Source organism: Aliikangiella maris, assembly GCF_040719265.1.
GTDB lineage: Bacteria > Pseudomonadota > Gammaproteobacteria > Enterobacterales > Kangiellaceae > Aliikangiella > Aliikangiella maris.
Genome location: NZ_JBFDAH010000015.1, coordinates 57,672 through 111,283, shown reverse-complemented (window position 1 = coordinate 111,283; position 53,612 = coordinate 57,672). Strand labels below are relative to the sequence as shown.

40 protein-coding genes, 1 pseudogene, 1 CRISPR repeat array and 2 riboswitches (1 of these 44 only partly in view) are annotated in these 53,612 nt (G+C 39.0%); of the genes and pseudogenes, 28 read left to right on the top strand and 13 right to left on the bottom strand.

The features are described 5' to 3' along the window. Window positions 1–490 (top strand): hypothetical protein (locus ABVT42_RS14255; protein WP_367023976.1); only part of this gene is annotated, 490 nt, incomplete at its 5' end. A 173-nt stretch (window positions 491–663) separates the two neighbouring features. Here ABVT42_RS14255 and ABVT42_RS14250 read toward each other — a convergent pair. Then, window positions 664–960: pseudogene (locus tag ABVT42_RS14250) on the bottom strand (IS110 family transposase); the annotation flags it as partial. A 324-nt stretch (window positions 961–1,284) separates the two neighbouring features. On the opposite strand from ABVT42_RS14250, the gene ABVT42_RS14245 reads away from it, so the two are divergent. The 6 genes from ABVT42_RS14245 to ABVT42_RS14220 all read left to right on the top strand — a co-directional run bounded on the left by ABVT42_RS14245 (window position 1,285) and on the right by ABVT42_RS14220 (window position 14,280). Continuing rightward, on the top strand, window positions 1,285–1,698 hold the full coding sequence (locus ABVT42_RS14245; protein WP_353896828.1) for a helix-turn-helix domain-containing protein: 414 nt from the start codon (window positions 1,285–1,287) through the stop codon (window positions 1,696–1,698). Window positions 1,699–2,394: 696 nt separating this feature from the next. Next, window positions 2,395–3,609 (top strand): M24 family metallopeptidase, encoded by a 1,215-nt coding sequence (locus ABVT42_RS14240; RefSeq protein ID WP_353896827.1) that lies wholly within the window; start codon window positions 2,395–2,397, stop codon window positions 3,607–3,609. A gap of 346 nt (window positions 3,610–3,955) precedes the next feature. Continuing rightward, window positions 3,956–8,473: a hybrid sensor histidine kinase/response regulator transcription factor gene (locus tag ABVT42_RS14235; protein ID WP_353896826.1), complete on the top strand. Its 4,518-nt coding sequence runs from the start codon at window positions 3,956–3,958 to the stop codon at window positions 8,471–8,473. A 230-nt stretch (window positions 8,474–8,703) separates the two neighbouring features. After that, complete coding sequence (locus tag ABVT42_RS14230) at window positions 8,704–12,174, top strand: DUF5050 domain-containing protein (RefSeq protein ID WP_353896825.1); 3,471 nt, start codon at window positions 8,704–8,706, stop codon at window positions 12,172–12,174. A gap of 318 nt (window positions 12,175–12,492) precedes the next feature. Then, window positions 12,493–13,245, top strand: coding sequence for an RNA methyltransferase (locus tag ABVT42_RS14225; RefSeq protein WP_353896824.1), 753 nt, complete (start codon window positions 12,493–12,495; stop codon window positions 13,243–13,245). 21 nt (window positions 13,246–13,266) lie between these two features. Further along, window positions 13,267–14,280 carry an NAD(P)-dependent oxidoreductase gene (locus ABVT42_RS14220; protein ID WP_353896823.1) on the top strand — a complete coding sequence of 338 codons (1,014 nt, stop codon included), beginning with the start codon at window positions 13,267–13,269 and terminating at the stop codon, window positions 14,278–14,280. Between the two features lie 90 nt (window positions 14,281–14,370). On the opposite strand, the gene ABVT42_RS14215 is transcribed toward ABVT42_RS14220, so the two are convergent. Then, on the bottom strand, window positions 14,371–15,552 hold the full coding sequence (locus tag ABVT42_RS14215; RefSeq protein WP_353896822.1) for a DUF3667 domain-containing protein: 1,182 nt from the start codon (window positions 15,550–15,552) through the stop codon (window positions 14,371–14,373). A gap of 496 nt (window positions 15,553–16,048) precedes the next feature. Between ABVT42_RS14215 and ABVT42_RS14210 the strand changes: the two genes are divergently transcribed. Further along, the gene (locus ABVT42_RS14210) at window positions 16,049–16,828 is read left to right on the top strand and encodes a hypothetical protein (RefSeq protein WP_353896821.1); all 780 of its coding nucleotides are present in this window, start codon (window positions 16,049–16,051) and stop codon (window positions 16,826–16,828) included. 316 nt (window positions 16,829–17,144) lie between these two features. Here the strand turns inward: ABVT42_RS14210 and ABVT42_RS14205 are convergent, their stop codons facing one another. Then, window positions 17,145–17,951, bottom strand: a complete 807-nt coding sequence (locus ABVT42_RS14205; RefSeq protein WP_353896820.1) for a phytanoyl-CoA dioxygenase family protein — start codon at window positions 17,949–17,951, stop codon at window positions 17,145–17,147. A gap of 814 nt (window positions 17,952–18,765) precedes the next feature. Between ABVT42_RS14205 and ABVT42_RS14200 the strand changes: the two genes are divergently transcribed. Continuing rightward, window positions 18,766–19,536: a class I SAM-dependent methyltransferase gene (locus tag ABVT42_RS14200; RefSeq protein ID WP_353896819.1), complete on the top strand. Its 771-nt coding sequence runs from the start codon at window positions 18,766–18,768 to the stop codon at window positions 19,534–19,536. Beyond that, window positions 19,533–20,483, top strand: a complete 951-nt coding sequence (locus ABVT42_RS14195; RefSeq protein ID WP_353896818.1) for a TauD/TfdA family dioxygenase — start codon at window positions 19,533–19,535, stop codon at window positions 20,481–20,483. Before ABVT42_RS14200 ends, ABVT42_RS14195 begins: the two co-directional genes overlap by 4 nt. 121 nt (window positions 20,484–20,604) lie before the next feature. Here the strand turns inward: ABVT42_RS14195 and ABVT42_RS14190 are convergent, their stop codons facing one another. From ABVT42_RS14190 to ABVT42_RS14180, 3 genes are all read right to left on the bottom strand, one after another. Further along, window positions 20,605–21,486 (bottom strand): NAD-dependent protein deacetylase, encoded by an 882-nt coding sequence (locus ABVT42_RS14190; protein WP_353896817.1) that lies wholly within the window; start codon window positions 21,484–21,486, stop codon window positions 20,605–20,607. Window positions 21,487–21,864: 378 nt separating this feature from the next. Next, the gene (locus ABVT42_RS14185) at window positions 21,865–22,389 is read right to left on the bottom strand and encodes a MerR family transcriptional regulator (protein WP_353896816.1); all 525 of its coding nucleotides are present in this window, start codon (window positions 22,387–22,389) and stop codon (window positions 21,865–21,867) included. A 249-nt stretch (window positions 22,390–22,638) separates the two neighbouring features. Continuing rightward, complete coding sequence (locus ABVT42_RS14180) at window positions 22,639–23,109, bottom strand: response regulator (RefSeq protein ID WP_353896815.1); 471 nt, start codon at window positions 23,107–23,109, stop codon at window positions 22,639–22,641. A 194-nt stretch (window positions 23,110–23,303) separates the two neighbouring features. On the opposite strand from ABVT42_RS14180, the gene ABVT42_RS14175 reads away from it, so the two are divergent. The 3 genes from ABVT42_RS14175 to ABVT42_RS14165 are packed head-to-tail and all read left to right on the top strand — an operon-like array spanning window position 23,304 to window position 27,405. Further along, window positions 23,304–25,976 carry a PAS domain S-box protein gene (locus tag ABVT42_RS14175; protein WP_367023970.1) on the top strand — a complete coding sequence of 891 codons (2,673 nt, stop codon included), beginning with the start codon at window positions 23,304–23,306 and terminating at the stop codon, window positions 25,974–25,976. Window positions 25,977–25,985: 9 nt separating this feature from the next. Beyond that, the gene (locus ABVT42_RS14170) at window positions 25,986–26,441 is read left to right on the top strand and encodes a response regulator (RefSeq protein ID WP_353896813.1); all 456 of its coding nucleotides are present in this window, start codon (window positions 25,986–25,988) and stop codon (window positions 26,439–26,441) included. Window positions 26,442–26,496: 55 nt separating this feature from the next. Then, window positions 26,497–27,405 carry a diguanylate cyclase domain-containing protein gene (locus ABVT42_RS14165; protein ID WP_353896812.1) on the top strand — a complete coding sequence of 303 codons (909 nt, stop codon included), beginning with the start codon at window positions 26,497–26,499 and terminating at the stop codon, window positions 27,403–27,405. A gap of 30 nt (window positions 27,406–27,435) precedes the next feature. Here the strand turns inward: ABVT42_RS14165 and ABVT42_RS14160 are convergent, their stop codons facing one another. From ABVT42_RS14160 to ABVT42_RS14140, 5 genes are all read right to left on the bottom strand, one after another. Next, window positions 27,436–28,473 (bottom strand): succinylglutamate desuccinylase/aspartoacylase family protein, encoded by a 1,038-nt coding sequence (locus tag ABVT42_RS14160; protein ID WP_353896811.1) that lies wholly within the window; start codon window positions 28,471–28,473, stop codon window positions 27,436–27,438. A gap of 23 nt (window positions 28,474–28,496) precedes the next feature. Then, window positions 28,497–29,402, bottom strand: a complete 906-nt coding sequence (rimK, locus tag ABVT42_RS14155; RefSeq protein ID WP_353896810.1) for a 30S ribosomal protein S6--L-glutamate ligase — start codon at window positions 29,400–29,402, stop codon at window positions 28,497–28,499. 196 nt (window positions 29,403–29,598) lie between these two features. Beyond that, a complete protein-coding gene (gene nhaA / locus ABVT42_RS14150) occupies window positions 29,599–30,855 on the bottom strand; it encodes a Na+/H+ antiporter NhaA (RefSeq protein ID WP_353896809.1) in 1,257 nt (418 codons plus the stop codon). Then, window positions 30,855–31,832, bottom strand: coding sequence for a CorA family divalent cation transporter (locus tag ABVT42_RS14145; RefSeq protein WP_353896808.1), 978 nt, complete (start codon window positions 31,830–31,832; stop codon window positions 30,855–30,857). The genes nhaA and ABVT42_RS14145 overlap by 1 nt, the downstream gene beginning before the upstream one ends. Before the next feature lie 12 nt (window positions 31,833–31,844). Next, the gene (locus tag ABVT42_RS14140; RefSeq protein ID WP_353896807.1) at window positions 31,845–32,744 is read right to left on the bottom strand and encodes a mechanosensitive ion channel family protein; all 900 of its coding nucleotides are present in this window, start codon (window positions 32,742–32,744) and stop codon (window positions 31,845–31,847) included. 602 nt (window positions 32,745–33,346) lie between these two features. Beyond that, window positions 33,347–35,299: direct repeats of the CRISPR family, unit length 28 nt; unit sequence TTTCTAAGCTGCCTATTCGGCAGTGAAC. 349 nt (window positions 35,300–35,648) lie between these two features. On the opposite strand from ABVT42_RS14140, the gene ABVT42_RS14135 reads away from it, so the two are divergent. Beyond that, window positions 35,649–37,403 (top strand): hypothetical protein, encoded by a 1,755-nt coding sequence (locus tag ABVT42_RS14135; protein WP_353896806.1) that lies wholly within the window; start codon window positions 35,649–35,651, stop codon window positions 37,401–37,403. Between the two features lie 305 nt (window positions 37,404–37,708). Then, window positions 37,709–39,256 (top strand): alkaline phosphatase PhoX, encoded by a 1,548-nt coding sequence (locus ABVT42_RS14130; protein WP_353896805.1) that lies wholly within the window; start codon window positions 37,709–37,711, stop codon window positions 39,254–39,256. 449 nt (window positions 39,257–39,705) lie between these two features. Here ABVT42_RS14130 and ABVT42_RS14125 read toward each other — a convergent pair whose 3' ends face one another. Continuing rightward, complete coding sequence (locus tag ABVT42_RS14125) at window positions 39,706–39,870, bottom strand: hypothetical protein (protein WP_353896804.1); 165 nt, start codon at window positions 39,868–39,870, stop codon at window positions 39,706–39,708. 535 nt (window positions 39,871–40,405) lie between these two features. Further along, window positions 40,406–41,152 (bottom strand): helical backbone metal receptor, encoded by a 747-nt coding sequence (locus tag ABVT42_RS14120; protein WP_353896803.1) that lies wholly within the window; start codon window positions 41,150–41,152, stop codon window positions 40,406–40,408. A gap of 586 nt (window positions 41,153–41,738) precedes the next feature. Here ABVT42_RS14120 and ABVT42_RS14115 point away from each other — a divergent pair. The 13 genes from ABVT42_RS14115 to ABVT42_RS14055 form a co-directional block, all read left to right on the top strand. Next, the gene (locus ABVT42_RS14115) at window positions 41,739–42,308 is read left to right on the top strand and encodes a cob(I)yrinic acid a,c-diamide adenosyltransferase (RefSeq protein ID WP_353896802.1); all 570 of its coding nucleotides are present in this window, start codon (window positions 41,739–41,741) and stop codon (window positions 42,306–42,308) included. After that, window positions 42,301–42,834 carry a hypothetical protein gene (locus ABVT42_RS14110; protein WP_353896801.1) on the top strand — a complete coding sequence of 178 codons (534 nt, stop codon included), beginning with the start codon at window positions 42,301–42,303 and terminating at the stop codon, window positions 42,832–42,834. The genes ABVT42_RS14115 and ABVT42_RS14110 overlap by 8 nt, the downstream gene beginning before the upstream one ends. 163 nt (window positions 42,835–42,997) lie before the next feature. Continuing rightward, on the top strand, window positions 42,998–43,417 hold the full coding sequence (locus ABVT42_RS14105) for a hypothetical protein (protein WP_353896800.1): 420 nt from the start codon (window positions 42,998–43,000) through the stop codon (window positions 43,415–43,417). Between the two features lie 103 nt (window positions 43,418–43,520). After that, window positions 43,521–43,815, top strand: a riboswitch (cobalamin riboswitch). A gap of 126 nt (window positions 43,816–43,941) precedes the next feature. Then, a complete protein-coding gene (locus ABVT42_RS14100) occupies window positions 43,942–44,928 on the top strand; it encodes an ABC transporter ATP-binding protein (protein ID WP_353896799.1) in 987 nt (328 codons plus the stop codon). A 61-nt stretch (window positions 44,929–44,989) separates the two neighbouring features. Continuing rightward, window positions 44,990–46,081, top strand: a complete 1,092-nt coding sequence (locus tag ABVT42_RS14095; RefSeq protein WP_353896798.1) for a FecCD family ABC transporter permease — start codon at window positions 44,990–44,992, stop codon at window positions 46,079–46,081. A 138-nt stretch (window positions 46,082–46,219) separates the two neighbouring features. Next, a complete protein-coding gene (gene cobT, locus ABVT42_RS14090; protein WP_353896797.1) occupies window positions 46,220–47,248 on the top strand; it encodes a nicotinate-nucleotide--dimethylbenzimidazole phosphoribosyltransferase in 1,029 nt (342 codons plus the stop codon). Then, window positions 47,245–48,006: an adenosylcobinamide-GDP ribazoletransferase gene (locus ABVT42_RS14085; RefSeq protein ID WP_353896796.1), complete on the top strand. Its 762-nt coding sequence runs from the start codon at window positions 47,245–47,247 to the stop codon at window positions 48,004–48,006. The genes cobT and ABVT42_RS14085 overlap by 4 nt, the downstream gene beginning before the upstream one ends. Next, window positions 48,007–48,552, top strand: a complete 546-nt coding sequence (cobU, locus tag ABVT42_RS14080; RefSeq protein WP_353896795.1) for a bifunctional adenosylcobinamide kinase/adenosylcobinamide-phosphate guanylyltransferase — start codon at window positions 48,007–48,009, stop codon at window positions 48,550–48,552. Between the two features lie 3 nt (window positions 48,553–48,555). Next, window positions 48,556–49,221: a histidine phosphatase family protein gene (locus tag ABVT42_RS14075; protein ID WP_353896794.1), complete on the top strand. Its 666-nt coding sequence runs from the start codon at window positions 48,556–48,558 to the stop codon at window positions 49,219–49,221. 39 nt (window positions 49,222–49,260) lie between these two features. Then, window positions 49,261–50,751 carry a cobyric acid synthase gene (locus tag ABVT42_RS14070; RefSeq protein WP_353896793.1) on the top strand — a complete coding sequence of 497 codons (1,491 nt, stop codon included), beginning with the start codon at window positions 49,261–49,263 and terminating at the stop codon, window positions 50,749–50,751. Window positions 50,752–50,825: 74 nt separating this feature from the next. Further along, the gene (cobO, locus tag ABVT42_RS14065) at window positions 50,826–51,419 is read left to right on the top strand and encodes a cob(I)yrinic acid a,c-diamide adenosyltransferase (RefSeq protein ID WP_353896792.1); all 594 of its coding nucleotides are present in this window, start codon (window positions 50,826–50,828) and stop codon (window positions 51,417–51,419) included. After that, window positions 51,416–52,321 carry a cobalamin-binding protein gene (locus ABVT42_RS14060; RefSeq protein WP_353896791.1) on the top strand — a complete coding sequence of 302 codons (906 nt, stop codon included), beginning with the start codon at window positions 51,416–51,418 and terminating at the stop codon, window positions 52,319–52,321. The genes cobO and ABVT42_RS14060 overlap by 4 nt, the downstream gene beginning before the upstream one ends. A gap of 118 nt (window positions 52,322–52,439) precedes the next feature. Continuing rightward, a riboswitch (cobalamin riboswitch) is annotated at window positions 52,440–52,612 on the top strand. 65 nt (window positions 52,613–52,677) lie between these two features. Continuing rightward, window positions 52,678–53,612, top strand: the 5' portion of a protein-coding gene (locus tag ABVT42_RS14055; protein ID WP_353896790.1) for a TonB-dependent receptor domain-containing protein. 904 nt of this gene lie beyond the right edge of the window; only the first 935 of its 1,839 coding nucleotides appear in the window; its start codon is at window positions 52,678–52,680; its stop codon lies off the right edge, out of view.

Below are 53,612 nucleotides of genomic sequence, written 5' to 3'. Positions count from 1 at the left end.
AAAAGTGCGTACATTTTGGTGCATCGTCATATTCGGCTTCGTGATTTCCAGTTCAGCTTGTGCAACCGAAAAGTGTATTTTTAGTGAAGATACTGTTTCTGAAAAACAATACGCTAAGAGTAATGCCATAGGTGTTTATCAATGGTTTAAAAAAAGCAATGAAATAAAAGGAGTTCTTTCTAATGGTAATTTATTTTCTGTAAAGCACTGGTCATGTAACCATTATGGAAAGCAAGCGGTAATGGTGGTCGGGCCTCAAATGCAGTCAATCCCGAGCGAGCTTGATGATCAGGTATTGCACCTAGGGAAAATAGCGCTAAGTGAGACAGAGTTTAAATTACTATCTGACACTATAGGGAAAAAATCACTTAGTCTATCAGAATCGCCAATAAAACGGCGAGTTACAACTAACGAATTTGATGAATTTTATATTCAGGTAACAATTGTTGGTGAGGCTGTATTTATTGAAATTAAGTTATACAAAGCGTAGCGCTTAACAAAAAGCTCAAGCGGACGCTAAAAACGCTCCGCTTAGCTTGGCGTTGGTATGACTCCCTTTGTCAATTAAAACGTACAAATCCCCACCATATTTTTTCAAAGTGCCGCTATCTAAAAGTTGGATGAATTCAATCACAGATTAAAGCCAGTAACTTTCGACGGTTCTCATGCTGGTACACGAGAGAGCCTATCTTTGGGATTAACCGGAGAGATAACAACTTCTCGTGTAATGGCCCAGATGTACGCAATCATTTCTCGAGCAATGGCAGTAATGACTACGTTGTAGTGCTTGCCTCGTTTCATCAGTCGTTGATAACGTTTACACAATCGAAGCTGTGCTTTCCAGGCAATATCGATAATGGTTTTGCTCAAGCCTTCTTGTCGGATTTGTAGGTCATGAGAGATATTGGCTGGGTAGCGATAACAATGCGCCCCCTCGGTGAGTAATCGTCTTGCTCGACCGAAATGTTCGACAGATAACTTTCTTGAGTAACCTGAATACGCAATTTCAGTGAACTCTTTATGAGTATCTATGCCAATGAAAATTATGGTATCGTTGTTCATGCTAGCCTCCGTTTATATGGTGTTTAGCGACTCATATATTATGGAACTGGCTGAAAAGCTAACCCACGATAGGGGGCTCGCACTGTATTTAATTGAGACTCCCTGGGAGTCATTATGTCTATATTGCCTAAATCAGCACTGTCGGTATACTGTCAGGTTCATTTCGTAACCGCCAACCTAGTTTTTTGACATTATTATCATTCTGAGTAACGAGGATTAATTATGGTAGTTAAAAAATTAAGAGCTGAAAAAAAATGGTCACAAGAACAGCTGGCAATGTTGAGTGGACTTAGCATAAGAACCATCCAGCGTGTTGAAAGTGGTCAAAGTGTCAGTTTAGAAACCCTAAAATCTCTCGCCTCTGTATTTGAGATAGATATCAATAGACTTACGGAGGAAATAACAATGATTGATAAAAAATCGGAAAACTGGGCAATGCAACCTTTGTGGTTTAGGTTTTTGTTTTTCGGAATTACATCAAGACGAAACCAGTTGTTAGCTGAATTTTCCATACTTATCTTTGGGTTAATAGCTTTGTTTTATTTTGAAAATAAATTTGCGGTTGCTGGCTTATTTATAGCATCTTATATAACAGGTTGTGCTATCAGGTACGGAGATAGTCATAATCTTTGGTAAGTGCAATATAATAAACGCATTAAGACGGGACTACTAACAGTTGCTCAGTTCCACGTCGTTTCAGGTTTTGAGTATGGGGTGTCCTTTATCGTTCTTGCAATTGTTAAGTTGCTGATTTAATGAATAAACACAAATGACGCTTGTATTGATATTCAGTAAAGCGGAGTAATTGCATCTTGAAAATCACCTTCTTCGTTGTAAAATGCTCAAATTAAAATCATTTGAGAACAGTAAAAACTTGCTTGAAGATTTACGATGTTTACTGTGTCAATAAGCTGTTAGTAGCCCTAGTGAGAATTCATGAGATTTAAAGTTTTTTTGTATTTAGTTTTACTCGCCCCAATTTCAACTTTTGCTAGTGGAGAAATTTCCGCTTCGCATATTTGTGTTTGTTCCACCATTTTATACAAAAACAGGTTGCTGCAATTAACCGCTGTTGCAGGTATTAGTAGCCTAAGTGAATATCGACGTCTTGTTTTGCGACAGTCTCAAATGACTATTTTTAAAATTTTTTAGTAAAAATTATGAATCACAGATAAATTAGGGCGTCTTGATAAATTCTCCCCCAATATCAAATAATCATCTAAATTGTAATAAATATGAGCAAATATGAGTTTTCTTTTATTGTATACAATGTTATTAGATGTGTTAGAGTAGCTCATATCTGAAATCATTGATTTAATTTAGAGGCAAATTATGACAATCGGTATTGGGGGTTTTGAGACTCAGGGGGCGCTGGAACAGTTACACAATATGACTGCACAGGTTGTCCCGATACAAATTGCTGAATATCAGCAAAGAATTAGTAAAGCGCAAGCCATTATGCAAGATACTGGTGTTGAAGCGGTTTATTTGAATGCGGGGACCAATCTCTATTATTTTACCGGAACCCGCTGGTATCCTAGCGAACGCATGGTTGGTGCAATATTACCGGCTGAAGGTGACATTCACTATATTGCTCCTTACTTTGAAATCAATACCTTAAAAGGATTTATGCAGATTGAGGGCGAGGTGAGCGGTTGGCATGAAGATGAGTCTCCTTATGTCTTATTGCTCAAATTACTTAAGCAAATGGGAATTTCACAAGGTACCATCGGAATCGATGAGTCCACAGCTTATTTTCTCGTCGACGGACTAAATCAGCTCGATCATCAATATCAGTTTGTTAATGCTAAACCGGTTACCGCTGGCTGCCGTATGCAAAAGTCAGCAACTGAATTGGCATTAATGCAGACGGCAAAAAATATGACGCTTGAAGTTCATAAAGCGGTTGCAAAAATACTGCGCCCAGGTATTTCGACTCAGGCAGTTAAAGCCTTTATTCATCAAGCACATCAGCGCGTAGGCGCAGTTGGGTCTTCATTTTGTATTGTTCTGTTTGGTGAAGATACTTCGTTTCCTCATGGTGTAAAAAATCCTAAAGTACTCGCGGAAAATGATGTGGTTTTAATTGATACCGGATGTCTGGTAGAAAGTTATCAGTCGGATATTACGCGTACTTATGTGTTTGGAGAAGCCAGCTCGCGCCAGCGTGATATGTGGGCTATTGAAAAAGAAGCGCAAGCGGTTGCATTTGCCAAGGCGCAGTTGGGGGTTCCATGTGGTCAAGTCGATGTGGCTGCTCGTGACTATTTGGCATCTAAAGGGTTAGGTCCTGACTATCAGGTGCCTGGGTTACCCCATCGTACCGGACATGGTATCGGACTCGATATTCACGAATGGCCTTATTTGGTAAAAAATGATCAAACTCCGTTGGCACCTGGAATGTGTTTCAGTAATGAACCCATGTTGGTATTACCCGGTGAGTTTGGTATACGTCTTGAAGACCATTTTTATATGACAGAAACAGGTCCACAATGGTTTACTCAACCTTCCTTTTCGATAGATGATCCATTTGGTTACGGTGCCTGATTAGTGTTTGATTTTTTGAGTGAAGCTATCATATTTAATCTGGTAATCTGGTAATCTGAAATCTGAAATCTGAAATCTGAAATCTGATGTCATGTTGGGCGGTGATCAATTCACCGCATTTAACTTAGACGATACTTAGACGGTATTTCGGCGAAATATTAGTACTGTATAAGTAATCATTTAAAATTAGTAACGCGCTCATTCTTTTTTTTAATAACAATTAGCAACAAGTTCAAGCAAACTGATTAGATAATTGCAGTTTTGTCAGATATTCAACTGTAAAGTGTCACTGATTCCTTTAGAATTCATTCCTTTAGTTTGATTATTTGAATTTGGTTATTTTAGTTTGTTCACTTTAGCACAGTTATCTAGTAAGCCGTTTGTTGTTTGTCAATTGGCGGTGCTACCCAAAATTACATTTAATATTTTTAATATTATTCGTTTCTTTTTCTTTTCGCTTGCGCTTGCCTTTACTGCGTTAACCGTTAGAGCGGTAGAGCCTAATGCGTATAGTATTCCGGTGATTAAATCAATTTCGGCCCATCGAGAGTTCGCTCATGCTTTTGTTACTTCGATTATTGAAGACAGTAAGGGATTTATCTGGTTTGCTACCTATGGTGGCATCAGTCGCTTTGATGGCTACCAAATTAAAAGTTATAAAGCAGGCAATGATGAGCGCTCGTTAAGCCATGCCAATGTCAATGCCATGATACAAGATTTGGACGGAAATATATGGGTGGGCACTTATAAAGGGCTGAATCGATTTAATCCGCAGTCACAAACTTTCCAGCATTATTTTTCTGAAACCGATGATCTTAACAGTATCGATAATAATTTTATTCGCAGTTTCTGGCTGGACTCTCATGGTACGCTTTGGATAGGTAGCAGTCAGGGATTAAACTATTACGATGCTAAAGAAGACCGTTTCTATCGGGTTGATTTGCCTCAAATGCTCTATGGATCGAGTGCTGATGAACTGATCGGCGATGTTGCTAAAGCAAGTCGTTTTAGTATTAATGCGATTAAACAGGATAACAAAGGTCTTTTATGGATTGCCGCTGAAAAACAAGGACTCATCCAATATAATCCGCAAAAACAACAGGCCCGTTTTGTCAATACACCAATAAAGCAAGGTCAGCTTGGCGTGATTAATTTTAACTCGATAGATATTGATAAAAATAATCAGCTATGGGGGGCAACCATACACGGACTAGTTCGTTTTGATTTGGATTCTCAACGCAGTGAAATTTACCAATATAATCAGTCACCCACTAAAATTGCTCAGGTTAAAGTTGATGCTAAAGGCGATATTTGGATCAGCGCAGATGAAAAAGGATTATGCCAAATTAAACCGCTTTCAGAATCTTTATTGAATCGGTGGCGCTGTTTTAATCCGACAAATCAGCCAACATCAGCTAAATATGTTTCCGCTATATTTCAAGATTCGCAAATGCGTATTTGGCTGGCAACCCGAAACTCCGGCGTTTTATTCTTTGACCCGGCACATCCATTTGAACTGATTAATTTTGAAAAGCCACATCAGTTTATTCAAAATCTGACGCAAGATACACATAAGAATTTATGGGTTGGTACGGGGGCAGGGGTTGTTCGACTTGATGATGCAGGTAATAAAACAATATTTCGGCATGAACCTAAAAGTCAGTTAGGGATTGACTCTGATAATATATTTAGTGTTACGCTGGATAATCTGGTTCAAAAAGAGAAAACTCAAGATAGTTCGACACAAGCTGTTTTAAATCAAAGTCTGCCGCAGCAATTATGGATTGGTACCAATAAAGGTATTCATTATTATGATGAGGCTGCTAACAAAATTATCCCAGTTGTGTTGCAACCTGAAAAACCATTGGTTGAATACGGCATTATCGGTGCCTTTCGAAATGCTTGGCAATCTGATGACGGGGCGATTTATTTTCCTTCATCTAAGCAAAACTATTTAGTTAAATGGCAAAGTAAACAAAAAACATTTACCCCAATTCCTTTTGCTTCACAAGAATCGGCTTCGCAAGAATCGAAGCGGCATTATGGTCGTAAGCAATTTAGTTCGTTTGTCGACAGTCAGCAACGTTTATGGGTAAGTGGTCATGAATATATTGGTTATTTAAATACCGTAGAACAAAGTGTTGAAATAACTGAAGAGTCACTCAATACCGGACGTATTTATGTAGCGATAACGCAAGACAACCTGGGGCGATTATGGGCGATTGATTTTCATGGACTACACCAATTGAACAAACAAGGAAAAATCATTAAGTCTTATAGTAGTTCAATATTTAATAAAAGCATGTTGTTTACTATTGTTACTAATCGTTTAAGTCCTGAGCTTTGGATTGGTAGTAACCAGGGGCTGTGGCAATTTAATCCTCAAACAGAACAGGTCAAACAATATACCCGCGATGACGGATTACAGGATAATGATTTTAATAATGCACGATTAGTGGATGATAAGGGATATATCTATGTCGGTGGCGTCAATGGCATCAGCGTTTTTCATCCAACACAACTTGAAACGTTTTCATTAAGTAAGCCTGAAACACAGCTTACCCAGTTACGAATTAATAATATCCCGGTATCAATCGGTACTGCAACCGATAGTGTGTTAAAACAACCGATTCATTACCAAACAGAAATCGTTTTGAATGCCAAGCAAAGCCAGTTATTTTCATTAGAATTTAGTAGCCTCGACTATTTTTCTGCACCGACTAATCAGTATGCCTATCAATTGCTTGGCTATAACGATGACTGGATTTACACGGATGCTCAGAATCGTCAGGCATCTTATACTTCTCTTCCTGCTGGCAATTATGTTTTTCAGGTTAAGGCCGCTAATGCTAATGGTGAGTGGAGTGAAAAACCGACAACTTTGCAGATAAGAATTATTGCTCCCTGGTGGCAAACTTATTGGGCTTATGGTGTTTATTTATTAGGCTTTTTATTGTTAGTTGGCAGCTTTGTTCGCCATCGTGTCAACCTGGCGGAGCGTCGAGCCAATGAGCTTGAAGTGCAAGTTGAACTGCGCACCCGATTAATACAGCAACAACGAGATGAACTGGCGCAAAAAAATCAACAGCTAGAAGATATTGGTCAAGCAAAAAATCAATTTTTTACCAATATTTCTCATGAGTTTCGGACGCCGCTTACTTTAGCAATTGGGCCTCTACAAGCCGTCATTGCGAATAACAATATTCAAGATGAGAAAGATAAAAACTATATTGAGGTCGCCTTAAAAAATAATTTGCATATGCAGTCTTTGCTCGGACAAGTTTTAGATATCAACCGACTTGAAGCTGGCAAAATGCCATTGAACATCAGTCAAGTATCAGTACTTAATAATCTTCAATACTGTGTTGAGCGCTTTACACTTGAAGCAGAAAAACTGTCGCTCCAATTTAAATTGCAAGGCATGCAGCAAACCGAACACTTACAGCATTTTTATTTTGATAGTGAACATTTCGAAAAAATCATGCTTAACTTGTTATCTAACGCCGTAAAATTTAGTCCGGTAAATGGCATTATTGAAGTGGGATTAAAGGCAGGCGTTGATGAATTGATTATTTGGATAAAAGACGAAGGCCGAGGGATTGCCAAGCAAGATCAGCGTGCAGTATTTGAGCGTTACTATCAGGGGGCAGGTGCTTCAAATTCGCGTCAGCCCGGTACAGGGATTGGTTTAGCGCTGGTGAAAGAGTTATTGCAGTTGCATCAGGCAAGTATTCAATTGGACAGTGAGATCGGGCAAGGTTGCTGTTTTACCCTGACATTTAAGTTAGGCATTGAACATTATGCGACCGGTCAAAACGCAGTTGGTGAAATCATCAACTCCGAACAGTCCATTGGTACACCACACGATGATTTGTTGCGTAAATCCAAAACGGCTCAGGAGCCGAATGAAGAGATAAAAGATAAGCTAAAAGCTGAGGTAAAAACAGCTGCTGACTCAGCGACACCGTCGCCCAATTCGCCAATAAAACCAACCTCTGATCAGGATATTAAACCGACCACAAAACAAACTTTATTAGTTGTTGATGATAATGCTCAGTTACGTGCTTTTATACGTAGCGTACTCGAAAATAGTTATCAAATTATTGAGGCTGAAAATGGTCAAGTTGCCTGTGAATTGATTGCGACAGCTCATCCTGACATTATTGTTTCTGATGTCATGATGCCCGTAATGGATGGTTTAAAGCTGGCCCAAAAGCTTAAACAATCGACAGAAACGGCACATATTCCGTTAATTTTATTAACAGCGAAAACCGGGACTGATGATATTGTTCAGGGGTTGCAAAGTGGCGCTGATGATTATTTAAGTAAACCTTTCAGTGCCACTGAGTTGGTGGCGCGAATTGCTGCGCAGATTGCCCAAAAACGACGACAAGCAAGTGCGATGTTTGAGCAGTTTAGACAGCAGTACCCCGAAGTTTTTGAACTGCAAGTGACAAAGCCAATTCTTAAGGCATCCGATAGTAATGCGTCACCACAACCACTTCACCCGCCCGTAACTCAAGGAAAAGCTAGCGAAGACTTTGCTAGTGAGTTACTCAAGGTTATTCACCAGCATTTGCATCATTCTGATTTTGATGTAGGTAAACTGTGTGAATATTTGCACATTCATCAGGCGACTTTGAATCGAAAAGTGAAAAAGCAGTTCGATTGTACGCCTGTTCAATTATTACGCCATACCCGGTTAAAAGTTGGTTTGGCGATGCTGCAACGTGAACAGGGCACGATTAGTGAAATTGCTTATGCTTGTGGTTTTGAAAGCTTGGCCTATTTTAGTCGAAGTTTTCGCCAATACTTTAAAAAACCACCTTCCCAATACCAGGAAATAGACAGTAAACCATTGTAATCATAATGATTTATCTAATTTGTGCAAACATTTGTAAAATTTGTGCAAACATCAAAACTGACTCTTCTATATAGTCATTTTGACTATGCTATCTCATTTTGTAAGCCGGTAGCATGGTCGAAAATAACAAACTTAAACTGAAATTACGGTGCCAGCAATGTGGTATTTAAAGCCACTTTGAGAGGGCTTTAAGTCACTTGAACACTGTAGCTTTAACCTGGGTATATAGAATGAGTAACACATCTTTGAATTTAAAAGGCCTGTTATTAGCAAGTCCACTGTTGCTATTAATGGCATGTGGTGGTGGCGGCGGCGATGCGCCCACCGGGACGACTAAACCGATTATCAGTGACACAACGCCTGAAACATTTTCAATTGAAGCGCTAACAGGTGTGGCGCTAAATACACAGGTAGAATCAGTGCCAATCACTATCACTGGTATTGATGCGCAAACGCCTATCAGTATTGTTGGTGGTAGCTATCAGATTGATGGTGGCAGTTTTACGGAGCAAGCGGGTAACATTACGAATAATCAGCGTGTTGTGGTTCGGTTAATCAGTGCACAATATCCTCATGCCACTACATCGGCAGTACTCAATGTTGGCGGATTGAGCGCTGCTTTTAGTGTAACCACTAATGATCCGCAACCTGATAATTTTGTCATTGCTGAACAGCGAGGTGTTGAGCGTAACGCTTTAATTTCTTCGGCACCAGTGACGGTTACAGGGATCGATGTACCAACCGAAATTCAGATTCAAGGTGGTAGCTATCGAATTGACAATGGTGAATTTACAGATCAGCCAGGCATGGTGAGCAATAATCAGCAGGTTGTTGTCAGGTTGGCAGCATCAGACCTGCCACATATTCAAACAAGCGCGACATTGGATATTGGTGGGATAAGCGCTGATTTTAAAGTGACAACCAATGATCCTGTGCCTGAGACATTTGAATTTGTTGCACAATCAACAGTTGAGCTAAATAAGCCTGTCAAATCGGAGCCAGTGACCATTACTGGAATAGACATCCCAACCAGTATTCAAATCGTTGGTGGGCTATACAGTATTGATGGTGGCGAATTTACCGATGTTCAGGGAATGATTGAAAATAATCAGCAAGTAGTGGTGCGATTAATTTCTTCGACGCAATATGCGACTGAATCGTTAGCGACGCTCAGTGTTGGCGAAATTTCTGCCGATTTCAGTGTGACGACAACCGCACTGAATGCTTATTATTTTGTTGGCAATACCAAGGAAAGTGGCCAAGAATTATGGAAGTCAGATGGTACGCAAGCGGGTACCACGATCGTTAAGGAAATCAATACCATTGGCAACAGTTCTCCATCACAGTTTACCGAATTGGGCAATCAGGTTTTCTTTGTTGCGAATGATTCAACACATGGGGTTGAATTATGGAAGTCGGATGCATCCGGAACGGCTTTGGTTAAAGATATTCATCTTGAAGGTGATAGTAATCCACAAAACTTAACGGTAATTAACAATACGTTGTACTTTACCGCAAGCGATGTGGACAATAATCAAGCGTTATGGAAAACAGATGGTAGTGACGCCGGTACTGTGAAAGTTAATGCCAATAATGATGCAACTTTATTAACGGCGACGGCTGATAATATTTTATTTTATGTCGTTAATGGACAGCTAAACCGATACGATGGAAGCAGTAATACGGTGCTACAACCTGATACAGCTATTAGTAATGTTGAATTACTCACCGCGGTTGGTAATCAGGTATATTTCAGTGCTTACACCTCAGCATTTGGTCAAGAGCTATGGCATTCTGATGGCACTAATGCCGGGACTCAACTGGTTAAGGATATTCGAGCAGGTTCGGCGGGCTTTTTTAATCGTCGTAATAAATTATATAGTGTGAACGGTCGATTAATCATATCTACAGATGATGGCAGTAATCGAATTTATGTTTCTGATGGCACCGAAGCAGGTACCACTTACCTAGTATCGAATGATCCGACACCGATTCCGATACGCGCCTATATTCAGCGAAGCTATATGCATCAACATAAAAATAGCCCAGTATTTTTCTTGAATATGGACGCAAGCTATCAGTTATGGCAGACCGATGGCACGCCTGAAGGTACAAAAATAGTCAACTCGACACGCTCATTTAATTACATCTATGGCGTTCAACAAACGGCAGATAATAAAAATATTATGCATACTCAGGAAGGACTGATGGTTCAGTCTGGCGAGAGTTACTTTCAATTAAGTAATCAGCGACAGCTTTTTACGACACTTGGCAACAATATTGTCTATCTTGAAAATAATTCGCTTAAAATCAGTGATGGTGCTTCGGCTGGCGAGACCGTTTCGACACTGGAAATGCCAAATGGTCTTGCACTTTATGCGGGAGCTGAACAAATTTATTTTGCTTATGATGATAGCGTTATCGGTGTTGAGCCCTGGGTAAGTGATGGTACGCAAACCGGAACGGTGAACCTGGCTGATATCAATAAAAATCCTAATAGCAGTAGCTCGCCGAATTTATCAGTGGTTTATCAGGGACAAGTTTATTTTACGGCATCCGATGGCAAGTATCCGCAAAGTTTATGGCGCACTGATGGTACAGATAATGGCACCGTGCGTGTGACGCCCGATGGTGTAACCGATGTCCGTCTTCTTACGGTATCTAATGGACGACTGTTTTTTGTTGCTGAAAATGAAGAGTTTGGTCGAGAAATCTGGGTAAGTGATGGCACTCAGGAAAATACTCATCTGTTCTATGACTTTTCAAATGGCTCTGCTAACAGTTCAATTTCTATCATGCAAGATATTCAAGGTGAACTCTATTTCTCAAGAAATAAAAGCGGCGTCCTCATGAAAACTTGCGGTACTGTCGACAGTATTGAGGTAGTCTCGCCAGTTGTACCAACCGGTCCGCTTTATCCTGTTGGCGACTTGATTTATTTTTCTGCTTACAGTGGGAGTGACAGAAGAGTTGCCGCTATTCCAAGTAATGGCCATGAGTTGTGGGTAACAGACGGCACCTTAAAAGGCACGCGAGTGATTAAAGATATTAATCCTGATGGAGACAGCGTAAGTGCCAATTTGATTGCGGCAGCATTGGGTAATAATCTCTATTATGTGGCTAATGATGGTGTTAACGGTGATGAGCTATGGAAAACGGATGGAACTGAAGAAGGCACGCAAATGGTGATCGATTTAAATGCCACCGAAAATGGTTTAGATGACCGTGATTCAAAACTATTTACCTGGAACAATCAGCTATTTATGACGGCGTTTAATGAGTTTGGCGAGTTCGAACTATGGAAATCCGATGGCACCACGGAAGGTACACTCCAACTGACTAATTATGGTGAAAATGATGAATTGTTTCTGCAAGATTATGCCATTTATAACGATGAGTTGTATTTCAGCGCTTATACCGAAACGAGCGGAACCGCTGTCTGGAAGATGGATGCTATCAACAATGGACTGACGCTGTTAAAAGCATTCAATTTGAATGGCTATGTCGATATGCCTAGAGGATTTTATGTGTTCAATGATATTTTATTTTTCCAGGCTGATGATGGAGAGCATGGTATGGAGTTATGGAAAACAGATGGCAGTGAAGCCGGTACTCAATTAGTCAAGGATATTAATATTGGTGTTGAATATGGCGCAAACTGTTTAGCCGGTTTCGGCTGTGAAAATAGCTATTTAGACTAAGCTTTATAACTAACACGTTATCCCGTCAATAAATCCTCAATTTAATGACATTTTAAACCAGCGCAAGCGGAAGCTTCGCTGGTTTTTTTTATGGAAAATCGCCATTTTACTAAATCATGTTCTGCTGCTAACCTATAGCACCAATAGACACGATTTGTTTTGCTCGCTTAATTTGAATCTGTCTTTATTAGGATTTTAGCTGATTTTTAATGCATATTTTTTTCCAGGTTTTACTCAGGTTTGACCTGATTTTTTTGAAACCTATCTAATTGCAAAAAGAAACAACCATCTAAATAGGTTAAATATTGAAGTTTATCTATGATTAATCGACTTTCTCAAATTCGAATTATTTTATTGAATACTTTTCACCCAGGTAATATTGGCGCGGCAGCTCGAGCCATGAAAACTATGGGGTTAAGTGAATTGGTATTAGTAAACCCGTTGCAATTTCCTGATGAAACAGCTGAACGCCGAGCTGCTGGTGGAAGCGAGATTTTACAAAATGCACGTGTTGTTGAATCATTGGCAAGGGCAATTACTGATTGTACGCAAGTTTTTGCAACTAGCGCACGACAGACACACACTTTTAGCTTGCCGCAAAAATCAGTTGAGCAGTCGGTTGCTTGGATTCGACAGCACCCGGCGGAGCGAGTTGCCATTGTTTTTGGTGGTGAACGAGATGGAATGAGTTTGCAGGAATTAGCGCTTTGTCAGCAACTTTTATATATTCCCGGCAGTCAGCAGTATCAGGTTTTAAATGTGGCGGCAGCAGTGCAAATTGTTTGTTATGAATTATTTAAGGGGCTTGGAGAGTCTATGCAATTGTCTCACTCAGAAACAATGACTAACCAGACAGATAAAAAATCAAAATTAGCGACACAATTAGCCACGCAACAGGAAATGAGTGCATTTTATTCTCACCTAGAAATGTTGCTTATCGAAAAAAACTATATTCGGCAAGATATTCCAACCGATACGTTAAAAAAATTTAAAACTTTCGTTAATAAAGCACAACCAACAGCGAAAGAAATTGCCTTGTTAAGAGGTATGTTTAAAGCGCTGGCACGATAACTTAACCGTCGACAACAAAATATGAATATTACTTTTACTGAAATCAGTGAAGATTGGCAGGTCACATTAATTAAACATTCACTGGCCGATCATCAAGTTAAAATATTTGCGCAGACGGCGCAAGAGATTGACATTGAAGCGTTGGCAGAAACCGAAATATTATGTCCATTTATCTATTCCGCTTGTGATCAGACTTTATTGCAAAAACTCCCACGGCTAAAAGCCATCGCCACTAACAGTACCGGTTTTGATCATATCGATCTAGCTTATTGTAAAGCAAATCAGCTCTCGGTGTTTAATGTGCCTCATTATGGTGAACACACCGTTGCTGAGTTTACTTTTGCCTTGTTGTTGGCAATTTCTCGAAAAATAATTGATTCGGTTAATCGAGTCAAGTCGGGGTCATTTGATTTTACAGGATTACGTGGATTTGATTTAGCCAACAAAACTATGGGTATTATTGGTTTTGGGAATATTGGCCAGAAGTTTGCAAAAATGTGCAAAGGGTTTGATATGCAAGTCAATGTTTATGATATCGCTGCGCATCAATTGCACCAAGAGGCCGACTCAATGGGGGTGAACTGGGTTTCTCTGGAGCAAATTTTTACCGCTTCAGATATTATTTCTTTGCATTTACCTTTAACATCAGAAACCAAACATATTATTGATCATGCTGCGATACAAAAGATGCAAGCGGGCGTTATTTTACTCAACACATCGCGTGGCGACTTAATCGATTCAACTGCTTTGCTAGCTGGTTTACATAGCAAAAAAGTTGCTTTTGCTGGACTAGATGTCTTGGAGGGTGAAAGTCTGATAAAAGGTGAAATCGAACTGTTACATGAGCAAACCAAACGCGCAAGTGAGTTGCAAATATTACTTGAAGACCATGTGCTGATACAAGATAAGCGAGTATTTGTTACACCTCATAATGCGTTTAATACACAAGATGCGTTGGCGCGTATATTGACGACTACAGTAAGCAATATTGACAACTTCGTATCGCAAATAAAGTCCGATAATCAAATTATTTAGTTTGGTTTGATAAAAAATATTTGATGTTTGGTAATAAATGATAAGCAATAAGTAATAAACTATAAGTAATGTTTGGTAAAACATTTTGGTTTAAGCTTGCCAGGCGCCTACAATAGCGACAATAAGTACGCCAAAAAACACCATAAAAAAGTATACACCGCTTAATATAACCGATTTAAAAATGGTTAACCACCAGCCTTGTTGATAAAAACGTTTGATTGCTAACAAAATATAAACAATAATCCAAATCATCAATGCGGTTGACAGATAATTGAATACGGTAGCAAAAAATTGAGAGATTGAGTTGCTTTGAGTTAATAGAAAACTTTCAAGTTGACCAAACAAAATTTCTAGAATTAAAGCAAAGTAAATGAAGCAATGATTGTGAATACAAAAAATCAAATGCTCAATGTAAAATCGTCGCTTGAATAAATAAAATAATTTTAATGTCATGGCAAAAAGTGGCAGTATGACGAGCATCATAATTGGAAATAATTCAAAAACCTTATTTAGCCAAGGCGTTGGATCTTTTTTCCAACTTTCGCTTTTGTTTTTAATGTCAATAATAACTTTTTTCGCTTTGGGAAAATCGCTAAAAAATTGGCCATTAAAATCAAATGTTTCATCCTTATCATCATAGTCAAAATCAAAATACTCAGGCGACTTTAAAGTCGCTTGTTGTGTCTGTTGATTGGTGCTTATTAATTGCTCTGGTTGAGTTTGATTCTGTTTATTATCAGTATCGTCTAGTTCACTAACTGAAGTGTCGGCCGATTGTGGCACAAGAGAGTCAATGCGCTTATCTATTATGCCAGACGGTTCTTTATCTAGTGCAAGTTTCTCTGGTGCTTTGGCGGTATCATCATTGACAAAAAGTCCTTTTGTGTCTGTCGTTATTTGCATTAATAAAAAGCAAATGACGCTGAGTATTAAATACAAACGAATTGATAAGACATAATGGAATATTTTGCCATTAATATAATCTTGAGTGATTTTTCCTGGTTTAAACAATAATGGAAAAACCGTATGGCGCAATTTTGAATCATATCCAAATGCGTTGGCAATAAACTCCTGTGCAACTTCACCAAAAAATTTAATAATGCTGCGGCTAGGCTGTCCACATTGGTGACAATACTTACCTTTCAACTCCGTGGCACAATTTTGACAAGCATCGACTTTAAAAACTGGCTTTTGAGTTTGGCCAATTGGCGAGTGGTGAGTGCCTGCCACTGCTTTTGCTGGGCTTAATTCTTCGTTGTTGACTGTGTTCATTGGCTAATCATGGTTGCTATCAATATACTTGCTGTTTTATTGAGCAATGGGCTTTATAGGTCATAAGTTATAGGTCATAAGTTAAGTCACAGGCTTTAAATTTTATCGATGGCATGATTTTTGGCCAATGCATTTTCAAGTAAGCTAATATAAGCAAGAATATGAATAAATACCAGAAAGTTGTGAATTGTCTGTTTTTACCCGTTTTCTAACTTAAATCTCAATTTGATATTTTCAAATATTGATAGTTTATTCCCAAAACACTGTTCTTTTATTATACAGGGAGATAAATTTTATAGTAAAATCAAATAGATAGTTTTGACTGGCTATCACTTGTCATAAAAAAATACCTCTCATCCGTTTTAGCTGATTATTCATCTCTTGTTGAGAAATAAAATTTGGGATCTTTTTTAGAACCTGCTAAATTTACTAGTGGACCCCCCAATGGAAACAAAAAAAGTTTGTATTTTTAAACTCACTACAAGGAATTCTACTTATGTTAAAACAACAATTTTTCTTCTCGCTCATTTCTCTGTTTCTGCTTTTAACTTTTCCCGTAATGGCGAAAGATTATTCAGAATCGAAAAATCCAGTCATTGGATTAATTGGTGCCAGCTATATTGATCCAGAGGCCGCCTATGGCAATGGGGCAGGACTGACGGCATTGAATGGTAGTTCTTATCGAGGATTAGCGGATTATTTAAAAGCATTTTCTATTTTAAGTGTTGAAGGCCCGGTGTTTCGAGAAGCTGCGCAAGGTGGTGCCACGTCAAGTGGTGCGCTGGGATTCGACTCTGCTCAATTACAGGCAATTAAGCTATATGAGCATACAACTATGTGGGTAGATGGATCTCATCTGAAAGCTGTAATTATTGATCTGTTTAATGATTGTTTGCACACTGCCTATGGTCCGTTGTGTACCCGTGAAGATATTGACAATACGCTGGTAAAAAATGTGACGCAAGCGATTAATTATTTGCAACAAAGAGGCGTAAAAGTATTTGTCAATCGACTGGTTGATTATGACAAACTGGATTTGCCGCTGGCAGAAGAAATTTTTAAAGTCATCACACCGCATTTTAGAGTGGCATCGAGAGAACAATACAACTTGTTAAAACACACATATGAAGATTCAATCTCGCAAATTGATGGCGTTATTATGTTAGATACCTGGCGTTCCTTTGCCCATTTTGGTGACGGCTTACATCCCAATCATGCAACTAAATTAAAAGCGGCCCAATATGTGATGTATCAGGTTTATCGGCATCTTAATTAATCATTAGCATTTTCCTGATTTTTAACCCGTTATTTAACCCTGGGGGGATGTCAGGTTAAATAACGCAAATTAGCCTGAATAACCAATTGATTAAATTATAAGGTTACTTATTTATATTAGCCACAAACTTATTATGAATCACAGTCTGACTGATAAGTTAATGACTAATATTGGAATCGTTCTGAAGGTTATTTCACATTAAATAAGGAGCGCTTTCAAACAAAAGCTTTCCTTAAATCTAAATGAATTAAATAATTCTGAATTGAATTTTCATTTTAATTAGTTCTGTTTATTCAAAATAAATGTGCTGGTTGAATTATTCATTTTCTGCCGTTGAGTCAATCTTGGTTGGTAGTGCAATTTCTGTCAAACTCGCCGAACGGGTGTTAGGGCGTGGATGATTATTTTCTGCGTGATAAGTAAAGACTAAAGAAAACTTGGTTGTTTGCGTATGATTGCGGCTTGCACTGTGTAATAAACGACAATGAAAAAAGAGTAAATCACCTGCATTCAAGGGAACTTGTTGCGCTTTCCCAAGTAGCATTTTATTGCCTTCTGTGTCGGTTCGAAAAAATAATTGCTCATCAAATTGATCAGTAGAAAAACTCAGTCGATGACTGCCGGGGACTACCCACAAACCGCCATTTTCATTTTTCTCTGCTCCTAGCGCGAGCCAGGCGGTGATGAGTTCTGGTTGTTCAAAAGACCAATAACGAATATCTTGATGCCAGCCAGTATCACTGCTGTATTGAGGCGACTTAGTCATTAGACAGTTGTGATGTGTCTGACTTAAATAAACCATTGACTGTTGAAAAAGTTGTTGCAGGCTATTGATGATTAATGGACTGCTTGACCATTCCTGCCAAAGCGGGCTGCGCTGATACGCACCGAGCAATCGACGAACGGTTTTACCTCCTTGTTTTTGTTCATCAAGTGGCGCACCTGGATAGCCCGTTTCGCTTTCAAGTTCTTTCGGATCGGCTGCTTCAGCTAAAGCCTGCGTGGCAGACTGCTGAAACGTCAATAAATCGTCATTCTGGAGCACATTGGGCAAGACTAAAAAGCCATTTTCCCAAAATTCAGTTCTTTGTTTTGATGTCAGCTCAAGAGCCTGTAAGTGCACGTTAGGATACCACAGAGATTTAAAACGTGTATTCTATAAAAATTTTAGGTAAAAATCTTTATTACTTATAAAACTTGTGGATATAAAAAGTTGAATCAGACTAATACTATTGGCGTAATTGATGTGCTATATCACGCTACTTTTTATTTGTTGCCAGTATTTGATCGAGATCACTTTTCTGTTAAAAACTTTAAATTTTAATTTTTTTAAATTCTTATTTGTCATATCTTTGAAACCTCAACTGCATAGCATTTTGATGATTGATTTAACTTAAGCTGTTATATCGTTTTTAAAAAATAATTTTTACTTAAAGTCTATCAAAAATATAAAAAAACATTTTTGGCTTGAAGGAATCTGGTAAAAATATTTTAGTGTTGTTAATGTTAAATGGCTAAGTTGTTAAGATTGGTTGCAGTTGTTAAAAGTAAAATTATACACACAAAAAATATAGGTTTATTGTCGAGGTGTTTAGCAGCGTCTACTGTTGAACTGATGATAACTCCTTAGCTTGTCGAGGTTGATGTGTTGTGGCAAGTAAATAATAAATCAATGATAAGTTAACAATAAGTTGTAGTGAGCGGTATTTAAAATTAATTTGATAAAAAGTTAAATGTTCAGCCGTTAAGTAAGTGTTGCCGAGGTTAAATTTTGATTATCGCTATTATGAATACCACAATTAGAAAAGGAAGTTTTATCTTTTCTCAATATTAATCTTTATAGTCAGTTTTTTTAAATTTGCTTTTGTTTACCAACGATAAAATAACTGTTCTATAGAGGAGTAAAACACCAAACTTTAAATTAGGGAGCGTTCAAAGTGACTACCTCTGTTGAAAAAGATACACAAAAGCTTTATGACAATCAGGCACAGGACTGGAGTCGTAAAGAGCCAATTTTATTGTCTGATTATTCTGCTCGGCCTTATGTATTAAGCATGTGTGAACCAATTGATGGTCTTGATATTTTAGATTTGGGCTGTGGCGAAGGCTATGTCAGTCGCGAACTAAAAAAGCGAGGCGCAACAAATATTTTTGGTATTGATATTTCTGAAGAAATGATTAATCGCGCAATTGCTGAGCAAGTTCGTCAAAACCTTGATGGTATGACATTTAAAAATCTGGATGTTAGACAGTTTGATGAGTCAAATGCCAAACAATACGATTTAGTCTTGGCAATGTTTTTATTTAACTATCTGGATGTACCCGATACACAAGCGACCATGAAAAAAATATTCAACTGGTTAAAGCCAGGCGGATATTTTGTTTTTGCGGTTCCACATCCATTATTGGCTTACTTAAAATCTGAAGATTACCCTTTTTACTTTCGTTCCAGTGGTGGTTATTTTAGCGCCAGAAATGAACTATTTCCCGGAGAAATCTGGCGCAGAGATGGTGTTGCTGTTAATGTTCAATGTGTTCATAAAACAATTGAAGATTACTTTACTTGTTTGCGAGCGGCTGGTTTTGAACTCATCCCTGAAGTTAGAGAACTGCATATCACTGAAGAGCATATCAAAATGGATCCGGGATTCTTTGAACCCCTTCGTGAACTGCCACTACATGTTGCATTTAAGGTAAAAAAGCCATGAAAACTCAACAACAGTGGCTGGAGCAAACCGGTTGGCATGGGCAATTGCCAGATCTTGAACAAGTAACAGTGAAGGTTCCTCAAGCTATCTTAAGTACCTTTGAGGAACATTTTAATCAGCCTGGTCTGGAGCTTGATTTAGAAAAAATTCACCAGAAAGAACCCTTGGTCTTGCCGGTAGAGTGGGTCAATCAGGTCAGAGAAAAAATTCAACTCTCTCCGGGGTTTGTTTGTGTCAAAACCGATGAAGATCAATTCACAGATTTGCAGTTACGGTTCATTTATTTTTATATAGCTAGTGCATTAGGTAACTTAAATGATCGCTATGGTTATTTGTTTGATATTGCTGATCGTGGGCTTGACTATACCAAAGAAGCCATTCCTGTCTCAAAAACGAACGCTGATACCAGTTTTCATACTGACTGCACTGCGGTTGACTATAAACCGGATATTGTTGGTTTACTTTGTGTTCATCCCGCTAAAAAGGGGGGACGCTCGATGGTTGCAAATGCGGCAGACTTATTTGTTTATTTGCGAGAAAACCATCCGCAAGCATTAGATGCTTTGTCACAACCGCTAATGAGAGATGTGATTACACCTGGGAAAGAGCAAAGTGTTGAAGCCATTCGCAATAATCAGTTTCCTATATTTGCATTTGACGATTTTGGTTTGCGTTTTCGATATATGCGCTATTGGATTGAAACCGCTTATCAAAAAACACAAACGGAGCTTCCTCAGGCGGTGATTGATGCAATGAATATTGTCGACGATTATTTAGCGCAAGATGAAAATATTTTTTATTGTTCGTTAGAGCGTGGCGATATTATTTTTGTTAATAATGCTTTCCTGGCTCACAACAGAACGGCATTTGAAAATTATAGTGAACCTGATAAACAGCGTGTTTTAGTGCGTACCTGGATTAATTGGCGAGTTGCGCAATCAGGTTAATCAATCCGGTCATTTTTATTACAGTAACGATTCATTATCACATATGGGTTTGAAAAAATCCCATTACTCACGTTGCCTGACTCAATGATTGTTCGAGTCAGGCCTTTCTAATATAGCGTCTTTATAGCAAAGCTTCGATGATTTGACAGTCAACTTCAAACTTGTAATTAGCCAAGTCATCTGCGCGCGTGACTCCCTGATTAATAATCACAATCGGCTTATTATCTTGCTTTGCCTGTTTACAAAAACGAAAGCTTGAGTACACCATCAGCGATGACCCTAATACTAGTAATCCTTTGCTTTTTTGATAAAGTTGTTGAGTTGCTTCATTTGTTTCTCGAGGAACTGTACCGCCATAAAAAACCACATCGGGCATCAGTATACCTTGACATTGACTACAACCGACTGGCTCGATTTGCTCAGTTAATTGGTCTTCAACATGTGCATCACCATCTGGTGCTATTTCCGCGTTAACCTGATTTAGAAATGGATTTTTTTGCAGTAATCTGTTTTGTAATTGCTCGCGGCACTCATAGGTTTGGCAGCTTAAACATTGCACGCGATCAAGTCTGCCGTGTAAATCGATAACCTGTTGATGGCCTGCTTTTTGGTGCAAGCGATCAACATTTTGGGTAATGACGCCTGCCAGATAGCCTTTTTGTTCTAATTTGGCTAATGCATAATGTACTACATTGGGTTGGGCGCGGGCTACAGGCGGCCAGCCTACAGCACTACGTGCCCAGTAGCGTTTTCTTTTGTCTTCATACTGAACAAACTCTTGGTGCTGAATTGGGCGGCTACGCTGCCATTGACCTTTTTCATCTCGATAGGTTGGAATACCTGAATTCTGGCTGACTCCTGCACCGGTAATGACCAACCATTGTTGGTGTTTGTCTAAAATAGACTTTAATTGGGTGATGGTTTGCTGATTGTTATTTATCATTTCAAAATTTTTATGTTGTGTTGTCTTAAGCTGTTTTGTCTTTATGGCATCATTCAGCATGATGTCACTTCGGATTTTGTGCAATTAACACATACCTAGCTGGTGAATATTTTTTATTATACGGTTTATTCGATATTTAGATGCTTAAACAGCAAGATACTTATATTACCAGAGACCTATAATAACCAGAGACCTAAATAACCAGAGATCTAAATAACCAGAGACTTAACTATTTAGATCCTTAGCTATCACATCATTCTGACTTGGTTAATCAGGCTAATGAGATTTTGCTAGCACATTACAGTGCTGAACGTTTGTATAGCGATGAAGCGTCAAAACAATGGTTGCCGCCTGATCTATTGCCAATTTAAATCCAAGCAGGGTGCTAATTAAAGGGGGTCAATTAAAGGGTGTCAATTAAAAGTCAGGTTTAATTTTTTAACCGTCTTGAGCCCAACTTTTTATTTGCTCAATTTCTGCCGCATCGATCCCTGGCGATTGTAAAAAGTCGGTGTGGGCTTCGGGTTTGTCTTTTTCAAACTGGATATGCCAGCGACGCATGTCTGCTTTATCTAATCCGGTGGCTTTAAGAATATTGACCCATTGTTGTTTGGTCATAATGCGAGATTTTGCGTTGAAACAGTCATGTTGCATTAACCGCATTAATAAAGTTTGTTGCTCGCGTAGTTGGCTGATTTGTTGATTCAGCTGCACTAATTGATTGTCTAAAATTTGTGTTGCTTGCGTATTTTGAGATTTTAATAACTTGGCAATATTGCTTAGGGACAGGCCCGCACTGCGATAGCTCATGATTTTATCCATTTTCTTCAAGTCTTGTTGAGAATAAAGTTGGTAATTGGCTTGAAAACGCGCTGAAGGTTGCAGCAGGCCAATTTTATCGTAATAAATTAGTGCACTGCGTGAAAGCTGATATTTTTTGGCAACTTGATTAATGGTGAACATAAAAAAGCCTGGTTGTTAATATTCGATGTTTCAAAAAGATAAAAAAATACACTTTATGAAGGAGGCAAAAAAATAAAAATTAACTCATTTTGAAATTGTAATCACAAAAGTTACTGACGTCACTATCGAAATTATTTGGGCCAGATCAGTATTGCACTAAATCAATTTTAATTTGGCATCTAACATAATGCGCAACAAGAAAGTATTCAAGTTGTAGCTTATTGGCTGGTATCAAAGTGTTATTAATTATTAATTACTAATTAATGGCAGCTTGACGGTTGTAAACCAGTATTGATGAATGGTGTGAACAATTTCAATAAATGCCTTAAAATTGTTGGGTTTGGTAATATAAGAGTTTGCGCCCAGATCGTAAGCGCTCAATATATCGGCCTCATTGCTTGAAGTTGTGAGTACAATGATTGGAATATGGTTATATTGAACATTACCTTTTATCCATTCAAGGGATTCCCTACCATCAACATTAGGCATATTAAGATCTAAAAGAATTAAATCTGGAAATGGATAGAGCTGATTATCATTAAAAGGTGGTTGGCGTTGAATGTATTGAATTAATTCGCGTCCATCTTTAACAAAACGCAATTCACTCAAGCTGCCAGTCTCTTTAAATGCACGTTTTAACAAAAAAGTGTCGTCCAAGTCATCTTCTGCAATGGTGATGACAGGTGAGCGATTGAGTTCTGTGTTAATAGCTGCTTGCATCGTTTTTTCTCTTAACTTACCTTAAAAGTATATGTCAACTCATCTGTTAACCGCAAAAATAAATGTCTAAAATTTCGCTCTCGAGATTATCAGGTCTGTTTATAAACAAAATTGAATTATAAAGCAAAATATAAAGATGTTTATGTTCTATACTTGATTGTACCTTCCACGTTTCTTAATAAAAAATAATGCGAATGGAATTTTTGGAACCTTTTTTTAATGGTCAATATATGCCGCATGGACATTGCTATTTGTGGCATCCGGGAATACTTTGGACCAATGTTATTTCCGATTTGGTTATTGCGCTGACTTACTTTTCAATTCCCATTGCATTAATTTATATTGTTAATGCGCGTAAAGATATTCAGTTTCGAGGAATCTTTTTTTTATTCTCAGGGTTTATTCTATTTTGTGGTATTACTCATCTTTTTTCAATTTATACCATTTGGCACGGTGTATATGGTGTACATGGTGTGATAAAAGCGATGACCGCCGTTATTTCTTTGCTGACGGCGGTGGTTTTATTTAAAAGCATTGAAAGCGTTAAAAAGATTCCTTCTGTTGAAGATTTACAAAATGCGGTTTTTAAAGCTTCAAATGAGAAAATGAAACGCAATGAGTTAGAAATAAAACGAAAGGCCGATGCCTTATTCAAAATCACTACTGAGTTGCTACCAACTGGACTGTTGGTGGTTGACCAAAATAAAAAAATCATATTGGCAAATAAAGCGTTAGCTGACATGTTTGAATATTCGAGTGATGAGCTGAAAAATGAGTCGCTGAACAAGTTACTGATCGACTCTGTTTCGCCAATTCATGATAGCTTGGTTGATAGTTTTTTGGAAAGTGCGCAAAAAGATCATGCGAGGGCGTTTGGACGTTTTGTTAATGGAAAAACCAAAACAGGTAAAGTTATTTCAATTCAAATCAGCTTGTCCAATCATGACGTACAAGGTGAAAAATTAGCGTTTGCTTCCATTTATAATGAAAGTCAAATGATGGAAAACAAGTCACTGGAGAGTATGAGTTGTAACCGTATTAAGCGTGCAATTTCAGCTACTAAAATGGGCATATGGGAATGGGATTTGAAAACCAATGATGTCTGGTATAGTCCCAAGTTGTTAACTTTGATAGGGCAGGCGGAAGACTCTCCACCTCGTCTTGAGTTGTGGCGAAGTCATATTCATCCCGATGATATCGAGTTGATTGATAGTCGTTTGAAAGCTCACTTTGAGAAAAAACAAAAGTATGATGTGATTTATCGAGGTGTCACTGAGTCAGGTAAATTTGAATGGATGCGAGCTTGTGGTGATACGATTTTTGATAATGATGATAAGCCGATACTTATGTCTGGCACACTAACCAATATAAATGAAATTAAACTGTTAGAGAAAAAACTTGAAAATAAAACTCGATTTTTAAATGAAGTGCTGGAGCGTTCATTGACAGGTTTATATATCTTTAATTTAGACACAATGAACATCACTTTTGTTAATCATGAATATACTCGCTTAACCGGATACAGCAAAGCTGATTTGGTGAAAATTCAAGGAAGCGATGGATTGATGACTTTGTTTCATCCTGATGATCGCTTGTTGGTAGAGCTGCATATCAAAGAAGTATTTCACAATAAGATGGATACTGGCGTTACAACCGAGTATCGTTTTAAACACCAGCAAGGGCATTGGATTTGGTGCTATTCGCGAGATTCTATTTACTCCTTTGATGAAAATGGCAAGCCAAAAGAAATGCTTGGTGCTTTTTTTGATATTACGGCGCTCAAAGAGCGTGAGCAAGAAATTAAAACACTGGCCGTTAATTTTTTAACAACTTTTGAGCAGGCTGCTGTTGGCATTGCTCACGCCACATTAGAAGGTAAGTTTATTAAAGTAAACAGCAAATTGTGTGAAATATTAGGTTATACCAAAGGCGAACTTTTGGAACTGTCTTATAGTGATATCACTCACGAGCGAGATATGACCGAAAGCTGGAATCAGCACAAACTGTTAGCTGCTGGAGCTATTAAGCATTACATCGCTGAACAGCGATTTATTACCAAAAGCCGAGGTTACATTTGGGCGAGATTGACGGTTGCACTAGTGAATAATCCGCGTAGTGATGACAGTCACTTTATTTCGGTCATTGAAGATATCTCACACAAAAAGAAAATTGAATTACAACTTGCCGAGTCGAATTCTGCTTTAGAAAGGTTTGCCTATTCGGCTTCACACGACTTGCAAGAACCGCTGCGTAAAATTAGTGCCTTTGCCGGGAGCTTACAATCCAGTCTGGCGCCGCAATTAGTCGATAATGCCGATGCCAGATTTCAACTAGATCGAATCAGCGATGCCGCTCAACGCATGAGTGAAATGATTAATCAGCTATTAGAACTTTCGCGTTACTCACGTAACAATGCTAAAAAATCAAATTTTCGTTTGGCTGAAATTGTTGCTCAAGTGAGTGATGATTTATCGACAATTATTGAACAAAATCAGGTGACAATTAATGTAATTAATGATGGAAACATTTTTGTCGAAAGCTCTTCATTTCAACAAGTGTTAAGAAATTTGATTTTAAATAGTATTAATTATAAAGACCGCAATCGCCAGCTAGTTGTTAACTTTAATCTATCGATCGAACCCAGTTCGACTAGAATATCAGTAGCAGATAATGGTATTGGCTTTGATAGCGAAAATAATAAAAAGATTTTTGAACCTTTTCGTCGCTTGGTTGGAAAGGAATCGCCGGGATACGGCATGGGGCTTGCCATTTGTCGTCAAATCATTTTAGCTCATGATGGTAAAATCTGGGCTAAAGGTGTAAAAGACAAAGGTGTTGAAATCATCATTGAAATTCCAAAAGATTAGTTGCTCATTATGGTTTTAAGTACAAAAAGTAGCGAAGCGCCACACTTGTGTATTGTTGAAGATGATATTGATGATCAATACTTAATTACGAATGTATTAAAAAAGTTGAGTATTGAGGTATTTATATCTATTTTTAATAGAGGTGATGCGGTCTTAAATTATTTGAGTTTACATGAAGCACAATTCAATCAGTTACCCGACTTGATTTTGCTCGATTTAAATATGCCATCAACTGATGGTATTGGCGTTTTAAAAAAGTTACGGCGCCAGCCGATAGCTCAATTTATACCGGTTGTTATTTTTACAACATCAAAATCACCAACTGATTTTAAGCGTGTACTAGAGTTAGGTGCCAGTTCGTGCATTATTAAACCCAGTAATTATGATGATATGGTTTGCGTATTGGATACTACCTGTCGTTACTGGTTTGAAGTTTCTCGAGTTTATAAAGAAATATGGTATTAGGTTTGAATATTTTTACGCCTAGCAGTTATTATGTTGATGTGTATGTGTAGATACTATGTCGTACGATGAAATTAAAATATTACTGGTCGAAGACGATCCCGATGATATTTATCTACTCAAAAATTATTTAACCAGCGACTACCGTTCTAAATATCGTTTTGAAAATTACTCATCGCTTGAGGCTTGTGAGAAGGCATTGAGTAATAATACTTTTCATATTGTTATTCTTGATTTAGGCCTAAAAGATTCTCAAGGTCTTGATACACTCAAAAAATTTTTATCCTTTGGGCTAAAAGTCCCCATTTTAGTATTAACGGGTATTAATAGTGAAGAGTTGGGGGAAAAATCTATTCAATTAGGAGCTGAAGATTATTTACCTAAAAGTATATTAAGTACGCCGTTACTCACCAAGACAATTAAGTATTCGATTGAACGCTTTAATTTGCATTTGAAAATTAAAGAGCAGGCAAATGAAGACTATTTAACCGGATTACCCAATCGTAAAAATTTTATCGAAAAGCTTGAAACGCTGATGCATCAAAGCTTGCGCAGTTCAGTAAAAATGGCGCTGGTGATGATGGACTTAGATGGGTTTAAAAAAATAAATGATACTTATGGACACCAGGCTGGCGATCAATTATTAATTAGCTTTGCGTTACGTCTTAAAAAATCAATTCGTATTTCTGATGCTGTTTCCCGATTTGGTGGTGATGAATTTTGTATGTTGTTGACTAACTATAAAGATAACGACAGCCTGTTGGATTTTTTAACTAAAAAGCAACGTGAATTGAGCTTGCCTTATTCATTAACATTAGGCGAAAAAACATTGTCTTTCAGCATTGGTGTCAGTATGGGGGTGGCCGAATGGCATAATGGCTTAGAGGTAGAAGAGTTAATTTCTATTGCTGATAACGCACTTTATGACAGTAAACGTACCAATAAAGGCGGTATCAGCTTCGGTTAAATTGAGTGTATTTGGTGGTATGAGCTGGTGTTACACAATTTTTCCATCGAAATGTTGTGCTTCGAGGTTTTCTTGAAAGGTTTCCACCTGCTCTGCCACATTATCGACTTGCTTTTCATAAAATGCTAAATGAAACAAGGCATCACCCTCATGTGCCAAAGGTAAATTGGTGCGTCCGATTAATACGCCATCTGAAGGTGCGGTAACCTGATATTCACTATTACCCAGTGGATCAGAAATAATGCCCAGAATGCTCCCTTTTTGCGCTTTAGCACCTAAAGGAACCAAGGTCCGTAACACGCCGCTGTAGGGTGCTCTGATCCAAGCGGTATTTGATGAAATAACCGGATTTTTCTCACCTGAAGGCAGCTTTTTTTTGGGTTTCATGCCTAGTTCGCGCATGATATTTAAAATGCCCTTTACGCCGGCTTTAATCGCCAGCTCATCAAAACGCAAGGCTTCTCCCGCTTCGTATAATAAAATCGGAATACCTTCTTCTCCGCCACTTTCGCGCAATGAGCCATCTCGAATTTTGGAATGTATGACTACCGGAACGCCAAATGCAATGGCTAGCGACTTCACTTTTTCTTCACTCATATCGGCGCGGATCTGTGGCAAATTTTCACGGTGACGAGCGCCTGTGTGAAGATCGATACCATATTGGCTTTTTTTAACAATTTCGCGAAAAAAAGTATTCGCCATACGACTTGCTAATGAACCTTTGCTGCTGCCAGGAAAGCAGCGATTCAAATCGCGACCATCGGGCAGGTAACGAGAATAACTGATAAATCCGTGGACATTGACAATAGGAATGGCAATGAGCGTTCCACTGATTTGTTTTATTTGTTTTTGTTTGAGTAAACGTCGAATGACTTCAACCCCGTTAATTTCATCGCCATGAATTGCCGCGCTAATAAACAAAACCGGACCTTTCTTTTTGCCGTGAATAACATGTACGGTCAGTGGCATATCATCATGTGTTACCATGGCTGCCAGTGGAATATTTATGGTTTTTTGTTCACCGGGTTGAACGGTTACACCACCGATAGTTATTGCTGTATTTTTCATAGTTTACTCGCGATTAAATCGTTTTAGCCTTTTCCTTTGGTACGGTTATGATGCGGTTTGGCGTTTAATTCCACATATTCAATAATCGCATCAGCGACATCTTTATTCGTGGCTTTTTCGATGCCTTCGAGCCCTGGCGAGGAGTTTACTTCCATCACTAAAGGACCTCGCTCGGAACGTAATATATCAACACCGGAAATATTGAGTCCTAAAATAGACGATGCATCGATTGCGGTTTTTCGTTCTTTGGGAGAAAGTTTAATCAGCCGGGCTGTACCGCCACGGTGTAAGTTTGAGCGAAACTCACCGGCTTGTGCGGTTCGCTCCATTGCGGCAACAACCTTTTTACCAATAACCAGGCAGCGAATATCACTGCCGCCAGCTTCTTTAATGAACTCTTGCACCAGAAAGTCAGCTTCTAACTCTCGAAACGCATCAATCACGCTTTCTCCTGCCTTTGCGGTTTCGGCCAGCACAACCCCGCGTCCCTGAGTACCTGCCAGTAATTTTACAACCAGTGGTGCACCACCAACACGTTTGATTAACTCTTTGGTATTGTCGACATGATGGGCAAAACCGGTTTTAGGCATTCCAATACCTTTGCGTGATAATAACTGTAGTGCACGCAGTTTATCGCGCGAACGACCGAGTGCATTCGATTCGGTGAGGCAGTAAACCCCCATCATTTCAAATTGACGAATAATAGCCATACCATAATTGGTGATCGATGCGCCAATTCGTGGAATTACGGCATCGAAGCCAACCAGCTCTTCACCTTTATACCAAACCGCCGGTTTGACAGAGGTGATTTCCATATTACATTTTAATGTGTCGATAACATGCATTTCATGACCACGCAATTTACCGGCTTCGACCAGCCTGCGAGTTGAGTAGAGTTTTTTATTACGAGATAAAATTGCGATTTTCATTCAGTACTCCTGTGTTGATATTGCGGTTAACATCGGTTATTGCAATTAATCTGACGAAAGCCATTCGAACAGGTGTTTATCAAATTCGTTTCAGTTTAATTGTTATTGAGTCGTTGGTTGGTATCGGTCGATGGTCATGATACCAACTTTTCTTTATTTTTATGCGAATAACTCGTTTATGTGAATAAGGCTGACTTTAATCAGCCGATGATTTGTTGGTTGCTGCATCATTAGTTGTTTTGGTGATAGTATTTTTGACCGATGCTTTTAATAACAGAAAACCTATCAATGCAGAACTCATAGAACCAATTAAAATGGCCAGTCGATCGGCTTTGGCATCGCCTGCGCCGCCGTATTGAAAAGCCAGAGCGCCAATAAAAAGACTCATGGTAAAGCCAATACCACATAAAATGCTAATGGCATAAAGCTGCAACCAAGTTGCTTTATCTGGTAGTTTAGCAATCCCTAGCTTGATTGCAATCCAACAAAAAGAAAAAACGCCTAATTGCTTGCCGACAAATAGCCCTAAAATAATCCCTAAAGGTATTGGGTGGAATAATTTTTGTACGTCAAACCCCTCTAGCGAAATGCCGGCATTGGCAAAAGCAAACAGCGGCAAAATACCAAAAGCAACCCAAGGGTGTAAGGAATGAATTAGCGACTTGGAAGGGCTCAAGATGGTTTCTTTTAAATGCGCATTATGTGAGGGCTGTTTTTTTGATATTTTTAATGGAATGAGTAATCCGGTAACGACACCAGCCAGAGTTGCATGAACGCCAGATTTTAAAACACACACCCATACAAATAAGCCAACTAAAATATAGGCGGCAACGCGAGAGACTTGGCACAGATTTAATATAATCAGTCCAACGATGCCAATCAAAGATAAGCCGAGTACCGTTAATGAGAGCTCTGAGGTATAAAATATTGCAACGACCACAATAGCAATAAAATCATCAAAAATTGCCAGCGCCATTAAAAAGATTTTTAAGGTAACCGGTACGTTTTTACCTGCTAACGCTAATATACCCAGGGCAAATGCAATGTCAGTTGCTGTTGGAATCGCCCAACCATGACGTGATAGTTGGTTTTCCCAGTTAAATAACAGGTAAACGCCCGCAGGAATTGCAACCCCGCCAATTGCCCCAATAAAAGGCAGAACTCGCTGTGCGTTGGTTTGTAGGTGGCCTTCAATTAATTCGCGTTTGATTTCCAGACCAACCACCAGAAAAAATATGGCCATAAAACCATCATTAATCCACAGTAAAAAAGGTTTGTTAATGCCAAGTTCACCAATATTGATGCCGACGGGCAGCATGAGTAAGCTTTGATAATCTGCCGCGAGCGGTGAGTTTTTTAAAATCATTGCCAAGAGTGTGGCCACAATTAAAATAATGCCGGCTGCTGACTCTAAAGCTAAAAAACGTCCAATAAAGGATGATTTATCCATCATTATAACCATCGCTTGTGTTTAAAAAATAAATATTCGAGTATTCCCAGTGCGATGACAACGACACAGACGATTAAAAAGGCCGTCGGCTCTTCAACGCCTGGCATACCGCCTACGTTAATGCCAAGTAATCCGGTTAAAAAACTTAAAGGGAGGAATATTGCAGCAATAATCGATAGCAAATACATGGTTTGATTGGATTGTTGCAATAGAATTTGGTTTTTTGCTTCAAGATGCATTGAAATTCTGCCCACCAGTTCGGTGAGTTCATCTACATAAACTTCTAGGGCATAATAAAATTCGCGCCAGTAGTTTTGCTGCTCTTTTAGCCACGATATATTACTTTGTTGCATGCGTCTTAATACGTCTCGCTGCGGAACAAGGTGACGCTTTAATACCGAAGCTTGTAGCTGCAAATCCGAAATTTGCTGACTATCGAGCTCGTGATCTTTGGTGTTTTTTTCTTCGAGTTCATCGAGTCGGTTACTTAATTCATAAACAAATGGCTCAATACGCGAGTCGAGGTTTTTTAATAAGGCAATCAGTAACGATTCAATCGAATTGGGACCATTGCCAGATTCGAGTTGATTGACTATTTTAACGACGGATTGCAGTGGTTTAAATCCGAGTGATATGAGCGTTTTTCCATCGGTCCACATCCGTAATGAAACCATTTCTTCAGGGGTGTCCTGATTATAAAAATTAATACCTTTAACAATCAGCAGTGCTTGCTCGCTGTCAATTTCTGAAAAGCGGGGGCGAGTGTCTCCGCGTAATAATGAGTTGACCATCTGTGCATCAATATCGTAATTATTCTGCAACCATTGTTCGACAAATGGGTTGGTACGATCTAGGTGTACCCATAATGGCTTTTGCTGGTTTTGGTTTAAATCATCCCATCCTAAGCGTGATTTCGGTTGACCAAGATAAAAGGCATGAATTAATCCTTTTTCGTCAGGTTGATATTCAAAACTCGTCATTAAAGCCACTCCTTAATCTTTGTTTGGTTGGCTGATAATATGTAAATCTCGTTGCGGAAATGGGATGCGAATATCGGCTTCTTTAAATTGTTTATCAATCGCAAAGTTGATTTCACTGGTAATTCGCATGATATTCAAAATATCGCTGATAAAGCATCTCAGTTCAAATTCGAGGCTACTATCGGCAAATTTTAAAAAGTGTACCTGTGGATTGGGCACCTCTGCGTGTTCTTTGACAACTTCAGGATGCTGCTCGGCAATATTTAATAAAATTGTTTTTACCTTATCAGTATCGCTACCATAAGCCACCCCAATGGGTATTCTGACTCGTCCAAGTGCGTTAGAAAGTGTCCAGTTGGTCAATTGGTTGGTTAATAGTTCCGAATTAGGAATTAATACGTCGGCAAAATCAAATGTTTGTATGCGTGTTGAGCGAATATTAATCTCTTTAACGAATCCTTGGGTATTACCTACAATAATCCAGTCACCCCGTTTGATTGGGCGCTCAAACAGCAAAATAAGCCCCGAAATAAAGTTGTTAACCACATTTTGTAAGCCAAAGCCGATACCGACAGATAGTGCTCCGGCAACCAGTGCCAGATTGCTGATATTAAATCCTGCTATAGCCAGCGCAATAATCGAAATAAACGCAATTAACGCATACCAAGTTAGCGAGGCCGCTGCTTCGCGTGCACCTTTGGATAAATTACTTTTGAGCAACCATTTTTGTTCGAGACGGTTGCGGATCCAGCGACCAATTTTAAAAGCGACATAAAAGAAAAATAGCCCCAAGAATATATTCCACAGGCTAATGGTCATATTGCCCACACTAAAACCATCCATGATTCCGTCTTTAATGATGACAAGAAAGTTGAGCATGGTTTCGAGCCACGAGAGAGTTTGTTCAGCCATCGATTCTGGTTCCGCCGGTTAATATTTGTACATTTTGAAAGGGTTATTCAGAGTCATTAACCGCTAATCGTATCATTAACATTGTTGTCTATAAATTGGCTGGCCAATTTGTTAGTGCGCAGGTGGATTTTATTTTACCTGTGCCTAAAAAGGATTATATTTTTTAATTATGTTTATCGCCAGTTTTCCAATAAAGATACCTAAGCATTGTGCAGGACAAAGTTGTGTCGGTCATTAAAGCTAAAAATTTTGTTCTACATTAAAGAGATTGCAAAACTGGCTCAGCAAGATGCATCTATCGACTTGGCAGTAACTGAGCCCGCGCTATAGGTTACTTGGCGAAATGCAGTGACAGAGTTTCACCTTAACGGCTGGTCAGAAATGACGCCTGATAGAGTAGATGAAATAGCAAAGCGTTATTCAGATTAAATTCTATGAGTTTTAAGAACCTGCCTAATTAACCTTATCCAGAGCTGAGGTTAATTATATAAACTATCACTAAAATGCTTAATAGTGATTTTACTGGTGTTGCCTCAAGCCGATCATTTGAAAATTGTTAACGTGATCAACTTTTTTAAAACTGAATTTTATTAATTTTAAATTTTCTAAGCTGCCTATTCGGCAGTGAACATGGCGCTATCGATTAATGCAAGCTCTCTGCTTTTCTAAGCTGCCTATTCGGCAGTGAACATCAAAATCTCACATTTCTAACATCAGCTCTCTTTCTAAGCTGCCTATTCGGCAGTGAACACAATAAAAAGTGTCCGTGCGGTGTTCCGTCATTTTCTAAGCTGCCTATTCGGCAGTGAACTTCTTCATTGCCAACACAAGCATGGCGGTGTTTTTCTAAGCTGCCTATTCGGCAGTGAACCCTGTGGCGCTGACTCTGTTATTGCTGGCTCATTTCTAAGCTGCCTATTCGGCAGTGAACTTATTTCTACCGTAAATCTGAGAGTCAATAACTTTCTAAGCTGCCTATTCGGCAGTGAACGAGAATCCTTTGCGGAGTCTTTGCGCGAAAATTTTCTAAGCTGCCTATTCGGCAGTGAACCCAAGATTACGACACCAATCATTAAATAATTTTTTCTAAGCTGCCTATTCGGCAGTGAACCAATAAAAAGTGTCCGTGCGGTGTTCCGTCGTTTTCTAAGCTGCCTATTCGGCAGTGAACTCGCTCAATGAGTTGGGCGACAGCAACAAACTTTTCTAAGCTGCCTATTCGGCAGTGAACGCCTAACAAAATGGCTAATATTCAGCTACAGCTTTCTAAGCTGCCTATTCGGCAGTGAACAATAAATTTTTTTAATTAGAGGATTTTTTTATTTTCTAAGCTGCCTATTCGGCAGTGAACTTATGAAAATTGTTAACTCTTGTTCGCTAAGTTTTCTAAGCTGCCTATTCGGCAGTGAACCACCCCACTTGCTTACGCGAGGGCGTGAAGCTTTTCTAAGCTGCCTATTCGGCAGTGAACCAGTTAATTTCAATAATACGGTGACATTTAATTTTCTAAGCTGCCTATTCGGCAGTGAACTCTCCGTCAAAAGCGTCGCGCTGAAGCTCGTCTTTCTAAGCTGCCTATTCGGCAGTGAACATCTGTATCAGGCTCTACCTTACCCTTACTGTTTTCTAAGCTGCCTATTCGGCAGTGAACATGGCAAAGGCTTAAGCGTAACAAACTCGTCGTTTCTAAGCTGCCTATTCGGCAGTGAACGCAAAATATATAGCTAAAAATATCGACGGCTTTTTTCTAAGCTGCCTATTCGGCAGTGAACAAAAGTGTGCGTGCGGTGTGGAGTCGTGATGATTTCTAAGCTGCCTATTCGGCAGTGAACGGCGTGGCAAGCGCTGCTCAATATTACACGTCTTTTCTAAGCTGCCTATTCGGCAGTGAACTCTCTCAAGCTGTCAATCACTGCGCGAAACATTTTCTAAGCTGCCTATTCGGCAGTGAACAAAATTGATGTTATTTTATGTGATGACAGCGATTTCTAAGCTGCCTATTCGGCAGTGAACTGAAAATTGCGCGGGTACAGTTGATTTCACAGTTTCTAAGCTGCCTATTCGGCAGTGAACATTATTCAGACGCTATGGACGCCCTGCTGGCCTTTCTAAGCTGCCTATTCGGCAGTGAACCGACTCGTCTCAATGTGCGCCAGATTGTCACTTTTCTAAGCTGCCTATTCGGCAGTGAACTTTCTGAGTCTGCAAACTAAGAATCTCAAGGCTTTCTAAGCTGCCTATTCGGCAGTGAACATTTTGTGGGCGTTACGCTTGCGTCAAGTTTTTTTCTAAGCTGCCTATTCGGCAGTGAACATTTGCAGGTAAAACTTATCATCGTTTGCCTATTTCTAAGCTGCCTATTCGGCAGTGAACGTTATTTTGTTATGCTTTATCTTGTTTGGCTAATTTCTAAGCTGCCTATTCGGCAGTGAACTCAAACGATGTCTATCGTGGGTAATTTATTCGTTTCTAAGCTGCCTATTCGGCAGTGAACAAATAAAGCGAAAGATTTGACGCCCACTGTGTTTTTCTAAGCTGCCTATTCGGCAGTGAACTACAAATTAAATCGCTATATCCCAATAAAACCAAAGGATTCAGCGATTTTTTACCAAAAAAACAATCATTTTTTAACCAGTTTTAAGTTATTGAATTTAAAGCTAATTTTTAAAGAGCAAAAAATAAAGGTTCTGTGGGGACTGCGAGGGTTAATTTAGCGTTTTTGTTTGAAAACTTCAATTTAAAGCGATAGGACATTTCAACAAATATCTACAAAACAAATAAAAGTGACTGGCTGGGGAATAATAGCGACTTAGAGTTATCTATAAACATAGATAATTTAATAAAGTTTAAACATAAAAGGGTTAACTTAAATCATTAAGAGCGTTCACTAAAAAGTTTTGAATTATGGCAACAATAAAAGCAAATCTATTAGCAATTCGATTTCTGTTGTTAATTAGCGCTGGTGCATTATTGCTTAACGGATGCTATACACCGCATTCAAAAGAAACATTGCCAAATGAAATAAAATCATTACAAACCACAAAAAATACAGCGGTTCAGCTAACCCAAATGCAGTCATCTAAAACGCTCAATCCACAGCATTACCAGCAAGTTATTAACTTTTTATTAACCAGTGATGCGGTAGTACCGCCGCGACCCAATGTACACCCAGTATCGACGGTGTTTAATCGCGAAGCCATCATTCCGCCCATGTGTTACACCAAAACAGAAGGCCAATATAATCCTTGCTATGTGTGCCACCAAAACAATATTCAACCACATGAAAATGTAATGAATGATGGCGACTTGCAGCAAGCCTACAGTTTTAGCGACGTTGGCATGACAAACCATTGGCAAAATCTATTTCAAAATCGTGCCTCAAAAATACAGCAGATTTCCGATCAAGACATTATTCAATGGGTTAATCAAGACAACTACAGCGAGCTGGCGCCGCGATTAAAAGCTGCAGGTTTTAAAGGTTACATTCCGGATATTAAAAATCTGCAAGAGGGGAAAGCGGCATTTGATAGCGAAGGGTTTGCTAAAGATGGTAGTCACTGGGTAGCATTTAATTATAAACCATTTCCGAGCACATTTTGGCCGACCAACGGTTCAACTGATGATGTGATGATTAAGTTGCCGAAACCTTACCGGACTAATGTTAATGGTGAATATTCAAGAGATATTTATAAAGCAAATCTAGCAATTGTTGAAGCAAAAATTAAAAATTTATCGACTATTTCGCTTTGGCCGATAGATGAAAATTTAATTCAAAAAGATTTAAATCAAGACAATCGATTAACGCTGATTAATGAAATTACCGATGTATCAAGTTTTGTTGGTGCTGCAAAAGATTATTATATTGAGTCATTTGTTTATCCGCAGGGAACAGAATTTTTACATACTGTTCGCTACTTGGGGATTAATCAACAAGGTGAAGTTGGTGTTTCGCGTCGCATGAAAGAAGTGCGCTATATGAAAAAATGGAAAGCTTATCCCAAAGGAACATTGGCCCGCTATTACGAAGAAGAAGCTTTTGAAAAAGAAGCCGGACATTTACCGGGATACACCGATGTTGGCGATCATGGTTTAGATAATGGCATGGGCTGGGCGGTACAAGGATTTATTGAGAATAAAAATGGTCGATTACGTGCTGCCAGTTTTGAAGAAAATCTATTTTGTATGGGCTGTCATAACTCAATAGGTTCAACGATTGATAAAACATTTAGCTTTGCCCGTAAAGTTGATGGACAAGCCGGATGGCAGTATATCAATTTAAAAGGTATGGCTGATGTGCCCAACAAAGGTGAGCATCAAGGTGAAATTCTCACTTATCTAGAGCGCACCGGTGGCGGTGATGAGTTTCGCAGTAATGATGAAATGCTGGCCAACTGGTTTACTCAAGACGGTAAAGTTGATTATGCAAAAGTTGCAGGAAAAGATGTTTACCAATTAATTACACCGTCTATTAGTCGGGCGTTAATGCTTAATAAAGCTTATCGAGTCATCGTTGATGAACAACGCTTTTTATTTGGCCGCGATGCAACCGTTTTAGCTCCGCAAAACGTTTATCAAAAAATTGATAACGCTACCGCGCCGACGTTAAAACCTGAAGCCACTTATTCATGGGATATTCGGCTTGACTGGAACAAGCATTGAGCAGATTGGTGCTGGCATATTGGCGTATTAGGTATGCACTTTTACTGAACAATGAAGGTTTAAAAAAAGTGTCATCAAATCCTGAATCGAGATTAATAGTCCTTTCATAATAACCTTGTAAACTCTAATGGCTTTGACGAGCGGGGGAAACTCGTAAAGAAATACCAAGTGGTCAAGCTCTTATAAATACCGCTAAAAGGTTAATACCATAAGGACCAAACCAAAGGGAGTAATTTACAAGGAGCAAATAATAAAAGGATTAATGTTCTGACAAAAACTCGATTATATAATCTGGAGATCAAGTAATGACAAATCTAAAACTGGCCGTAATATCCAGTGCGATTGCAATGACAACTTCGGTTGCTATTGCGGGGACTGAACCATTTTTTAATCCACTCACACAGTCTTCGGCGGTGGCAAGCCCAAACCATATTAACGAAGTTAATTCACCTTGGCAGGTTCCCGCTGGTATCAGTCAGGTTAATTTAACCAGCATGGCTGAAATTGAAGCCGATATGGATCAATCTGTTGTCCGTGCGCCGGGAGCGGGCACATCGGCTTCTATGTGGGATATGGTCGCTTTCGATCACACGGGCAACTATATTTTTATTCCACATGAATCACCCTACGGTGCTGGGGTAACACGTTATGATATTCGTCAAGACAAAGCGAATATTTTGTTTTCGGGTGATAACAGTGGTCAACGTGGCGTTGATAATACCTGGGCAAACGATTTTGGTGCATTCGATCCGGCAACTTACACGCCGTATGGCACTTTAATTTTAGGAGAAGAGTGGTCTGGTGAAGGTCGTGTGATCGAAGTACTAAATCCAATGGCGCATCCTGATGATATTGAAATTCGTGAAAAACAATCTTTTGCCAATGTTTCGCAAGAAGGAATTCGATTTGGTAAAAAGCAAAAAAATGTTGTTTACTATGTTGATGAAGATCGTTCTGGTGCAATCTATAAATTAGTGGCGGATGATCGCGAATTTAATTCGGGACAAACATTTGTATTAGCCGTTAATGATTTTGATGGGGTTTCTTCAGAAAACTACAATAGTGCCAATAATGCCAATGCAACGCGTACCGGTGACGCGCGCTGGATACCGTTAACTGATCGCCAGGGTAAGCCATTAACTCAACAAAATCCTTTTGAAAATGCAGCTTCTTTCCGTGCTGGTCGTCTTGCTGCTGATGAAGTCGGTGCAACGCCTTACGGTCGACCAGAAGATGTTGAAGTCGGCATATTAGGCAACGGTCGCGAAGTACTTTATTTTACTGCGACTTCAGAGCAAGCGGTTTATTCGGTAGAAATGTTGCGCGGTAATCGAGCCGTTGTTCGAGTATTTGCCAGTGAAACTGGGACACCTAAAAATGTTGGATTCCCGGCTACAACCGGAAAAATTAATTCGCCTGATAATTTAGCTCAAGATGCTTTTGGTAATATCTATATTATTGAAGATGCGCCAAATGGTAGCGATATTGGTGGTGATATCTGGTTTGTTCGTGATGCTAACAGTGATGGTGTCGCTGAATCGGTTGATCACTTTATGAGTATTCAGGTTAATGGTGCAGAAGCAACCGGGATGATTTTTAACCCTAAGCGTCCGACCGAATTTGTTGTATCAATTCAGCACCCAAGCAGCACGGATATTGAGAATAATCCAAATGGTAAAGGTGATGCACTTTGGTTGTTTAACATTGAAGATGTTGTACCACCAACTTGTGAGAAAAACTTCCGTTACAATCGTCATAGTTTTTATAATGGCCGCTTCATTCGCACTTGTTCAAGCGACTGGGACTTTAACTATGTTCGTAAATTAAAACGCCAAGCCCGACACGATCGATAAGCTTGACGGTTTAACGCTTTGTGTGAATGACTTCGGTTCTTTTTAAAGGATTGAAGTCATTTGAGTTGCTTTGATTAGAATGCGTATTTTTATTATTAAATCAGTTAAATGATAAGCAATAGATGATAAACAATAGATGATAAACAATAAGTGATAAGAAATAAGTAATAAGAAATAAGTGATAAGAAATAAGTGATAAGAAATAAGTCGATGCGTCGGAAAGCCTGTCAAAAAGAGATGCCGGATAGCTTCAGTGGCAAATCTAATGAACAGTGTTTAAATTTATCATGCAGTCGCACATGAAAATTGTGGGTAATGATTTTTTGTTAAGTGATATTTGTCGAAATTTGAATTCTCGCATGCTTTATTTTCAAAAGCGAAAGTTTTTCAAAAGTGAAGTTTTTCTAAAATAAATATGTTTAGTCATCACCAACCTGATTCAATTGCACTTAATTACTGAATGTGCGGTTTGGGTGAGTAGTCTGCCAATTGCCAAAAGCAAAGTCATGATTCTCTTTTTTATTAATGTTTTTATCTTTTTCTTCAGCAGCAACACTGTTGTCAAGACTAGGGGTAGTATTTAACTCTCCCAGTTTAGGTTTTTCTGTCGGCATATTCGGCTCCTGTTGCCAGTAAACATATGGAATGATTCAGTTTTAAACTTTTATTCTTCTTGATAAACAAACTAGAACAATAAAAACCAATCTCCTGCTTATATCGTAATTATGTGAATTGGTTCACCAAATGCTATCGTTCCTAATAGTTTTTAAGAATTGATTAAATTATAACCGGAAAAAGGTTAACACTATGTGACGTTTTCGTGAAAGACATAATAGACATAGTGAAAAAAGATCCAGCCCATGTTAAACCAAATTAATTGGTTCAAATCAAGCTATTTCAGTTTTTTAGTTGTGTGAATATTCACAACAAACAATAACAAATAGCGAAAAATTCAATAGCGATCTCAAGTCGAGCGTTTATCGCTTATTGAAATTTTATAAAATCGGCCCGATTTTTTATTTAACTGACCTAGTCAGGCTTAAAAACGTTAGCAAGCTGAAATTAACTTTAACTTCAGTGAGTCATTAACGAATTAATCAATAAAAATTTATTTTTAATCGTTGGTTTATTGGCTCTTATCATGATTGTTTATTCGGCTGTTTCGCAGATTGATTCTAAAAATTTCAGACTGCGAATGCCATACCATGAAAAAAGCTCGCCATCGACTAATGCACAGCTATAGCCAAGTTCAATTAATGACTCTTGATAACGATCAAAAGGAAAAGGCTCTGTAGAGAATAATAAAACGGTATCTTCTTTTGCCAATCGCCCCAGATCAATTTGTGGGTATTTATCGCTGAATGAAATTCGGTATTTTTTCAATCCACAAAAGTCCAGCACCGATTGAATAAAAGTATTTTCGCCAATAGCCATCCAAGGATTTTGCCAAATGAGATAAACCAGTCGTGTTTGCGTATCTGGCTTTTTCCACCATTGAATAACTCCTGGTAAAGTGATCATATTATTTGGGAGCGGACCATTTTGAGCAACTTGCTGCCAACGCTTTGCAATTGCCATGAGCGGTTGGCTTTCAATTCTTTCTGCTAAGCGTGTTAGTTCAGGGGCAACATCTTCGATGCAAGTAATGTGTAATGCAAAATAGTCGATTGGACAAGATTCTGCCATTTGTAAGGTATTTTCTTCTTTATCGAGAATTACCAAATCAGCAGATTGGTCGAGCGCATTTTGCCAATTAATATCTTTGGTACCGCCAACTTTGGCGATGTCGTTTACTTGTGGGCGAGGATGAATACAAAAACGCGATCGTCCCACCAGGTTGACTTGGCAGTCAATTAATGTTTCGGTAATTGAAGGTACAAGGCTAATAATTTTCATAAAATGGTCTGTTGGGTTCTCATTATTGAAAAGCATGACTCAAGTTAACTTGAAAGTAAGTTGTCGCTTAATTGTGACCTGAACTTGTGGCAAAAAATGCTGAGCTGCTCTCATAAAATTTAAAAAGGTGACAGAAAAAAAAACGCTGTGCCAATTTAGGTGTAAAATTAATCTAATTCATTTGTGTTAATCAGCCAATGCAAACGACTGTGCTTTGGTTTGTTATATTTCGTGTTTGCCATATTAAGGGGGTAACTGTTTAGACTTTCTTATTGATCATTAACCCTGCCAAGCAAACGTTTACAGATTTTTAAAGACAATGTCGGATTTTTATCGAAAGTCTTAATTTTACTAATGTTGTTTCGTGCTGATAAACATTGTTTTGGTAAAAACTGAGGGGCTTGCAAGGTAAGCCAAATAAGCTTGGTAAAAGCCAGACTAATTTTCAGATTATAAAAAATTTAAATGTTACCAACAAAGATTCTAGCAATTAATATATAATTCATCATTATAAAAAGTGTAAAATTGACAGTTAATTGAATATAAAAATTATTTTAATAGTTATTGAACATTTAAGAGAGTTATTATGGGAAATCGATTATCAAAGCTGGCCACCAAAACTGGTGACGATGGCACGACAGGTATCGGCAACAACGAACGCTTGACAAAAGACTCAGCGAGGATTGAGGCGATTGGCACAATTGATGAGCTCAATGCCGCTATTGGCATGACCTCTTCACAATTGACCGACGAGAAACTACAAGCGGCAATTAACGAAATTCAGCACCGCTTATTTGACTTGGGCGGTGAACTGGCAATGCCGGGCTACACGCTGGTTAAGGAAGAACACTTAAAGCAATTAGATGAGTGGCTGGATGATTTTAATGAGCAATTGCCACCACTGAAAGAGTTCGTATTACCTAAAGGCAATCTGGCTACAACTGCCTGCCATATGGCTCGTACAATATGCCGCCGTGCTGAGCGCAGAGTGGTGACTTTGACGCACACTGATGAAATTAATCCGTTATCACAAAAATATTTAAATCGATTATCTGATTTATTGTTTGTTTTTTGTCGACTTTTGGCCAGAGCAGACCATCAGACAGAAGAAATGTGGCAGTCGCGTCGCCTGCAGAAGACAACTAACAATGACTAGTCTGCATCAGGAGCCTACGAAAAAACCGAGTGTTGATGTTGTCATAAAGAACGATAAAAACTACGCTTATCTTTCCTATTGGGGAGTGGTCAGGTTGTTTGATCTGGTAGATAGTTTTTCTTTACTTCTCAGAGATCTTCGATTCAAGAAAAATATGGCCATCTGCTTCGATTTTACTGATGCTATGGTGGAATTAACACTCAATGATACAGAGATTTTTTATCATTTTATGTATGGTATGCAGCATAAACTTGGCAATAGTTATCGATTGGCATTTGTTTATGGTGACGATATGACAAAAATGCTGCTCGATTTTTATCGCTTATTTTTTGCCAGAACCAATATTGATATGCAGATTTACAGCCATCGATTTTTAGCGAAGTTATGGTTGGAAGAACCTGCCGAGACATCAACTGATACGACAATCGGTCCTTCGCCTGATACGCTTACTGAGCGAACATCTTTTGATCGTTCATCAATTGATCGTGCAATCGATAGTTCAATTCAACCTAAGGATAAGGAATAATCTCAAATCAATAAATTTTCAAGCAATTCTGTTATTGAGTAGACATTTTATCAAAACATTTTTTAATGTGGCTTGAATAAACTTGCTATTTCACCGGTTTTGGAAAACACTTAAATAACCCATTTCATTTTAGGGTATATCTAAGGGGATATCGTCTTCCGTAATGACAAGTGAACTACTCACCAATGATTTGTCTTATGCGACGCTTCATTTTAATCGAAGTGGCGGTTTCATTGATGTTATTTTTCACGGTGGTATTTCTCTCAAATTATTGTATGAAACCTTTAATCAAATTGTTGCACACCCGAACTTTCAGTTTAATATCAATGTTTGTTACGACTTTTCAAGGGCTTATCCTGAGATTGGTCTCACTGAAATCAGTCAGGTCATTCACTTTTTAAAACATAATCAAGATTTAAGAGGGGCTGACTATAAACAAGCATTGGTGGCGCAAGATACCTTGAACACTGCACTTTTATCAATCTACAAGGCTCAGATGTCTCAATCGCCAGTTGATATTGAAGTGTTTAGTAAAAAAACTGCGGCAATCCGCTGGCTAATCGAAGACCTTGACCGCCACTGAGTCGCTCATCTTTATTTCATTTCGATAATTTTTAGTATTACATCATGCTTTTCGGTTCTGGCGAGATTAGCTGTCAGAGCATGGCTATGCAACGAGATTATGGTATAATCCACAAGTTTTCGGTGCGCAATGCGCTTAAAGGGGAACGCAGTTTAAATCTGCGGCTGTACCCGCAACTGTATATTAGTTAAGCTTTTGCTTTAAAAGTAACGCTAAGCCACTGGTTTTTTTGTCCATTAAAGTGATATTTCAAGATAGTACTTTAAATAGACTAACCGGGAAGGCGAGTTTCTTTTATTTTGATTTAACACAAGCCTGACTGTCGTTAATTGGCAGCAAGTCGTTGTGAAAACTCTAAACTAATAAGCCAGGAGACCTGCCGAATACCTAACAGATAGCACTTCGAGCGGGTTACTCGTTGGTGAGGTCAATAAGCTCGATAGTTTTCACTTGTTCACCACACTCAAACACCTAGCGTAATTCCCTCGATAAAGTTCTGATTGATAACGAGCGGAATAACTAATGTGACATATCACGCCCAAAATGAATTACCCATGCTGCAAGTTGCACAACTTTGCTGGCAGGTTAAACAAAAATGTATTCTCGATAATCTGTCTTTCACCATTCAACCGGGTGAATTTGTGGGGTTAATTGGTCCTAATGGGGCAGGTAAATCGTCGTTGCTTCGCTGTTTGTATGGCAAACATCAAGCGACTAGTGGTTCAATTCAACTAAATGGACAACATATACAAGATTATTCCCGACGCGCACTAGCACAAAAAATTGCGGTAGTACTTCAAGAGCCAAGCGCCAGCTTTGAAATGAGCGTGATGGATGTAATTCGAATGGGGCTAACACCTAATAAGTCGCTGTTAGCATTTGATACACCAGAGGATCGTTATGCCATTCAATGTGCTGCTGAAAAGGTCGATTTACAGCACAAGATTACTCAGAATTTTAATTCACTTTCTGGTGGTGAAAAGCAACGCGCATTAATCGCGCGTGCGATTATTCAGTCAACCGACATACTTATTATGGATGAACCAACGAATCATTTAGATGTGCGTCATCAGGTTGAAGTACTTGAGTTAGCGCGTGAGTTAGGTATTACGGTAATCGTTAGTATTCATGACTTAAATTTGGCGGCAGCATTTTGTGACCGTTTAATTTTATTAAAAGACGGACAAATGATTGCACAGGGTTCGCCGGAAGCGGTGCTTACCGAACAGAGTTTAAAACAGGTCTTTGAGGTTGATGCTTGTGTTGATGTACACCCGTTTAATCAAAAATTACGTATCACTTTTGCCTTACGTAATACACCTTTGCCGCTACCCAAAACCTGTTCGACAATAGAAAAGCAAAAATCAGAAAGCCAGTCAACGCAAATTGAAAAACAACCAAATAAGCAACAGCAAACCACTAAAACATTACAGGCTGCTGGCAAATCACCTGTGATTGGTAAGCCTCAAGTAATGCATAAAATTAAATTTGGTCAAGTTGGTTTTGAATGATAGCTATTTTATTGAGGTGTGACAGATGTGATGAATGCGAACGCGATGAGTGATCTTAGCAATGAATGAAAAGAGTTTTGCCCAACCGGTAAACATCAATGCACAACAAATTGTGCACACCGAAATAAAACGGTATTCGCCGCAGTTTTTGGTCGTGCTAAGTGTATCATTAATTAGCCTAATAATTAGCATTATGCTGGCGACTGGAATCGGTAGTGTTCAGGTCAGTATGAGTGATATTTTTCAGACATTGTTTAGTTGCAATGATGATCTGGCAGTTTGCGCTGTGTCAGAGGTTAACCAAAAAATTATTTGGGAAATCCGATTGCCCCGAATTTTAATGGCGCTCTTAACTGGCGCCGGGCTCTCTATGTGCGGTGCCGTTTTGCAAGCTGTAACCCGAAATCCATTAGCCGATCCCTATTTGTTTGGCATATCAGCAGGATCTTCACTGGGTGCAGTGATTGTTATGGCAGGTATTTCCAGTGCTATTATTTCAATCACAATGGGGGCATTGATTGGCGGTATTTTTTCGGTGGCATTAATGCTGATTCTGGCAGGAAAATCGGCATTTAATGTTGAGCGATTGTTGCTGTCGGGAGTTGCTGTTTCATTTATGTTGAGCGCATTTACCAGTCTAATTCTTTACTATTCCGACCCAGATACCGCCGCTACCGTATTATTTTGGATGATGGGCAGTTTTTCTAATTCGCAGTGGTCCGAAATGTGGTTGCCTGTATCAATGCTACTCATTGGTGTTGCGTTTGTGTTTACATTCAGGCGCTGGCTGGCTGCTCTGCAGGCGGGCGATGAAAGTGCGTTAACTTTGGGCATTCCGGTTAGTCAGTTGCGTCTTGCAATGTTAATTGCTTGTGCGATGGTAACTGCTGTACTGGTCGCCCATGTTGGTGGTATAGGTTTTGTTGGATTAATGATTCCCCATATTTCGCGTTATATTGTTGGTGCACAAATTCATCGCGTATTAATGATGTCGTTAATACTCGGCGGAACCTTTATGATTTGGGTTGATGTGATTGCCCGTTCCGTATTGATGCATCAGGTCTTGCCTGTTGGTATTGTCACTTCAGCTGCTGGCAGTCTATTCTTTTTTGTGATCTTAAAACATCGTAGTCAGTCAGACAGCGTCGATTAGTTAGTCGAGACTTGCTTTTTTAAGCATGATTTTAAAGAGAAACTTTGAGATAAGTTTTTGTGAGAATTTTTTGTAAAAGCTTTTGGTGAGAGTGTATTGTGAAAGCTTATTGTTGGAACATTTTGAGAGTTATTTAATATGTTTGATATTTCTTCACTCGACAGTACTAATCGTCAATCAATTCAGCAGTTTATTGATAATAAAACAAAACCGTTAGGTGCGCTGGGTGAATTAGAAGCTTTGGCGGTCAAGCTGGCCATGATAACCGGCCCCAAGAAAATTCATTTACAGCAACCGGTAATGCTGGTTTTTGCGGGCGATCATGGTATCGCAGAAGAAGGAATCAGTATTGCGCCTTCGACAGTTACTGCGCAAATGGTACAAAATTTTTTAAGTGGCGGTGCTGCAATTAATTGTTTTTGCCAAAGCAGTCAAATGCAGTTGGAAATTATTGATGCGGGTATTTTACAGCCAATTAGTCATCCTGAATTAACTGTACAATCACTGGGACGCGGTACAAAAAACTTTATCCATGAACCTGCAATGAGTTTGCAGTCGGTGCAAAAAGGGATCTCGCTTGGTGCAGAAATTATTTATCGGCATGTTAGCCAAGGAAGTAATGTTTTTGGATTTGGCGAAATGGGGATTGGAAATACTTCTGCCGCTGCAGCGTTGATGAGCGCGATTACTCAACTACCTGTAGAAGAGTGTGTGGGCCGCGGCACCGGCATTAGTGATGTGGTATATACGAAAAAATTGCAACTGATTCAATCGGCTTTGTTGAAACATCACAATCGCCTAACCGATATCAAAAGCATTTTGGCAACTTTGGGTGGATTTGAAATTGTACAAACGGTTGGAGCGATGCTGGCAGCCGCAGAATGTCAAAGTATTATTCTGGTAGATGGATTTATCTCTTCAACGGCGGCACTTGTGGCTTGTGAAATTGTGCCTGCGGCAAAAGATTATATGATCTTTTGTCATCAGTCGAATGAGTCAGGACATCAAAAATTATTATCTTTTATGCAAGTAAAGCCGCTGCTTAAACTTGAGCTTCGACTTGGTGAGGGCACTGGTGCCGCGCTAGCTTATCCCTTACTAAAAGCCGCGCAGGCTTTTTACAACGACATGGCCAGTTTTGAAAGTGCTGGGGTGCAGTCAGTATGACCGGAATTAAAGCACAACTGAATTTGTTTTATATTGCGCTGGGCTTTTTTACGCGTATACCCATGCCACAAAACATCGACTTTGATCAGCAAAAGCTCAATCAGGCTAGTCGCTATTTTCCCTTGGTTGGCTGGCTGATTGGTATTATTTGTGCGTTGAGTTATTGGTTGTTTTTACCGCTTTTCTCAAATTCAATTGCCATTTTGCTGAGTATGTTAGTGAGTATTTTATTAACGGGTTGCTTTCATGAAGATGGTTTGGCGGATACTTGTGATGGATTAGGTGGGGGTTGGACAAGTGAGAAAAAACTCAGCATTATGAAAGATTCTCGACTAGGAACCTATGGTGCTGTGGCCATTTGGTTTGCTTTAAGTTTAAAGTGGGCAATTTTAATTCAAATTGAGCAGACCTGGTTGGCATTTTTGGTTGCTCATCCCTTAAGTCGAACGGTAGCTAATGGTATGATCTACTATCTGCCATACGTTTCAGATACTGACACCAGTAAAGCAAAACCGTTGGCAGAAAAAATGAATAAGCGCAATTGGCATATCAGTATTGCAATTGGAGCTGGCAGCCTGCTACTGATTCCTGACCTGATTATTAAAATGTTATTACTGCTTATCGCATTAGCGATTGGTATTTCGATATATCTCAAAAAACAAATTGGCGGTTTTACCGGTGACACTTTGGGGGCGACTCAACAATTGAGTGAATTGACAATTTATATGGTGCTTTTATCGGCACAGGTGAATGTTTAAATGCTGCACTTGGTAATAGGTGGCGCTCGCTCGGGAAAGAGCCGATTTGCAGAGCAAATAGTCAACGAGATTTCCTTTACGCCTTCGCCCGAGGTGTTATATGTTGCTACCGCAACCGCGGGAGATGATGAGATGAAACAGCGAATTAAACATCATCAACAGAGTCGCCCTGCCCATTGGCAGTTAATTGAAGAGCCGCTCGATTTATCTCAAATTATAACTAAACATAACAAAAAAAATCAGGTTTTACTCATTGAGTGCATGACCTTGTATTTGAGTAACTGGCTTTGCTGTGGCGAAATTGCACAATGGTCATTACAAAAAGCGGCATTTCTCGAGGCGATTGAAAATTCTCAAGCAACGATTGTGATTGTATCGAATGAAGTGGGGAGTGGCATTGTGCCAATGGGAGAGTTGAATCGTCAATTTGTCGATGAGGCTGGCTGGCTTAATCAGGCTCTGGCTTCTCTTGCTGAATCTGTTTCACTGGTTGTTGCTGGTTGCGCTATAAATCTGAAATCTCAAAACAAATTCAAGGATAGTTAATCGATGATTTGCACCGATGTATTTTTTGTTCGTCATGGTGAACCAGTGCTGAAAAAAACACTACTGGGATTTACTGACTCACCACTCAATCAGTTAGGCTGGGCGCAAATGGAAACGAATATTAAACCGATTTCTGGCATTGATCTTGTCATTTCCAGTCCGCTGATTCGCTGTGCTGATTTTGCTCAGCGTTATGCTAAAAAAAATAAAGTTGCTTTAGAAATTGATGCTCGTTGGAAAGAATGTTTTTTTGGTGACTGGGATGGTGAAACCTACGATTTTTTATATGAAAATTATCCTGATGAGTTGAATAATTTTTTTAATCAACCAGCGAAATTTATGCCGCCAAAAGGTGAGCCTTTGTGGGATTTTTGCCATCGTGTTGAGCGAGTGATGGAAAAAATGTTACTCACTCATATGGGAAAAAATATTCTGGTATTTACTCATGCAGGCGTTATTCGAACACTCATTGCCTGGTGTTTGAATATTGATTATGAATCAGGCATCCAGTTTAAACGATTTGCGTTAGATTATGGCAGTATTACCCATATTCGTTTTTATCATGATAAAAAAATAATTCCGCAAATCATGTTAATGAATTATCGTCGCGAAGTTCCTGAAATACCCACCAGTCATGAGCGACATTACGAATGTGTCGGGCTGCCTTAAAGTTTTATTAGGTTAATTAATCAGGTTTGGAATCAATAAATGAGCGATGTATTTAACGGCAGAAGCCTGATGATTCAGGGGACTACATCTGATGCCGGAAAAAGTATTTGTGTGGCTGGTTTATGCCGAGTCTTTAAACGACACGGAATTAATGTTGCACCATTTAAGCCTCAAAATATGGCACTAAATAGTGCGGTCACCCCTTGTGGTGGAGAAATAGGTCGAGCGCAAGCATTACAGGCCATTGCCTGTGGATTACCTTTATCGACTGACTTTAATCCGGTTTTATTAAAGCCAAGTAGTGATATGAAGTCGCAAGTAATCATTCATGGTAAAGCCGTTTCACAACTTGATGCCAATACTTTTGGTGATATCAAACAACTGGCGTTTGCCAAAGTTTTACAGTCATACCAAAAGCTACTGCAACAATATGATGTTGTTTTAGTTGAAGGCGCGGGTAGTCCTGCCGAAATTAATTTACGCCAAAATGATATTGCCAATATGGGATTTGCTGAGGCGGTTGATTGTCCAGTTATTTTAATTAGTGACATTGACAGAGGGGGCGTATTTGCCCACTTAACGGGTACTGTTAACTTGCTGTCTGCATCAGAGCAAGCACGTATTAAGGGCTTTATTATTAATAAATTTCGTGGGCGTTTGTCGTTACTGCAAAGTGGTTTAGATTGGTTAGAAAATTACACACACAAAACTTTATTCGGTGTGCTGCCTTATCTGCAATCTTTGAAACTGGATGCCGAGGATGCCATTGATGTGGAGTCAGTGACTGAAGATAGCCAACTAAAAGTAAAAGTACCGGTTATTCCACGAATCAGCAATCATACTGATTTTGAGCCATTAAAATGGCACCCTAAAATCCAATTTGAATTTGTGCCTGCAGGTCAGTCTTTAATGGGCGCTGATTTGATTATTTTACCCGGCAGCAAAAGTGTTAGAAATGATTTAAGTTATTTGCGTGAACAAGGTTGGGAAACCGAAATAAAAAAACATTTGCGTTATGGTGGTAAACTGCTGGGAATTTGTGGAGGCTTTCAAATGTTAGGTCAGTCAATTAACGATCCGGATGGTATTGAAAGTCAAGCCGGGTCAACTCCTGGATTGAATTTATTGGCATTTTCGACGACATTAATGCCGCACAAGCAACTCAAACAAGTTCAAGGTAATATGAATTTAAATCATTCTGCGCCAGTTTCAGGGTATGAAATTCATTGTGGTGTATCGCGGGGGCCTGCATTAAATAGACCCTTTGCCAAAGTTGCTGAATATCATGGTGAAACCTATACCGATGGTGTTATTAGTGAAGATAAACAAATTATGGGAACCTATTTACATGGACTGTTTGAGAAGAAAGATAGTCTGCAAAGCATTTTGTATTGGGCAGCCGAACAACAGATTGTCTGTGAAGACTGGCAAGATGTCAGAGAGTCCGAATTAGATCGATTGGCGGATGTATTTGAAGCGCATTTAAATATTGAGGCTATTTTGCAAATTGCAATGTCAAATAAACGTTAATCGAATTTTCAAACCTTACTGAAATAAACCAGATTGAATTAAACCAATTTAAATTAACTTAAGAGAAATAACTAATGGATGCACAAGAAAAGCATAAAATTAAATCCCAAAAAATGAAAGAAAAAGTTGATGCCCGAGTTGCTCAAGCACAAATTGAAAAAGGGCTTTTATTGGTCATTACCGGCAATGGTAAAGGTAAATCAACTTCGGGATTTGGCACTGTTGTTCGTTGTGTTGGGCATGGTTATAAAGCAGCGGTTGTGCAGTTTATTAAAGGTAAGTGGGAAAGTGGTGAGCGTAATTTACTTGAGCAATATGGTGTGCCATTTGCGGTGATGGGAACGGGGTTTACCTGGAACACACAAGATAGGGCTGGCGATATTGAAGCGGCAACCCGCGTTTGGCAACAAGCAAAAGCGTTTTTAGCCGATCCGCAATATCACTTGGTATTACTTGATGAGTTAACTTATATGCTCGGTTATGACTATCTAGATAAAGAAGAGGTTTTATCGGCATTAAAAAATCGTCCAGAAAATCAGTCAGTGATTGTAACCGGTCGAGGCGCGATTCGTGAATTAAGAGATATGGCTGATACCGTCAGTGAAATTAAAGAAGAAAAGCATGCTTTTAAAGCGGGTATAAAAGCGCGTAAAGGAGTCGACTGGTGAGTCTTAAACGATTTGGGTTTGCATGTTTTTTATACTGTGTTGGGGTTGTTTCAATTTCCTGTCATGGAGAATCCAAAAGCCTTTCTGATAAGGTACACGAGAAAGCTGGCGAGCAAGCGTTGAATCAGTCTTCACCCAAAAAGGTTGAACGAATTATTGCGCTTTCACCACATTCAGTTGAAATGTTATTTGCCATAGGTGCTGGTGACAAGATAGTCGGTACGGTTGAATATGCCGACTATCCAAAGGCAGCGCAAAATATTTTGCGTATTGGTAGTTATGCCGGAGTACAAATTGAGCAAGTGGTAAAGCTAAAACCTGATTTGATTATTGCCTGGAAAGGCGGAAACAAATTAAGTGATTTAAGAAAACTGGCATCGCTCGGATTTAATATTTTTTATACGCACCCTAAGCAAATAGATGGCATTTTCATTGATATGAAATTATTGGGTGAAAAAATTGGTCATCAGCAACAGGCTGCCCAAGTCATCAATAAAATAAAAAAACAATATCAGCAAATTACGGAAAAATATGCTGAAAAAAGACCGGTTAAAGTTTTTTATCAGCTTTGGCATGACCCTCTACGTACCGTTGGCCCGGGAAGCTGGGTTGAGTCGTTGCTTGAAGATTGTCATGGTCAAAATGTTTTTTCAGATGCTGAAAATGAATATCCGGTAATTGATTTTGAAAGTATTTTAGCTCGAGACCCTGAAGTGATTATTGTCCCTCATCACTCTGGAAATGTGGGCGCTAAAAAACAAATTTGGCAAAACTGGAAGAATATACAGGCGATTAAAAATGATCATTTCACGGTGATTGATGGTGATTTACTGCACCGTTTCGGGCCGCGGGCTGTTGAAGGCTTAGCCCAGCTATGTCATGCCATTGATCAGGCTCGTTAGTTGATGGGTATCTCGCCTATTTAAAAATAAAAAGGTTATTGAAAATGAAAAGAATTGTCGTTAAATGTTTAATTATTATCAACATTTAGTGTCACAAGGATAGAATGATTAAGTAAAAGGAATTTTTGGTTGATTAAGCGGCTTATCGAACGATAGCCATCTTCGGAAGTCAGTGAGATTCTGACGCTGCCCCCGCAACGGTAATGTTTGAAAATTGAGTTGAGGTAGAGTGATGCTCGACCGATTAAATTTTTAGCTAAGCCCGATACAAGCTTAATCCATTTTTTAGGGTGAGGAATAAACCTCAAATTTTTAAGTAGCGCGGCGGGCGTTACTGTTATACGGGTAAACAGAGAATGAAAAAACAATTTTTACTGCGAGCAACCGTTCTGGCAATCGCATCTTCCGGGAGTCTAGCAACAATTGCTGATGACGCTGTAGAGAGTCAATCACAGGATGAAAAAATCGTTGTTACTGCCAATCGAATCCAGCAAGATATTAATGACACTTTAACTGATGTTGAAATTATTACTCGTGCTGATATCGAAAAAATTCAACCTCGCTCGTTAATTGATTTATTGGTTAATGTATCTGGACTTGATTCGGTTCAAAAAGGGGGACATGCCCAAGATTCATCTTTATTTGTGCGTGGAGCCAATTCAAATCAAGTGCTGGTATTAATTGATGGCGTACGTGTCGGTTCTGCCACCTTGGGCGAAAAATCAATTTCTAATATACCAATGGCACAAGTCGAACGGGTTGAAATTGTCAAAGGTCCGCGCGCGGCCATTTGGGGAAGTGATGCAATTGGTGGTGTCATTCAAATATTTACTCGTCGCTATTTATCGAGTGAATCCCGTATAGGTGTTACTATGGGGAGTAATGACTCAGCCGAAGTTGATGTTGCACTAGGTTTTGGTGATGAGACGCTTAATAACACCGTGACTTACAGCCACAAAAAATCAGATGGCTTTGATGTGCGTATTGATGATGAAAATGATGATGACGGTTTTAAAAACGATTCAATTGCAATGCGCGGTAGTTATCAAAAAAGTGAGCATCACACATTTGATTGGGTTGCGCAGGTTGATAAAGGCCAATATGATTTTGATACCAGTTATTTGGGGAATCAATCGCATTATAAAAATCATTTTTGGAATTTAAGATATCTTTATCATACTAACGAATGGAATCATCAATTGGCCTGGTCGGTTAATCGAGATAGATTTTACTCGGTTGGTAATGGGGTAACGCGAGCTACTGCTGGTAACTATGAAACACGCCGTGAACA

Coding starts and splice junctions, on each gene's coding strand:
- ABVT42_RS14070 (WP_353896793.1), top strand. CDS start 49,261: ATGAGCGATGTATTTAACGGCAGAAGCCTGATGATTCAGGGGACTACA.
- cobO (WP_353896792.1), top strand. CDS start 50,826: ATGGATGCACAAGAAAAGCATAAAATTAAATCCCAAAAAATGAAAGAA.
- ABVT42_RS14180 (WP_353896815.1), bottom strand. CDS start 23,109: ATGCAAGCAGCTATTAACACAGAACTCAATCGCTCACCTGTCATCACC.
- nhaA (WP_353896809.1), bottom strand. CDS start 30,855: ATGATGGATAAATCATCCTTTATTGGACGTTTTTTAGCTTTAGAGTCA.
- cobT (WP_353896797.1), top strand. CDS start 46,220: ATGTTTGATATTTCTTCACTCGACAGTACTAATCGTCAATCAATTCAG.
- rimK (WP_353896810.1), bottom strand. CDS start 29,402: ATGAAAATCGCAATTTTATCTCGTAATAAAAAACTCTACTCAACTCGC.
- ABVT42_RS14220 (WP_353896823.1), top strand. CDS start 13,267: ATGAATATTACTTTTACTGAAATCAGTGAAGATTGGCAGGTCACATTA.
- ABVT42_RS14095 (WP_353896798.1), top strand. CDS start 44,990: ATGAATGAAAAGAGTTTTGCCCAACCGGTAAACATCAATGCACAACAA.
- ABVT42_RS14105 (WP_353896800.1), top strand. CDS start 42,998: ATGACAAGTGAACTACTCACCAATGATTTGTCTTATGCGACGCTTCAT.
- ABVT42_RS14190 (WP_353896817.1), bottom strand. CDS start 21,486: ATGCTGAATGATGCCATAAAGACAAAACAGCTTAAGACAACACAACAT.
- ABVT42_RS14170 (WP_353896813.1), top strand. CDS start 25,986: ATGGTTTTAAGTACAAAAAGTAGCGAAGCGCCACACTTGTGTATTGTT.
- ABVT42_RS14115 (WP_353896802.1), top strand. CDS start 41,739: ATGGGAAATCGATTATCAAAGCTGGCCACCAAAACTGGTGACGATGGC.
- ABVT42_RS14135 (WP_353896806.1), top strand. CDS start 35,649: ATGGCAACAATAAAAGCAAATCTATTAGCAATTCGATTTCTGTTGTTA.
- ABVT42_RS14175 (WP_367023970.1), top strand. CDS start 23,304: ATGGAATTTTTGGAACCTTTTTTTAATGGTCAATATATGCCGCATGGA.
- ABVT42_RS14245 (WP_353896828.1), top strand. CDS start 1,285: ATGGTAGTTAAAAAATTAAGAGCTGAAAAAAAATGGTCACAAGAACAG.
- ABVT42_RS14145 (WP_353896808.1), bottom strand. CDS start 31,832: ATGACGAGTTTTGAATATCAACCTGACGAAAAAGGATTAATTCATGCC.
- cobU (WP_353896795.1), top strand. CDS start 48,007: ATGCTGCACTTGGTAATAGGTGGCGCTCGCTCGGGAAAGAGCCGATTT.
- ABVT42_RS14140 (WP_353896807.1), bottom strand. CDS start 32,744: ATGGCTGAACAAACTCTCTCGTGGCTCGAAACCATGCTCAACTTTCTT.
- ABVT42_RS14130 (WP_353896805.1), top strand. CDS start 37,709: ATGACAAATCTAAAACTGGCCGTAATATCCAGTGCGATTGCAATGACA.
- ABVT42_RS14240 (WP_353896827.1), top strand. CDS start 2,395: ATGACAATCGGTATTGGGGGTTTTGAGACTCAGGGGGCGCTGGAACAG.
- ABVT42_RS14210 (WP_353896821.1), top strand. CDS start 16,049: ATGTTAAAACAACAATTTTTCTTCTCGCTCATTTCTCTGTTTCTGCTT.
- ABVT42_RS14110 (WP_353896801.1), top strand. CDS start 42,301: ATGACTAGTCTGCATCAGGAGCCTACGAAAAAACCGAGTGTTGATGTT.
- ABVT42_RS14165 (WP_353896812.1), top strand. CDS start 26,497: ATGTCGTACGATGAAATTAAAATATTACTGGTCGAAGACGATCCCGAT.
- ABVT42_RS14225 (WP_353896824.1), top strand. CDS start 12,493: ATGATTAATCGACTTTCTCAAATTCGAATTATTTTATTGAATACTTTT.
- ABVT42_RS14195 (WP_353896818.1), top strand. CDS start 19,533: ATGAAAACTCAACAACAGTGGCTGGAGCAAACCGGTTGGCATGGGCAA.
- ABVT42_RS14230 (WP_353896825.1), top strand. CDS start 8,704: ATGAGTAACACATCTTTGAATTTAAAAGGCCTGTTATTAGCAAGTCCA.
- ABVT42_RS14075 (WP_353896794.1), top strand. CDS start 48,556: ATGATTTGCACCGATGTATTTTTTGTTCGTCATGGTGAACCAGTGCTG.
- ABVT42_RS14120 (WP_353896803.1), bottom strand. CDS start 41,152: ATGAAAATTATTAGCCTTGTACCTTCAATTACCGAAACATTAATTGAC.
- ABVT42_RS14125 (WP_353896804.1), bottom strand. CDS start 39,870: ATGCCGACAGAAAAACCTAAACTGGGAGAGTTAAATACTACCCCTAGT.
- ABVT42_RS14160 (WP_353896811.1), bottom strand. CDS start 28,473: ATGAAAAATACAGCAATAACTATCGGTGGTGTAACCGTTCAACCCGGT.
- ABVT42_RS14085 (WP_353896796.1), top strand. CDS start 47,245: ATGACCGGAATTAAAGCACAACTGAATTTGTTTTATATTGCGCTGGGC.
- ABVT42_RS14185 (WP_353896816.1), bottom strand. CDS start 22,389: ATGTTCACCATTAATCAAGTTGCCAAAAAATATCAGCTTTCACGCAGT.
- ABVT42_RS14215 (WP_353896822.1), bottom strand. CDS start 15,552: ATGAACACAGTCAACAACGAAGAATTAAGCCCAGCAAAAGCAGTGGCA.